This window comes from Desulfobaccales bacterium (assembly GCA_041648175.1).
In the GTDB taxonomy this organism is placed as follows: Bacteria; Desulfobacterota; Desulfobaccia; order Desulfobaccales; family 0-14-0-80-60-11; genus 0-14-0-80-60-11.
The window spans coordinates 1-57671 of record JBAZPO010000018.1 but is presented as its reverse complement, the minus strand read 5'-3'; the positions used below and the strand labels follow the sequence as shown (position 1 = coordinate 57671).

At 56.5% G+C, this 57671-nt stretch carries 52 protein-coding genes (1 of these 52 running past the window's edge); 19 read left to right on the top strand and 33 right to left on the bottom strand.

Annotated features, from left to right (window positions below):
* The 5 genes from WC600_15355 to WC600_15335 all read left to right on the top strand — a co-directional run.
* Positions 1–638, top strand: partial view of an aspartate-semialdehyde dehydrogenase gene (locus WC600_15355; protein ID MFA4904108.1) — the 3' portion only. It extends 388 nt beyond the left edge of the window; 638 of the gene's 1026 nt are visible here — the last part of the coding sequence; its start codon lies off the left edge, out of view; its stop codon occupies positions 636–638.
* Positions 639–723: 85 nt separating this feature from the next.
* Entirely contained in the window at positions 724–1326 is a 603-nt protein-coding gene (gene rsmD / locus WC600_15350) for a 16S rRNA (guanine(966)-N(2))-methyltransferase RsmD (GenBank protein MFA4904107.1), read from the top strand.
* Positions 1327–1329: 3 nt separating this feature from the next.
* Positions 1330–1815: a pantetheine-phosphate adenylyltransferase gene (gene coaD / locus WC600_15345; protein ID MFA4904106.1), complete on the top strand. Its 486-nt coding sequence runs from the start codon at positions 1330–1332 to the stop codon at positions 1813–1815.
* Between the two features lie 11 nt (positions 1816–1826).
* A complete protein-coding gene (locus WC600_15340; GenBank protein MFA4904105.1) occupies positions 1827–2246 on the top strand; it encodes a DUF3842 family protein in 420 nt (139 codons plus the stop codon).
* A complete protein-coding gene (locus tag WC600_15335; GenBank protein MFA4904104.1) occupies positions 2239–2427 on the top strand; it encodes a CooT family nickel-binding protein in 189 nt (62 codons plus the stop codon). Before WC600_15340 ends, WC600_15335 begins: the two co-directional genes overlap by 8 nt.
* 152 nt (positions 2428–2579) lie before the next feature.
* Here the strand turns inward: WC600_15335 and WC600_15330 are convergent, their stop codons facing one another.
* From WC600_15330 to WC600_15260, 15 genes are all read right to left on the bottom strand, one after another.
* The gene (locus WC600_15330) at positions 2580–3719 is read right to left on the bottom strand and encodes an ABC transporter substrate-binding protein (protein ID MFA4904103.1); all 1140 of its coding nucleotides are present in this window, start codon (positions 3717–3719) and stop codon (positions 2580–2582) included.
* Positions 3720–3793: 74 nt separating this feature from the next.
* A complete protein-coding gene (locus WC600_15325) occupies positions 3794–5044 on the bottom strand; it encodes an AMP-binding protein (GenBank protein ID MFA4904102.1) in 1251 nt (416 codons plus the stop codon).
* Positions 5045–5049: 5 nt separating this feature from the next.
* A complete protein-coding gene (locus WC600_15320) occupies positions 5050–5787 on the bottom strand; it encodes an ABC transporter ATP-binding protein (protein MFA4904101.1) in 738 nt (245 codons plus the stop codon).
* A gap of 11 nt (positions 5788–5798) precedes the next feature.
* Positions 5799–6422, bottom strand: a complete 624-nt coding sequence (locus tag WC600_15315) for a hypothetical protein (protein MFA4904100.1) — start codon at positions 6420–6422, stop codon at positions 5799–5801.
* A 144-nt stretch (positions 6423–6566) separates the two neighbouring features.
* Positions 6567–7325 (bottom strand): ABC transporter ATP-binding protein, encoded by a 759-nt coding sequence (locus WC600_15310; protein ID MFA4904099.1) that lies wholly within the window; start codon positions 7323–7325, stop codon positions 6567–6569.
* A gap of 173 nt (positions 7326–7498) precedes the next feature.
* Positions 7499–8473 (bottom strand): branched-chain amino acid ABC transporter permease, encoded by a 975-nt coding sequence (locus WC600_15305; GenBank protein ID MFA4904098.1) that lies wholly within the window; start codon positions 8471–8473, stop codon positions 7499–7501.
* Positions 8470–9339 (bottom strand): branched-chain amino acid ABC transporter permease, encoded by an 870-nt coding sequence (locus tag WC600_15300; GenBank protein ID MFA4904097.1) that lies wholly within the window; start codon positions 9337–9339, stop codon positions 8470–8472. Before WC600_15300 ends, WC600_15305 begins: the two co-directional genes overlap by 4 nt.
* 183 nt (positions 9340–9522) lie before the next feature.
* Positions 9523–10686, bottom strand: a complete 1164-nt coding sequence (locus tag WC600_15295; protein ID MFA4904096.1) for an ABC transporter substrate-binding protein — start codon at positions 10684–10686, stop codon at positions 9523–9525.
* Positions 10687–10707: 21 nt separating this feature from the next.
* Complete coding sequence (locus tag WC600_15290; protein MFA4904095.1) at positions 10708–11139, bottom strand: ACT domain-containing protein; 432 nt, start codon at positions 11137–11139, stop codon at positions 10708–10710.
* Between the two features lie 83 nt (positions 11140–11222).
* Positions 11223–12524: a phenylacetate--CoA ligase gene (locus WC600_15285; GenBank protein ID MFA4904094.1), complete on the bottom strand. Its 1302-nt coding sequence runs from the start codon at positions 12522–12524 to the stop codon at positions 11223–11225.
* Positions 12525–12646: 122 nt separating this feature from the next.
* Positions 12647–13552 carry a hypothetical protein gene (locus WC600_15280; protein ID MFA4904093.1) on the bottom strand — a complete coding sequence of 302 codons (906 nt, stop codon included), beginning with the start codon at positions 13550–13552 and terminating at the stop codon, positions 12647–12649.
* A 223-nt stretch (positions 13553–13775) separates the two neighbouring features.
* Positions 13776–14363 carry a type 1 glutamine amidotransferase domain-containing protein gene (locus tag WC600_15275; protein MFA4904092.1) on the bottom strand — a complete coding sequence of 196 codons (588 nt, stop codon included), beginning with the start codon at positions 14361–14363 and terminating at the stop codon, positions 13776–13778.
* Positions 14364–14561: 198 nt separating this feature from the next.
* On the bottom strand, positions 14562–15704 hold the full coding sequence (locus WC600_15270) for an FAD-dependent oxidoreductase (GenBank protein MFA4904091.1): 1143 nt from the start codon (positions 15702–15704) through the stop codon (positions 14562–14564).
* Entirely contained in the window at positions 15697–16521 is an 825-nt protein-coding gene (gene recO / locus WC600_15265; protein MFA4904090.1) for a DNA repair protein RecO, read from the bottom strand. Before recO ends, WC600_15270 begins: the two co-directional genes overlap by 8 nt.
* A gap of 342 nt (positions 16522–16863) precedes the next feature.
* Positions 16864–17895 (bottom strand): hypothetical protein, encoded by a 1032-nt coding sequence (locus WC600_15260; protein MFA4904089.1) that lies wholly within the window; start codon positions 17893–17895, stop codon positions 16864–16866.
* Between the two features lie 191 nt (positions 17896–18086).
* Between WC600_15260 and WC600_15255 the strand changes: the two genes are divergently transcribed.
* A complete protein-coding gene (locus WC600_15255; GenBank protein MFA4904088.1) occupies positions 18087–18596 on the top strand; it encodes a response regulator transcription factor in 510 nt (169 codons plus the stop codon).
* A gap of 149 nt (positions 18597–18745) precedes the next feature.
* Here WC600_15255 and WC600_15250 read toward each other — a convergent pair whose 3' ends face one another.
* The 10 genes from WC600_15250 to WC600_15205 all read right to left on the bottom strand — a co-directional run bounded on the left by WC600_15250 (position 18746) and on the right by WC600_15205 (position 30677).
* Entirely contained in the window at positions 18746–19261 is a 516-nt protein-coding gene (locus tag WC600_15250) for a hypothetical protein (protein MFA4904087.1), read from the bottom strand.
* Between the two features lie 357 nt (positions 19262–19618).
* Positions 19619–20467 (bottom strand): hypothetical protein, encoded by an 849-nt coding sequence (locus WC600_15245; GenBank protein ID MFA4904086.1) that lies wholly within the window; start codon positions 20465–20467, stop codon positions 19619–19621.
* Entirely contained in the window at positions 20457–21008 is a 552-nt protein-coding gene (locus WC600_15240) for a hypothetical protein (protein MFA4904085.1), read from the bottom strand. Before WC600_15240 ends, WC600_15245 begins: the two co-directional genes overlap by 11 nt.
* A 90-nt stretch (positions 21009–21098) precedes the next feature.
* Positions 21099–21455: a hypothetical protein gene (locus WC600_15235; protein MFA4904084.1), complete on the bottom strand. Its 357-nt coding sequence runs from the start codon at positions 21453–21455 to the stop codon at positions 21099–21101.
* A gap of 75 nt (positions 21456–21530) precedes the next feature.
* Positions 21531–24659, bottom strand: a complete 3129-nt coding sequence (locus WC600_15230; GenBank protein ID MFA4904083.1) for a CusA/CzcA family heavy metal efflux RND transporter — start codon at positions 24657–24659, stop codon at positions 21531–21533.
* A 17-nt stretch (positions 24660–24676) separates the two neighbouring features.
* On the bottom strand, positions 24677–26233 hold the full coding sequence (locus WC600_15225; GenBank protein MFA4904082.1) for an efflux RND transporter periplasmic adaptor subunit: 1557 nt from the start codon (positions 26231–26233) through the stop codon (positions 24677–24679).
* Positions 26230–27549 carry a TolC family protein gene (locus tag WC600_15220; GenBank protein MFA4904081.1) on the bottom strand — a complete coding sequence of 440 codons (1320 nt, stop codon included), beginning with the start codon at positions 27547–27549 and terminating at the stop codon, positions 26230–26232. Before WC600_15220 ends, WC600_15225 begins: the two co-directional genes overlap by 4 nt.
* A gap of 262 nt (positions 27550–27811) precedes the next feature.
* The gene (locus WC600_15215; protein ID MFA4904080.1) at positions 27812–28195 is read right to left on the bottom strand and encodes a hypothetical protein; all 384 of its coding nucleotides are present in this window, start codon (positions 28193–28195) and stop codon (positions 27812–27814) included.
* A 93-nt stretch (positions 28196–28288) separates the two neighbouring features.
* Positions 28289–29965 (bottom strand): ribonuclease J, encoded by a 1677-nt coding sequence (locus WC600_15210; GenBank protein MFA4904079.1) that lies wholly within the window; start codon positions 29963–29965, stop codon positions 28289–28291.
* Positions 29940–30677 carry a lysophospholipid acyltransferase family protein gene (locus WC600_15205; protein MFA4904078.1) on the bottom strand — a complete coding sequence of 246 codons (738 nt, stop codon included), beginning with the start codon at positions 30675–30677 and terminating at the stop codon, positions 29940–29942. Before WC600_15205 ends, WC600_15210 begins: the two co-directional genes overlap by 26 nt.
* Positions 30678–30873: 196 nt before the next feature.
* Between WC600_15205 and yihA the strand changes: the two genes are divergently transcribed.
* The 4 genes from yihA (at position 30874) to WC600_15185 (ending at position 35329) form a co-directional block, all read left to right on the top strand.
* Complete coding sequence (gene yihA, locus WC600_15200; protein ID MFA4904077.1) at positions 30874–31479, top strand: ribosome biogenesis GTP-binding protein YihA/YsxC; 606 nt, start codon at positions 30874–30876, stop codon at positions 31477–31479.
* A 48-nt stretch (positions 31480–31527) separates the two neighbouring features.
* The gene (locus tag WC600_15195; GenBank protein MFA4904076.1) at positions 31528–32634 is read left to right on the top strand and encodes a hypothetical protein; all 1107 of its coding nucleotides are present in this window, start codon (positions 31528–31530) and stop codon (positions 32632–32634) included.
* A gap of 181 nt (positions 32635–32815) precedes the next feature.
* A complete protein-coding gene (locus tag WC600_15190) occupies positions 32816–33037 on the top strand; it encodes an AbrB/MazE/SpoVT family DNA-binding domain-containing protein (protein ID MFA4904075.1) in 222 nt (73 codons plus the stop codon).
* Between the two features lie 576 nt (positions 33038–33613).
* Complete coding sequence (locus WC600_15185) at positions 33614–35329, top strand: hypothetical protein (protein ID MFA4904074.1); 1716 nt, start codon at positions 33614–33616, stop codon at positions 35327–35329.
* 335 nt (positions 35330–35664) lie between these two features.
* Here WC600_15185 and WC600_15180 read toward each other — a convergent pair whose 3' ends face one another.
* Positions 35665–36993, bottom strand: coding sequence for a cyclic 2,3-diphosphoglycerate synthase (locus WC600_15180; GenBank protein ID MFA4904073.1), 1329 nt, complete (start codon positions 36991–36993; stop codon positions 35665–35667).
* Between the two features lie 182 nt (positions 36994–37175).
* The gene (locus tag WC600_15175; GenBank protein MFA4904072.1) at positions 37176–38294 is read right to left on the bottom strand and encodes a Glu/Leu/Phe/Val dehydrogenase; all 1119 of its coding nucleotides are present in this window, start codon (positions 38292–38294) and stop codon (positions 37176–37178) included.
* Positions 38295–38514: 220 nt separating this feature from the next.
* Here WC600_15175 and WC600_15170 point away from each other — a divergent pair, with 220 nt between their 5' ends.
* The 6 genes from WC600_15170 to WC600_15145 all read left to right on the top strand — a co-directional run bounded on the left by WC600_15170 (position 38515) and on the right by WC600_15145 (position 45710).
* Positions 38515–40173: an acetolactate synthase large subunit gene (locus tag WC600_15170; protein ID MFA4904071.1), complete on the top strand. Its 1659-nt coding sequence runs from the start codon at positions 38515–38517 to the stop codon at positions 40171–40173.
* Between the two features lie 26 nt (positions 40174–40199).
* The gene (fumC, locus tag WC600_15165) at positions 40200–41606 is read left to right on the top strand and encodes a class II fumarate hydratase (GenBank protein MFA4904070.1); all 1407 of its coding nucleotides are present in this window, start codon (positions 40200–40202) and stop codon (positions 41604–41606) included.
* Positions 41599–42801 carry an FAD-dependent oxidoreductase gene (locus WC600_15160; GenBank protein ID MFA4904069.1) on the top strand — a complete coding sequence of 401 codons (1203 nt, stop codon included), beginning with the start codon at positions 41599–41601 and terminating at the stop codon, positions 42799–42801. Before fumC ends, WC600_15160 begins: the two co-directional genes overlap by 8 nt.
* A gap of 177 nt (positions 42802–42978) precedes the next feature.
* Entirely contained in the window at positions 42979–44526 is a 1548-nt protein-coding gene (pruA, locus tag WC600_15155) for an L-glutamate gamma-semialdehyde dehydrogenase (protein MFA4904068.1), read from the top strand.
* 217 nt (positions 44527–44743) lie between these two features.
* On the top strand, positions 44744–45079 hold the full coding sequence (locus WC600_15150) for a hypothetical protein (protein ID MFA4904067.1): 336 nt from the start codon (positions 44744–44746) through the stop codon (positions 45077–45079).
* Between the two features lie 13 nt (positions 45080–45092).
* The gene (locus WC600_15145) at positions 45093–45710 is read left to right on the top strand and encodes a hypothetical protein (protein MFA4904066.1); all 618 of its coding nucleotides are present in this window, start codon (positions 45093–45095) and stop codon (positions 45708–45710) included.
* A gap of 166 nt (positions 45711–45876) precedes the next feature.
* Here WC600_15145 and WC600_15140 read toward each other — a convergent pair whose 3' ends face one another.
* The 6 genes from WC600_15140 to WC600_15115 form a co-directional block, all read right to left on the bottom strand.
* Positions 45877–47664, bottom strand: a complete 1788-nt coding sequence (locus WC600_15140) for an NAD-dependent malic enzyme (GenBank protein MFA4904065.1) — start codon at positions 47662–47664, stop codon at positions 45877–45879.
* Between the two features lie 306 nt (positions 47665–47970).
* Positions 47971–48747 (bottom strand): succinate dehydrogenase/fumarate reductase iron-sulfur subunit, encoded by a 777-nt coding sequence (locus WC600_15135; GenBank protein ID MFA4904064.1) that lies wholly within the window; start codon positions 48745–48747, stop codon positions 47971–47973.
* Positions 48744–50657, bottom strand: coding sequence for a fumarate reductase/succinate dehydrogenase flavoprotein subunit (locus tag WC600_15130; protein MFA4904063.1), 1914 nt, complete (start codon positions 50655–50657; stop codon positions 48744–48746). The genes WC600_15135 and WC600_15130 overlap by 4 nt, the downstream gene beginning before the upstream one ends.
* Positions 50658–50669: 12 nt before the next feature.
* Positions 50670–51320, bottom strand: coding sequence for a succinate dehydrogenase cytochrome b subunit (locus WC600_15125; GenBank protein MFA4904062.1), 651 nt, complete (start codon positions 51318–51320; stop codon positions 50670–50672).
* A 258-nt stretch (positions 51321–51578) separates the two neighbouring features.
* Positions 51579–52235, bottom strand: coding sequence for a response regulator transcription factor (locus tag WC600_15120; protein ID MFA4904061.1), 657 nt, complete (start codon positions 52233–52235; stop codon positions 51579–51581).
* A gap of 20 nt (positions 52236–52255) precedes the next feature.
* Positions 52256–53743 (bottom strand): PAS domain S-box protein, encoded by a 1488-nt coding sequence (locus tag WC600_15115; protein MFA4904060.1) that lies wholly within the window; start codon positions 53741–53743, stop codon positions 52256–52258.
* A 960-nt stretch (positions 53744–54703) separates the two neighbouring features.
* Here WC600_15115 and WC600_15110 point away from each other — a divergent pair.
* The 3 genes from WC600_15110 to WC600_15100 form a co-directional block, all read left to right on the top strand.
* Positions 54704–55384: a CpsD/CapB family tyrosine-protein kinase gene (locus WC600_15110; protein MFA4904059.1), complete on the top strand. Its 681-nt coding sequence runs from the start codon at positions 54704–54706 to the stop codon at positions 55382–55384.
* Positions 55381–57120, top strand: a complete 1740-nt coding sequence (locus WC600_15105) for a sugar transferase (GenBank protein ID MFA4904058.1) — start codon at positions 55381–55383, stop codon at positions 57118–57120. The genes WC600_15110 and WC600_15105 overlap by 4 nt, the downstream gene beginning before the upstream one ends.
* A 9-nt stretch (positions 57121–57129) precedes the next feature.
* Positions 57130–57671, top strand: a 542-nt coding sequence (locus WC600_15100) for a polysaccharide biosynthesis/export family protein (GenBank protein ID MFA4904057.1), incomplete at its 3' end; no start/stop codon positions are given.

Genomic DNA, 57671 nt, shown 5'->3' with positions numbered 1-57671 from the left:
CCAACTGCTCCACCATCCAGATGGTGGTGGCGTTGAAGCCCCTGCACGATGCCGCTCAGATCAAACGGGTGGTAGTATCCACCTATCAGGCGGTGTCCGGCACCGGCCAAAAGGCGGTGGATGAGTTGGCGGAGCAGGTGCGTGCCCTGATAACCTGCCAGGATGCCAAGCCTAAGGTCTATCCCCACCGCATTGCTTTCAACTGTCTTCCCCACATCGACGTTTTCCTGGAGAACGGCTACACCAAGGAAGAAATGAAGATGGCCAACGAGACCACGAAGATCATGGGGGATGACAGCATCGCGGTGACGGCCACCACGGTCAGGGTGCCGGTGTTCTATGGGCACTCGGAAGCGGTGAATATCGAGACCGCGAGCAAGCTTACCCCTGCGGAAGCCAGGGATATTTTGGCCAAAGCGCCGGGGGTGAAGGTGGTGGATGATCCGCTGCGCAACAAGTACCCCATGCCTATAGACGCCGCGGGCCAAGACCTCACCCTGGTGGGGCGCATCCGGGAAGACTTCACCATCGACAATGGTCTGAACTTCTGGGTGGTCGCCGACAACCTGCGCAAGGGCGCTGCCACCAACGCGGTGCAGATAGCCGAGATTTTGATTCGGGATTATTTGAGGAAGTAGCAGGTTTCAGGTGTCAGGTTCCAGGTGTTAGTAAAGATAAACCTGATTCAGCTCATTCTAAATTCTGAAACCTGGCACCTGAAACCTGAAACCTGACTGCTCCGAAGGAGCATCAATGCGCATCATCGCCGGCGTATTCAAAGGCCGCCGGCTGGCCCCGGTAAAAGGCAGGACCCGGCCCACGTCCGCCAAAGTCCGGGAGGCGGTGTTCAATATCCTGGGGCCTGCGGTTGTCGGCGTGAGGGTGCTGGACCTGTTTGCCGGCACCGGCGCCCTGGGGATCGAGGCCATGAGCCGGGGAGCCTCTGCTGCGGTATTTGTGGAGGATCACCCCGAGGCCGTCAAGGCGTTGCGCCGCAATCTGGAAGATTTGGGATTGCCAGGACAAACCAGGGTCTGGCCCCTGCCGGTGACCACAGCCTTAAAAAAATTGGCGGCTCAAGGTGACCGCTTCGGCCTGGTCTTCCTGGACCCGCCCTACGGCGGCGGCAAGGCTCCGGCGGCTTTGGACGCCCTGGCCGAACTTAATCTGCTCTCAACCGAGGCCTCCGTCGTGGTGGAGCACAGCCGGAGGGACACCCTGCCGGAAGAGAGCGGTCGTCTGAGGCGCACAGAAGTGCGGCGCTACGGCGATACCCAGGTGGCTTTCTATCTGCTGGAAGAATCAGCCCAACAGGAGCATGAGTAACTGATGCCCGATATCGCAGTCTATCCCGGCTCATTCGATCCTATTACCAATGGCCATCTGGACCTCATCCAGCGGGCTTTAAAGGTCTTTGACCGGATCATCGTGGCCGTGGCCACCAACGCCTTTAAAAAGTCCCTCTTCACCATCGAGGAGCGCATGGAAATGATCCGAATATCCCTGGCGGATTACCCCATGGTCTCCATTGATACCTTTGACGGCCTGTTGGTCAATTACGCCCGGGGTCAGAAAGCCAGGGCCATCCTGCGGGGCCTCAGGGCAGTCACCGATTTCGAATACGAGTTTCAACTGGCCATGATGAACCGCCGGCTGGAGCCCGAAATTGAAACGGTATTTCTCATGACCGGCCTGCGCTGGGTCTTCTTAAGTTCCAGCATCCTTAAGGAAGCCGCGGTGCATGGCGGGAATATCGAAGGCATGGTGCCGGAAATCGTGTTTCACCGTCTCAGAGAAAAATTCGGCTTGGAATAAGGACGAATAACGTGCGCATCTGCGTCATCGACGGGCAGGGAGGCGGCATCGGCGCCGCGCTGATTAAACGCCTGAAAGAGGTATACCGGGAGGAGCACGAAGTCATCGCGCTGGGGACCAACGCCGTGGCCACCGCCCAAATGATGAAGGCCAGGGCCAACCGGGGCGCCAGCGGCGAAAACGCCATTGTCCGGACAGTGGCCGGGGCCGACGTGATTCTGGGTTGCCTCTCCATTGTGCTGGCCAACGCTATGATGGGGGAAGTGACCCCCAAAATCGCCGAAGCCATTGCCTCGGCCCCGGCCCGGAAGATTTTATTGCCCCTTACCCAGGAAGCGGTGGAGATCGTCGGCCTGATGCCCGAGCCTCTTCCCCACCTGGTGGACAAGATCGTAAGTGAGAAGTTAAAGGAGATCATCGACCATGTGTGAAGCGACCGCGTACCTGTTGAAAAACGGCCAGGAAGAACTGATCTTGAAGGATGTGGACGTCGTCGAACCCGATGGCGACAACGTCAGGTTAGTCAATATTTTCGGCGAACAGAAGATTTTGAAGGCCGAAATCCACAGCCTCAATCTGATCAATCATAAGGTTTTACTGGTGGAGAAATAGCCGTTTTCTGTTTTCGGTAACTGCAATAACCGATTAATATTCTTGCCATCTGTCTTGGTCAAAGACCTGTTTGATGTTTAAACTGCAAAAATAGAGGCAGGGGGGGTTCGCCCGCCCTGCCTTTCCTGTCAAGAAATAACGAACCGCCGTTATTACTTCACGATCACGTATTTGCCATCTTTGACTTCCAGGATATAAACCCCTTCCGTCCCGGCCCGCACCACATCGTGCTCTTTATTAAACGACAGCTTGCCGGTAACGCCGTCATAGTCCTTCACGTTGTCTAAGAATTTTTTGATCCCGTCAGCGGTAGGCCCATCTTTCTTCATGCCATCCAGGAGCATGGAAGTGGCATCGTAATGGAGGGCCGCGAACATGATGTTATAGGGATCATTGTTTTTCTTCACCAACTCTTCGTAATTCTTTTTAAAAGCCTTATTTTTGGGGGTGTCATAGTTTTCGTCATACTCGCCCCCGATGACATGGCCCTCGGCCCCTGGTCCGGCCAATTGTATGTAAACCGGGTCCATATCCCCGTAGACTCCCAAGATCTTCTGTTTCATACCCAACTGCCGGGCCTGGGCCGCGGCGGGGGCGGTTTCCGGGGTATAACCCGGGATGAACAAGAAATCGGGGTTGGTGGCCATGATCTTGGTGAGCTGGGCCTTGAAATCCCGGGACCCCCGCATGAAAGACTCCGTGGCCACCACCTTGATGCCGTTCTTTTCAAAGAATTTGGTGAAGAGGTCGGCGCACCCCTTGCCATAGGGTTCATTGGAGAAAAAAATGGCCACGGTCTTGGGCTTCCAGTTTTTCACCACGTAATCGGACAGGACCTGGGCCTGCTTGTCGATGCGGGAACAGCCTCGGTAAATGTAATCACCGTAGCCGCTGAGCTTAGGGGTGGTGGCGGTGGGGCTGATTTCCACTACCTTGGCCTCGTTGGCGGTTTTGCCGGCGGCCATCATGCCGCCGGAAGTCATGGGGCCGACAATGGCCACCACTTTGTCGACGTTAATGAGTTTTTGCACCGCGTTCACCGCGGCGGCTGGGGAGTCTTTCTCATCTTCCACAATGAGTTCCACCGGCCGGCCATTGATGCCGCCGGCTTTATTGAATTCGGCCACCGCCATCTCCACGCCCCGGCGAGAGGGGGTGCCATGTTCAGCGCCGATGGACAAACGGAGCACGGTGCCGATCTTGATGGGCTCGGGCGCACTCCAGGCCAGTCCGGCAGTTAATAGGGTAATAGCCAAACCCGCTACTATTAAGATTCTGCTCAACTTCACCATCTGCACATCCTCCTTATTTTTTTCTTATAGGCCATTTCCGACAAAAAAAAAATAGAAATGTGATCCGTTGGCCCCTATCGGGCCGCTTCCTCCTTCAGAATTATCCGGGCGTTAATGCCCAGGTGGTCCGCCAGATGACGCCGGGCCCGGCGGCACAGGCATTCCAGAGCCTTGATTTCGTCGGAGAAAAACACTTCTTCCACGGTCAGTTCGATATCTAAAATCTCCAGGCCTTCCTCAGACACCACCCGGTATGAGAATTTCGGCGGGTGGCCCTGGAGGGCTTCGGCGAGCAGGGCGCCGATCTGATCCGGATGCACCTTGATGCCGCCCACAGAGAAAATGGGGTCCGTACGTCCGGCGATCTCGCCCAGGCGCACCAGGGTGCGGCCGCAGGCGCAGGGTTCCTGAATGAGGGAAGTGCGGTCGCCGCTGCGGAAACGGACCAAGGGGAAGGCCACGGTGCTTAAGGTGGTGATCACCAGTTCCCCTTGGGTGCCGGGCGGGACTGGCGCGCCGGTTTCGGGATCGATGATCTCCGGGTAGAAATGGTCCTCGGAAAAGTGGAGGCCGCCATCGGCTCCGCAACTGAAGGCCAGACCCGGACCCATTACTTCCGTGATGCCATAGGCCGTAGCGCAGGTGACCTGGAACCCCGCCTCGATCTCCCGGCGCACCGCCTCAGGCAGCGGGGACGCCACCAATAGGGCCTTTTTCAGGCTCAGCTCCGCCGGGGTCAGGTCCATGCGGGCCATTACCGTCAAAAGGTGCCTGGCCACAGGGGGCGTGGTGACCAGGACCGAGGTCTTGTAATCCCGCATCACCATGAGTTCTTTGGCAAAATTGAGGGTGGCCGGCGGGATCACCGAGGCTCCCAGGTATTCGGCCCCGGCCTGGAGGTCCCGGCGCCAGTTGGCCAACCCTTGAGGCAGGATGATTTGTAAGATGTCTTCCCGGGTGATGTCCGCGGCGGTGTAAAGGCGAGCCAGCAACTCCAGCCAGAGCTTGATGTCCTGGGCGGCGTAGCCTACTACCAGGGGCTTCTCCGTGGTGCCGGGGGAGGAGAGGATACGGACGATGTCCCTGAGCGGCACGGCGAACAGGCCGTAAGGGTAGTTCTCCGACAGGTCTTCCCGGGTGGTGCAGGGAAGCCGGGTCAGATCACTCAAGCTGCGGATACCGTCGAGGTTCAACCCTAAGCGGTCGAACTGGCGGCGGTAGAACTTCACCTGGCGGTAAGCCCGGGTGAGGGTGCTCTGGAGGCGCTCCAGTTGGAGCAGTTCCAATTCCCCGCGGATCATGGCCTCAATTTCCGGATGGCGCATGTGCCTTACCTCCCTTCGGTGAAATCTTTGTAGTCCCGGCCCAGGTAGGCCCGGGTCACCTGGCGGTCCTGGAGCAGGTCGGCGGCTGTACCGCTTAAGATGATGCGGCCGGTTTCCAGGACATAGGCCCGGTCGGCCACCTTGAGCGCCACCCGGGCGTTCTGCTCCACCAGGAGAATGGTCATGCCCTCAGCGCGCAACTGGCTCAACCGGGCCAGGATGTCCTCTACCACGATGGGGGCCAGGCCTAAAGAGGGCTCATCCAGCAGCAGCAGCCGGGGACGGGCCATGAGGGCCCGGCCGATGGCCAGCATCTGCTGCTCGCCGCCGCTCATGGTCCCGGCCTTCTGCGTCAAGCGATCCTTTAAGCGGGGAAAGAGCTGATAGATTCTTTCCAGGTCTGCCTGGATAGCGGCCTTGGACTCTTTGCGGTAGCGGCGATAGGCCCCCAGTTCCAGATTTTCCGCCACAGTCATTGGCGCGAAAAGCTGCCGGCCTTCCGGCACCTGGGAGATGCCCAATCCCACGATCTCTTCGGGCGCCATACCCTTTAACGAATGCCCGGAAAACTCCAGGTCACCGTCTCGGCGCACCAGTCCGCAGACGGCGTTGAGCAAGGTGGTCTTGCCCGCGCCGTTGGCCCCAATCAGGGTGACGATCTCGCCTTCCCGGATGTGGCAGGTCACGCCGCTGAGTGCTCTGACAGAGCCGTAGTAGGCGGAGAGGTTACGTATTTTTAGCATCTTTTATGTAATTAACTTAAGCGAGTATCCTCAATTCTTTCTCCAACTGTTAATAAAAATATTTTCAAAAAAGATATACCATTTTGAGTATTAATTTTGATTTGCACCTGATACCTTCCAGGATTAAGTTTATAATGAGGCGTCCTCCAATCATGGAAATATGCCTCATTATTCCAACCATATCCTTCTTTATCGTTTTCATATTTAACAATTACATCCAAAAATTCTTCATGATCTTCAGGTATGGTTACGGGATCAGGTTCAAACAATTTAAGAACGGCATTTTGACCTAAATGCGGAATTTCCGGAGTAGATGCCCATCGACCCTTAAAGGAGATATCAATTGGATTATCCATACCCTTTATATTAATTGTTACTCTGCAATTTTCAGCAGTTTGCCTAATAACTAACCAACTGAAAAAAGGAGTTATTTTCTTGTTAATAACAGCGAGTCTAAAAAATTTCCAGCGTTCTCCTTTGTGAGGCCCAGACTCGTATGTATGATCAGCGTTTGCCCTATCTACGGCAATAATCTCGATTTTCGGCAGTCTCTTCTTTTCTATAAACAAGGTAAATACTGTTCCAAAAGCTGCACCCAAAACTGCAAATAGAAAAGAAAGGATTATTTGAGACATCGTACCGCTCCCTATAGCATCAGAATCACCCGATGCTGGCAGGCAGTGCCCGCCCTGCATTAACCGGAGACAATGTCCAGTCCAGCACAGGCGAGACGCCTGGGCCACCAAAAACTTTTCTATCCCAGAACCTAAAACCTGTCCTTATCCCTGCCAATCAGTACCAAGATACGCGGCAATCACCTCCGGGTTTTTCTGAATGACCCGGGGTGGGCCGTTGGCGATGAGTTTGCCGTAGTTGAGGACCGCGATTTCATCCGCTACCTCCATGGTGAGGCCCATATCGTGCTCCACCAGGAGGATGGTGATGCCCTGGTCCCGCAGGTTAAGGATCAGGTCTTTCAGACGCTCGGTTTCCACCGCGTCCAGCCCCGAAGCCGGTTCATCCAGGAGGAGTAAGTCAGGGGCCGCAGCCAGGGCCCGGGCGATTTCCAGCATGCGCTTGAGTCCCAGGGGAAGAATTGCGGCGGGCTGTTGGGCCCGGTCGCTCAGCCCCACGAACTCCAGGGCCTCCATGGCCTTAGACCGGATCAGCCTTTCTTCGGTCCGGGTCCAGGGGAACTGCAAGGCTCCGGCCAGGAGGCCGGAGCGGCTCAGACGGTGGCGCCCCACCATAACATTTTCCAGGACTGTCAAATGATTAAAGAGCTGCACCAGTTGAAAGGTGCGGGCGATCCCCTGCCTGGCGATGCGATGGGCCGGGAGTCCCTGGATTTCCTTGCCCTGATAGACAATGCGCCCCTGCTGAGGGGCCAGAAAGCCCGTCACCAGGTTGAACAGGGTGGTCTTGCCCGCGCCGTTGGGGCCGATGACTGCCTTGATGGCGCCTTTGTGCACGTCAAAGCTTACCTGCTCCACGGCCTGAAGGCCGCCGAAGGCCAGGCTGACGTTTTGCAGTGCCAATATGGATTGGTCTGGTGGCAAGTTCATAATAAATAAAAAACAGAGACAAAAGTAATCAGTGATCAGTAACCAGTAAACAGTAATCAGTGAAAGAACAGAGACAAAAGTAATCAGTAATCAGTGGTTGTAGGTGATCGCGGGCTTTGCACTGATTACTGATTACTGACCACTGATCACTTGTTTCCAACAAGATTCCCTCCTTGCCGCTTGTAGCGCCGGAATTCGTACAGGTCCAGGATGCCCCGCACCAGGCCCCGGGGCAGGAAGATCATCACCACCATGAGGATCGCCCCGAAAATCACCGCTTCAAAATCATGGAAGACCGTGAGCATCTCAGGGAGCACCGTGAGCACTCCGGCCCCCAAAAGCGAGCCCCAGATGCTAGCCATGCCGCCTAAGACCACCATGGTCACCAGCTTGATGGAGAACATAAAGCCGAAGGAAGATGGCGCAATAAAGTTCAAGGTGTGGGCGTAGAGGCTGCCGGCCAGGGAAGCGTAGAGGGCGCTCCAGACGAAAATCTTGAGCTTCATGCGAAAGGTGTCTACCCCCAGGGACTCGGCCCCGGCCTCGCTGTCATGAAGCGCCCGGATGGCCCGGCCGGTGCGGGAGTTCATGAGATTGGCGCTGAGGGCGAGGATCACGCCTAAAATAATCCAGATCAAGAGATAGAGGCGCCGGGGGGTGTCAAGGACAAAGCCGCCCAGGGCCAGCGAGGGAATCCCGTGCAGGCCCGAAGGTCCTCCGGTGAGGTTGTGGGCCTCATTGAGAAAAATGTAGACGATGATGCCAAAGCCCAAAGTAGCCATGGCCAGGTAATAGCCCTTAAGTTTCAAGGCCGGGATGCCGATCAAATAAGCAGAAGTGCCAGAGACCACCAGGCCCGCCATCAGGGCCAGCCAGGGGTTGACCCCGTAGGTGGCGGTGAGGATGCCGGAAGTATAGGCCCCCAGGCCGAAAAACGCCGCGTGCCCCAGGGAGATCTGGCCGGCGTAGCCCAAAAGCAGGTTGAGCCCCACCACCAACAGGGTGTAGATGCCGATAAAGTTGAGGAGGGTGTAGTAGTAATCGTCATCCATAAAAATGACGATAGCCAGGACCACCAGGGCAAAGAGAAACCAGCGGTTGGCGAACCGGGGCAGGGTCATTTTCGTCCTCCCACCAGCCCCTGGGGACGCAGGAACAGGACCAGCAGGAGCAGGAGGAAGGCCACCGCATCCCGGTAGCCGGAGGAGATGAACCCGGTGGCCAGGGCCTCGGCCACGCCCAGGACCAGGCCGCCCAGGACGCCGCCCGCCAGGCTGCCGAGGCCCCCAATAATGGCGGCGGAAAAGCCCTTGAGGCCCAACATGGCGCCCATGTCATAGACCCCCAGGGTAAGGGGGGCGATGAGAATGCCGGCGCCGGCTCCCAGGGCCGCACTGAGCCCGAAGGAGAGTTGGACCATGCGGCCGGCGGCGATCCCCACCAGGCGGGCGGCCCGAGTGTTATAGGCGCAGGCGCGCATGGCTTTGCCCACCAAAGTGAGGCGAAAGAAGGCCTCCAGGGCCGCGACCATGACCGCAGTAATTCCCAGCACCCAGAGGTTTTGGGGCAGGATGGTGGCGGGACCCAGGTGGATGGGGGCATTGCCGGAAAACGGCGGCAGGGTGTAGGCATCTTTGCCCCACAGGAGCATGGCCACACCTTTGATCAAGACGGCGCCGCCCACTGTGATGATGATCAGGGTGATGGGGCTGGGGTCCTTGACCGGGCGCAGGGCCAACCGCTCGAACACCAGGCCCACGCAGGTCACCAGGATAACCGCGCCGCCGAAGGCCAGGGGCAGGGAAGGGGTCACCTGATAAATGCTGATGGCGCACAAGGCGCCCAACATCACCATCTCGCCCTGGGCGAAGTTGATGATGGTGGTGGTATTGTAGATGATGCCGAAGCCCAAGGCGATGAGGGCGTAAATCGCGCCGTTGGTCACCCCGGAGATGAGATATTGCAGCAGATCGGCAAGGGTCTCCATGATCAGTGGTCAGTGGTCAGTGGCCAGTGTAAAAACTGATTTACATGGCCGGCAGGAATGCGCATTTACACTACCAGCCTCTGAAACGGATTGAATTAATAACTTGCTTTCCAGAGCCAGTTGTCAGCTTCAGCGCCAGGAGACCTGGAGAGAGGCTGACAACTGACAACTGGCCACTGATTACTAATCTATCAGTTGGAAACCGCCGCTGTGGATCTTTACCATGACAAACGCCGCCGGGGTTAGACCGTTGTGGTCTTCGGGACTCATGTTGAAAATCCCGCTGATGCCCACGAAGTTTTTGAGGCCTTCAATCTCAGCGCGGATTTTGTCCCGGTCATTGCCGGCCTTGGTCAACGTCTGATCCATCATCCGAATCGCGTCATAGGCATAGCCTCCGAAACTGGATTCCGGAGCTTTGAACTTGGCTGTATACTTCTCGGCATATTCCTTACACACGGCCTTCTGCGGATCGGTATCGGGCAACTGCTGCCAGACCACCAGTTTGCCGGCGGGCATGATGATCCCTTCGCCCGCGTCCCCGGCCAGCTCGATGAATTTCTTCGAGGCCGCGCCGTGGCTCTGGATCAAGGGCAAGGTAATCCCCAACTGTTTCATATTCTTGGCCACCAGGGCCGGGGCCGGGCCGGTGCCCCAACAGATCACCACTTGGGCCGGAGTGCCCCGGAGCTTGGTGAGTTGGGGGGTCATGTCGGTGTCTTTTTCGCCGAAGACTTCCTGGGCCACCACCTGGATACCGTACTTAGGCGCCAGGGCTAAAAGTTGCTCTTTACCTGAGACCCCGAAACCGGTGGATACGGTGAGGATGGCCACCTGATTAAGATTTTGCTTTTGCAGGTATTGATAAATACGGTCTACCGCCATCTGGTCCGTTTGGGCGGTCTTGAAGACCCAGACGCGGTCTTTGGCCGGAGCGGTGATGCCGATGCCGGCAGCACATGAAATCATAGGCACTTTGGCCTTCTGGGTGATTTCCAGGGCGGCCATGGAGGTATGGGTGAGGCTGGGGCCGATGACGGCCAGGACATCTTTGTCCTGGGCCAGCTTGGTGGCATGGAGGCGGGCCTTGGTCACATCGCCTTCGTCGTCATAAATCACCAGTTTCAAGGGGTGGCCGTTAATCCCCCCCTTGGCGTTGACTGCCTCTGCCACCATCTCCATGGAATTCCGTTCGGGCTCCCCGAGATACGAGGCCGGGCCGCTGATGGAAAAGATGCCGCCGACTACATAAGGCGCCGACTTCTGGGAACCGCCGCAGCCCAGGAAGATCAGACCCAAACTCGCCAGGGCCAGAGTAACACCAACCAGAATTGTCTTTGTTTTCATAAGCTCACCCTCCCCAATGGTTTATAACCGATATACTTCCTCACCCTTATAGATGTGAATACCTTCTTTCTGGAGTAACTCGATGGCCTGGTCCAGATTGTCAAAACGGAAAATGATAACCGCGTTCTTACCGCTGTGCTGGACAAAGGCGTACATGTATTCCACGTTGACGCCGGCCCCGGCCAGGATCTGGAGGACGAGCCCCAGCCCTCCGGGACGGTCCGGCACCTCCACCGCGACCACTTCCGTCTTGCCCACGGTGAAGCCTTTGTCTTTCAGGATTTCCCGGGCCCGGTCGTATTGGTCGACGATGAGCCGCAGGATGCCGAAATCAGTGGTGTCGGCCAAAGACAGCGCCCGGATGTTGATCCCGGCTTCGCCCAGAACCCGGGTGACTTCCGCCAAACGGCCGGCCTTGTTCTCCAAAAATACCGAGATTTGCTCCACTTTCATGGTGTGGCTCCCTTATCTACGCTGAACCTTGAATTTTTGAAAGAAGGCGGCCAGGGATTTGCCGCCTAACCGATCCGGGTTTTTTATAATTTGCGATTGTCAATGACCCGCTTGGCCTTGCCTTCACTCCGGGGGATGGTCCGAGGCTCCACCAATTTCACCTTGACGGAAACGGTGAAGTAATCCTTGATCTGCCTCTGGATGCTTTGAGCCAGGGCCTGCATTTGTTTGACTTCGTCGGAGAAGGTGGCTTCATCCACTTCCACCTGGACTTCCAGGGTGTCCAACATCCCCTCCCGGTCGACGATGAGCTGGTAATGAGGCGCCACGCCCGGGGTCTCCATGAGTACGGACTCGATCTGGGACGGGAAGACATTAACTCCCCGGATGATGAGCATATCGTCGCTGCGCCCCTGGAATCGGTTAATGCGAGCCATGGTCCGGCCGCATTTACAGGGGGCGAAATTCAGCGAGGTGATGTCCCGGGTGCGATAACGCAACAACGGGAAGGCCTCTTTGGTGAGGGTGGTGATGACCAATTCGCCCAAGTCGCCGTTCGGGACAGCTTCCATGGTGGCAGGGTTGATAACTTCCGGCATGAAGTGGTCTTCAAATATGTGTAGCCCCTGTTTGGCTTCGATGCACTCGATGGCGACTCCCGGCCCCAGGATCTCGGACAGGCCGTAAATGTCCACGGCGTCGAGGTGGAGGCGCTTTTCGATTTCCTGGCGCATACCCTCGGTCCAGGGTTCGGCCCCGAAGACCCCCACCCGGAGCTTGGTCTTGGCGAAGTCAACCCCCATTTCCTGACCCACCTCCGCCAGATAGAGGGCGAAAGACGGGGTGCAGCAGATGACGGTGGGACCAAAGTCCTGGATGAGCATAATCTGGCGCCGAGTCTGGCCGCCCGACACGGGGATAACCGCCGCGCCCAGGCGCTCGGCCCCGTAATGAGCCCCCAACCCCCCGGTAAAAAGGCCATAACCGTAAGCGACATGGATGATATCGCCGCGATGGGCGCCTGCAGCCGCCAAAGCCCGGGCCATCAGCTCGGACCAGGTCTCCAGGTCCCGCTGGGTATAGGCGACGGGGGTAGGCTTGCCGGTGGTGCCGGATGAGGCGTGAATGCGGACAATCTGGTCCATCGGAGCCGCAAACATGCCAAAGGGATAATTGTCTCGCAGGTCTTGCTTGGCGGTGAAAGGTAAAAGGCGAATATCTTCCAGGGTGCGGATGTGTTCCGGCTTGACCCCCAGCTCATCCATACGCCGGCGATAAAAGGGCACCAGATGGTAGACCCGTTCCACCACGGCTTGCAGGCGCTTGAGCTGTAAGGTTTCCAGGTCCTCCCGGGGCATAGTTTCATGTTCAACGTCACGGATCATGTAATCCTGTACTCCTCCCTCATAGACATTCGCTAAAGATAGCACAAAGTCACGCCGAGGGTCAAACATGTTTGCAATTTTGAGAAGAAACCTTGAGAGGCTGAGGGGAGTAAGGCCGGGGCTTAGTCCTGGAGCCAGTGGCGCGCCAACTGAAACCTTTGGTTGAGCCCCCCGGGGCTCACTTCTTCCAACAGGCCCGAGGTCCGGAGGGTGGCAATGATCTGGCTGCACCGGGAGCCCTTAAGATGGACATGCCATTCGGCTTCCCCAAAGGGTTCGCCGCCGGTGGCTATCAGCCAGTCGCAGACCTGATCCGCCTGCTTTAAAGGCAGGTCCGGCAGGGCCTCTATGACCTTAGGCGCCAGGGAGTCGGCCAGGACCACCAGGAATCGGGTGGCCAGGGCGTAACGGACCGCCGCGGAGCGTTCCTGGTTGTGGCGCAGCAGCCCGGCAGAGAGGAATTTTTGGAGATACTCCCAGGCGGTTTTGCGATCCACCCCGAAGTGTAGTTCAAAATCCTTGAGCCGGAACCAGTTGCCCTGGGTACGTTGCAGAAAGTCTAGAAGGCGTTTTACGCCGAGCTTGCGGTGAGACCGCTGGGGCAGGAGTTTACGGATTTCGGCCTCAAGCCAGGCTTTGAGAACGTCTTCCCGGAGCACCCGATGGGCCGGAGCAGCGGGCGCAGTCCGGGATAAATTTTCTGGAATCTCTATAGCGATGGGACCGGGGACTTGGGTGGCGCTGGAGGTGATCAGAGGATAATATCGCGGGACACAATGGTCCACCTCACGGAGCAGATGGTGAAAGCGCTGCAGGGTGACCCGCCCCGCCAGATGGGTCACCAGGATGTTTTTCAGGCGGGTCTTCACCAGGCTGCGGCGGTTGTGGGGGTCGCCCTGAAGGGCGGAGGTTTCCAGGATCACTTCCAGCATCAACCCGGTCACCAGGGCTCGATTCAACCGCTCATCTTCCGCACCTCGGCCTTTGGAGGCCAGCTGTGAGCCAAGGGTTCTTTTGCTTCCATCCATCGTTCCACCGGAACCGTGAGAGATGGAAACCTTATCTCCCCGGGCTTTTCCACGTGATTTCCAGTCTTGAAATCAAGGGTGCTTCAAGCTCTGGTGGAGGTAAGAAATGCAAGTTCCAGGCCAGAAATGCGAATTGGGTATCAGGCTGATTTAGTTACATAATAAAGTCATTACCGAAACACCCCTCAACCCCTGTCCCATGGCCTGTCCCAGACATGTCCCACTAGTCCCAGGGTTGGCCGTGGTGCAGCACCGTCTGGCATGTGGGGCAGCGCACCTCGCCTCCCAGGGCGGCGATGATGGCAGCGAGAAAGGCCGGCAGGTCGGCAGGCTTCCGGGAGGTGATGAGATTGCCGTCCACGACGACCTCGGCGTCCTTATAGAGAGCCCCGGCATGGACCAGGTCATCCTTGATGGCAAAGAAGGAGGTGACGGTTTTTCCTGACACCACTTCGGCGGAGGCCAACATCCAGCCCCCATGGCAGATGGCCGCCACAACTTTGCCATGGTTGGCCATCTCCCGGACAAAGGCCACCATGGCGGCATGGCGGCGCATACGGTCCGGGGCGTATCCTCCCGGGATGACCACGGCGTCGAACTGCTCCACGTCCACCTCCTGGATGCCTTTATCCACGGTAACGGGATAACCATACTTGCCGTGGTGTTCCTTCGCGTCGCCAGGCCCCACCACCACGGTTTCGGCCCCCTCCTCTTTAAGCCGCAGCAGGGGGTACCAGAGTTCCAGGTCTTCATAGAGATCTTCGGCAAAAATGGCGACGCGTTTGCCTTGTAACCGTTTTTTCAGTGGCATATGGGTGCCTCCTCAGTGAAATCGTAAGCGGCCAGGGAAAGGCAGGAGTTCCTTCTGTCCTAGCATGGCGGGCTGGATACGCCTGACCGGCATATGTCCGGATTTGCCCTAAAGATAAGGGCGGTTCCGGGCCGTGGCAAGCGTTAGGAAGACGCCGGCTTACCGCTTTATGAGGGGAAATTTCTGATAAAAGCCAGATTAAGGTTCATTGTCCGCATCAGATTCTTGGAGCTCACCGGATATCTGAAATTTTCGCATGAATTTTCGGTCGATATAATCTTTCAGAATAAATGCCAGGCGGCCATTCCACACCCAGCTTTTCCTGCGGAAGATTCCCCGGCCGTCGCCCAGATTGAAAATGAGCAGATAGTCGTCTTGGGGATGAAAAGGCATAAGGCTCTGCCCTTCCAGGGACGCCAGGAGGTTGTGAAACAAGACAGGGTTCTGGCGCACGGCATAAACCCCAACCTTATCAAGGGGTCTGCCTTGGAAGCTGATGCAGTCGCCGCCGCCAAAAATGGTGGGGTGGTCGACGGCGTGCAAATACTCATTGACCAACATACCGCCGTCACGGCCTATGGCCAGCCCGGAATCGGAAAACAATGGGGCCGGCTTTACCCCCAGGGCCAGCAGCGCCACGTCGAAGGGAAGCTGGCGACCATCGACCAACCTGGCAGAGTCACTTTCCAGGGCGCTCAGGTGAGTCCCCTCGATAATCTCGATGGTGCGAGCCTGAAAGGACCGGAAAGCCAACCTGCGAACCTTTTCAGGGAAATTGCCCAGGAGTTGTGTTCCCGCCAGCAGGGTTATCTGATCGCCGCCCTGCTCATGGATCAGCTTCCAGGTATTACCGGCGATTTCCAGACCCGCCGGTCCCCCTCCCACTACCAGGATGCGAAGTTTTTTATCACGCCGGAGATCCAGAATGGTCTGCCGGGCTTTTAGCAGATTAATGATGGGCTTGACCGGGAAGACGTTCTTGCAGTCCGTAACGGTTACCGAATTCAGGGGCACGGAACTGCCGGTGTTAAGAGAAACTACATCGAAAGTGATTTCCTGACCAGAGTCCAGGTGCAGGACGCGGCCTGGGCAGCTTATGCGAGTTACGGTTCCGGAGATAAATTCCCCTCCGGCTGATTCGGCCATCTTTCTGATGTTAAAGCGAATCTCCCGGGGTGAGTACGTGCCTCCCAACATCCCGGGTCCCATGCCGGAATAGTAGTGGTGGGCGGCAGGGCTGATCAAGGTCACCCGGTGGCCTCGATCCACGTAATATTTCAGCTGCTTCAAACAGGTCAGGTGGGCGTGTCCCCCGCCCACCAGCACCAAATGTTTACCCATGCGATTCACCTTCTGGTGAGGAAATCTTGTCAGTGTGGCCGGAATTGAGCCCCTTGTTACCCGTGGGGCGGATGACTTTTTCCCAAAAAGACCAGGACTTCAGGTTCTTCCCTAAATGGTAACGGAGAAAGGCCCTGAAGATCACCAGGCTTTGGTCCCGCTGTTGGGGGGGAAAGCGCAGGCGCAAAAGTTTGTGCCGCGGCAGGTCTTGGGCCAGGCGCAGGAGTTTCCAGGTGCCGGGGTTCAAGGACAGCAAGGGCCCGGGGGCCTTTCCGCGACACGCCCCGCAGAATATGCCGCCTTTGGGAAGGCTGAAGGCCAGGGGCGCCTCCGGTTCGGCGCCGCAGCCCCCGCAGTGGTGAAGGCGGGGCCGGTAACCCCCCAAACCCATGAGGTGGAGCATAAAAGCAGGCAGCAGCGAATCGGGGGGCTCGCCTTGTTCCAGGAGGGCCAGGGCGTCTTCCAGGGTGGCGAAAATCTCCTGGAGGGCATCCGGGGGACCCGCCAGGAGGCCCGCTACCTCAGAGAGCAGCGCGGCCGCGCCCAGGCGCTTCAGGTCCCGGCGCAGGGACGGGAACGACCTGACCAGTTCCCCCTTCTGGAGGAATTCCAGATCCCGGGCAGGCTTAGGAGACAGGAAAAACACCACCCGGCTCAAGGGCTCCAGGCAATGGGCGAAGCGGCGGCGGCTTTTTCGGGCGTGCTTGGCGATGCCGGTGAGGGGACCGCGCTCTGGGGTGAGAAAGGTCACCAGGAGGTCCGCCTCGCCGTATTCCCGCACTGTCAGCACGATAGCCGGGGTTTGCCGCTCAGTCATGATGGGGTGGTCCTGACCAACACTTTCCCGAAAATTCCGGCCGGGGCCAATAAAGACCTCTGCTTGGAAAAGTTCAAGGTTCAAGGTTGAAAGTTCAAAGTAGAGTGGCGGGCGGGGATGCCCGCCCCGCCGGGGTTTCATGGTTTTGAGAGAGCCTAAGGCTCATGAGCGACTGTTCCGAAAAGTTAGTCAATGATTCTTAGCGTTCTTGGCGCCTTGGCGGAGAGAAAAATCCTCACGCAAAGTCGCAAAGTGATTGCTTTTCATACGCTTCGGGTGAGCCAAGGGCTCATGAATTACTGCCCAAAAGTCTTATCAAGGTGGTGCCCTTCTTGAATGTTCTTACTCCAAATGATACTTGTCCCGCAGGCGGTGAGACACCTCCCGGAGCCAGGCATAGGCCTCAGTCACGGTCTTTTCCCGGTCCGGGTTGATGAGACAGCAGGTGGCGGGGCTGATCAGACTTTGGGCCAAGAGCTGGTCCCGGTCAATACCCGCATTGATGAGGGCTGGCCAGAGGCTCTCTAAGTGGGCGATGAGATGGTCCTGGGACTCCTGGGTGAAGGGCTCACAGCCGGTGGGAATCAAACCCCAAGCCAAGACCCCGCCCCGTTCTATAAACCGGCGAATGGCTTTGCCGTAGCACTGGAAGACCTCGGCGTTGGTGTAAATGTCCATGGACAGGATATCTAAATCCCGGTTGAGGAGAAATTCCCAATCCGGATTACCGCACAGGTGGATGCCCCGAGGCCGCTCGATCTGGGCCAGGAACCGATCCAGGTCGTCTTTGGCCCGCATGTCCGGGTAGCCCGAGACGGAGCTGAAGATGAATTGCAGACCCGGCTCGTCGATGAACATAAAGGCCCGGGGATGTTTGGCCTTGAGGCGGTTGAGCTGGGATTGAACCCGTCGGGCCATGAAGTCCATCAGGATGGGCCGCACTTCATCATTGAAGATTACCGGCCGGTCGTTTTCATCCAGGATCTTCAAGCCGAAGCTGATTGGGCCTTCCAACTGGCCGCGGATGGCGATATAGCCACTGAGGTCCAGTTCCAGAAAGCGGTGATACACCACGGAATATTGTGGGGAGATGTCGAAATACGCCAGGTCGTCCCAATGTTCCAAAAGCTGGGGCAGGTCCTCGAAAAATTTTTCCGTATCGAACCTGATGCGGTTTTCCTCCGGAAAGAGCAGGATGCCGGGAAAATGTTCCGCCGCCTGGACATACATATCTTCGTAATAACTCAGATGGGGCAATTGGGGCCAGAAGGGGATATCCAAAGAAAGGGCCAGTTCCAGGGCTGGCTCTGCCTGCTCGTGGGGCAGAATGGCCATGGCGGTGGTATGGAAATTCCCGGGGATCAAGGCGGGCATGAGGTCACATCCTGCCATCTTTGGTCTTGCCTCAACATTTCTTGGGCCAGATCCAACTTCTCATTTTATGAAAATTCATATTTTACCGATATCATTTTTCAGGGGAAATAGTAAGGCTCTCCTTGATATATTCCCGTCAATGCTTAACTGAGAAATGTGGCCTCTGACCTTGCATATCTCCGGATGGGAATGTGAAATCGAATTTATGGAGATTAGCTATCAAGGGCACCATTATGGATGCGATAACGCCATTTTTCTATGAAATTCTGCTGGTGGATGACCATGCACTGGTTCGGCAAGGAGTCCGAAGAATCATTGGAGAACAATCCGACTTAAAGGTGGTAGGGGAGTTCCAGGACGGGCTGGAACTTTTAGATGCCCTGAAGACCATGCAACCCCAAATGGTTATCCTGGATATCTCCATGCCGTGTCTGGGTGGCATCGAAGCGACCCGAATGATCAAGGCGAGGCACCCCGGAATCAAGGTGCTGCTCCTGACCCTGCACAACCGCCGGGAATATGTGGACCAGGCCAGGTTGGCAGGGGCCGAGGGCTATCTCCTGAAAGACGAACTGGATAAAGAGCTCTTGGCGGCGATTGCGACCGTCAGGCGAGGGGGCACGTATCTGTCCTCCCTCTTAGAGGATTATGGGTTCACAACCCTGTTTCCCGGCAGCAGCACAGACGATCCTGCAGCCTGAGCACTATGCCCGGCAAAACTGCATGGCCCACCCGAGGTCAGTTCGGGGAAGGGGGTAGAGGGCCGAAGCTCCGGCCCTCTTTGGGCTCATGCTGCAATTGTGCCGCCGCCCATTCCCCCTTTTGCTTGAGCCGGAGGCGACCTAAAAAATCACATTCCCGCAGGACCTTTCCTCTGACCGCCGGAAGGACCCTGGCCACCCCCTTGGCCCATACCGCCGCCACCCATACCGCGCCAGGCCGGTAGCCCCTGGTCGTCCCGGAGTTTTATGGTTTGTCCATTGGCTTTAACCTCCCGGGCGATGATGGCCGGCTGATTATTTAAGGTTACTTGGGAACCGGTGACCTCCAGCGTGTCTCCCACTTTCACCGCGAACTTTTGCTGGTCCAGATACCAGGTGGGCCCCAAATGCACCATGAGGCTCCCTTTATCCGTCTTCAGGAGCAGTTCGCGAAACTTCATGCCCATGCCACCGGCGCGCCCCATGTTGAGCTCTTCCAGCTTCTCCACCGCGCCCTTAACCGTAGTGACGGTCTGCGGGTTGTACAGCCGGGGACCCATTCCGCCTCCCATGCCCATGCCGCCGCCAGAGCCGGGCTGGGCCAACACCGGGCACACCAGGGCCAACGAGATTACTACCGATAGTAACACCATGATTTTAATCAAGATTATTGCCTCCTTTTTGGATTCAAGCCTCCGCCCCTATCGGGTGAGCGTCATTCCTGGGAAATTGCTTGACGTGTTTTCCGGCTGGCCGGGTTTTCCAACTCCTCAACGTGATATATTATAAATCAAGGAACTCTTGAAGGATGCTTAGGAAAGTCAACGATAAAAATGGCGCCTGCCCCTGGATGGCTCCAGGCTGCCAGACTTCCACCGATTTTCGTCAGCAAGTGGATGCTGACCCTCAGACCCAGGTGGGTGCTCTCGGCCTCCCGTCGCTCCCCGGAAATTGTGAGATGGCGTTTAAGCTCCTGAACATCCAAGCCAGGACCATTGTCCCGGAACTCAACTCGCAAGTGGTCACCCGAGTCCGCCACCCCTATCTGAATGTGGTCGCCATATCTCATGGCGTTGGCCAGGACATTCTGCAAGATAACCTCCATGGTGTGGGGGTTCGAACGGAAAAATCAGCGTTTCCCGGCAATTTTCCAAGGACTGACCATTGATTTCGACCTGAATATCCTTTTCTCGGAAGCGCAGTCCTAAGAGGTCGTCAACGCAATGAACCAGGAGGGGATAAAAATCTCTGGGAATCGAGGGCAAAGCGCTTGAAGTCAGAGCCTTTAAGAAGAGAAGTTCTTGTCCCAAGGTGTGGGTCAGGCGTTGGGCGGCCTCCTCAAGAATATTAACGTTATGTTCCAGCAATTCATATTCTTTATGAAAGTCCCCGTATGTAGGACATTTGCCCTCAGTAAAGCACTGGCGATAGGTATCATCCAGGTTCGCCAATTTCCGTTTGATGCGGCCGGAAAAGCCGTGAATGCCTATGGCCAGGTTTTTGTAGTGATGCCTTAACGTGGCAACCTGAAGTTCGAACTCCTGGTGGAAGTTATCCAGGCGTAAGCGACTTTCTTTGAGACGCTGCAAAATGAAGCCGATAAAACCCCAAACCAGACCACCAAACCCGCCGAAGATCAACATCATGGGCCACATATGCCATTGAAAGCTGTGAAAGAGGGCTCCACTCACATCTAAAGGGGTGCCTGAATTGATGAAGTTGTAAAAGTCATGCACCAGCATAGAGAGCGGATGGCCGATAAAGATGCCGAGAGCCGCCCCGAATAGTACGCCTATCCAGGGATAGAACCAGGTTCTTTCTCTGCGGGTCTGGGCCTCTAAGACTACCGGCTTGATTTCTTCAGGTTCCATGTTGCTCTTTGGTCGCCTTTCCGGATAAATGAACCTCCAGTTCTTTTTTCAGGTCGATCATTCTGGCCTGCCCTTCGGTGGCATATTGGACGGTGCTGAATTCCGTTAGGTTTTGCAGAGAATTGACCACCGCTTCGATTTCCCGGGAAGCTTGCTGGATCATTTGCAGTTGTTGGGCAAAATCGACATCGGAAATGTGCTTCAGGAGATGGGCACTGAATCCCCCGATCACCATATTGGAGTTGCGGATATAGTGGGCCAGAGTCACCATCAATTCTTCCATAGTTCTAAGAGCGACCAGGCGTTGCTGGGACTCCAACTTCTCTGCCATCCACCGCTCTTTCTGGAGGGACCAGGCCCCCAGGCAAAAACCGGAGATTCCTCCCATAATGGTAAAAGCCCCGCCCATGACCAGCATTTCGAAGCTGAAAGCCAGGTGCACCTGTCGACCCCACAGGTGGAAGTCCATGGCGGTCTGAGGATGCTGGGGACCCAAGACATAGGCCAGCATGGCGAAGGGGTGCATAAGCAGGTAGCCCACGACTATCCCTCCCAGAGTGAACCATATTAGCCGCGGGTAACCCATAGGCACCTATGACTAAATAAGAGGTCCTGGGACATGGACCCTAAATTAATGCTGATGTTCCCACTGTTGCTTTATGGTATTAAGCCGACGCTGCATCTGCTGAAGTTGTTGACGCTGCTGTTGTTCCATCTGAGGATTCTGGGGGCCGGCCATCTGCTGCTTCATCTGATCCATCTGGTCCATCATGCCCTGCATCTGCTTTTGATGTACAGGGGTCATATGACCCTGGCCCATCATCTGATGCATCTCATTCGTCATCTGGTTCATCATGTCCATGTTTCCCATGGCGCACTGACTCATGCCTTTTCCGCCCATCATGTGACCCCTGCCGGGGTGTTCAGCGGAAGAAATTCCGGGAGCCATAAGCAGGGCCAAGGTTAAGATGATAACTTTTGACCGCATAGCTTTCCCTCCCTTTACAAGGTGTGCCTTAAAGATAAGAACAAGGAAATCCCAGTCAAGGGGTTTGATGGCTGCTCATGGTTTAGCAACCTTCTGTTTCTTCACCTCAAAATGCCACTTCCATAGCAGATAGATGGCTGGGTAGATGAGAAGTTCCAGGAGGAAGGAGGTCGTCACTCCACCTACCATGGGGGCGGCGATGCGCTTGGCCACTTCGGCGCCGGTGCCCGTAGCCCACATGACCGGGAGCAGGCCAAAAATGTTAGCCAAAATCGTCATGAGTTTGGGGCGCAACCGTTGAACCGCACCGTGCATTACCGCATCTTTCAGGTCTTCATAAGTGTTGAGTTTTCCCTGAGCCTTGCGTTCATCGTGGGAAATATCAAGGTATAACAGCATAATGGCCCCGGTTTCCGCATCCAGACCTGCAAGGGCGATGATGCCCACGATCACTCCGACGCTCAGATTGTAGTCCAGCAGATAGAGCAGCCAGATAGCCCCGATGAGTGAGAAGGGTATAGCTAGCAGGATGATGCCCACCTTCACCAGGGATTGGGTGCTCAGGTAGAGGAGCATGATAACCAGCACCAGAGTAATGGGCACCACCAACTGGAGCCGCTCCCGGGCCCGTTCCATGTACTCAAACTGGCCGCTCCAGATAAGGTTGTAGCCCGGGGGGATTTTCAAGTGGGCCTGGATGGCCTCCTTGGCCTTTTTGATATAGGTGCCCAGGTCAATATCCCGAATATCTACAAAGATGGAAGCGGTACGCCGGGCGCCTTCGCTTTTCACCATGTCCGGTCCCTGGTGGAGTTTAATGTCGGCCACCTGCTCCATGGGGATGGGTGGCCCCTTGGGGGTGGGGATCAGGATCCGTTTCAGAGCCGGCAGGTTGCTGCGAAAATCCTGAAAGTACCGCAGACTTACCGGGTAGCGTTCCAGCCCCTCCACCGTCTGGCTAATATTTTCTCCCCCCATGGCCGTGGCAATGACTTCTTGAATATCTCCCACGGTAAGTCCATACCGGGCCGCATCTTGACGTTTGATGTCAAAGTCCAGGTAATAGCCTCCCACCGTGCGTTCCGCAAAGACGCTAGCGGTTCCCGGCACACCCTTTAAGATGCCCTCGACTTCCGTTCCCAACCGGCTCAGGACGTTCAGATCATTACCCAATAACTTGATGCCCACCGGGGTCTTGATGCCGGTGGAAAGCATATCGATGCGAATTTTGATGGGGTAGCCCCAGGAGTTGGCCAGGCCGGGAAATTTTACCGCAGTGTCAAGTTCCTGGATGAGGCCCTCCGTAGTCAGGCCCGGACGCCAGTGTTTCCGGTCCTTGAGGCGGATGGTGGTTTCAATCATGCTCAAAGGCGCCGGGTCGGTGGCGGTTTCGGCCCGACCCGCCTTGCCGAAAACATAGTCCACTTCCGGGAAGGTGCGGATGATCCGGTCCGTCTGCTGTAGGATGTTTTTCGCTTCGGTGATGGAGATGCCCGGCATGGTGGTGGGCATGTAGAGCAGGTCGCCTTCATCCAACGGTGGCATAAACTCGGAGCCCAGCCTGGATAGGGGATAAAGGGTAATGATTATCAGGACTACGGCCACGAAGATGGCCAGGAGAGGCACCCGTAAAATGCCTCGCAAGACCGGTTGGTAGATGGCCATAGTCATCCGAGACAGGGGATTGGCGGACTCCGGGCGGATTTTTCCCCTGATGAAATAAACCATTAAAATGGGGATCAGGGTGATGGCCAGGATGGAGGCCCCGCCCATGGCAAAGGTCTTGGTAAAGGCCAGGGGCTTAAATAGCCGGCCGCTTTCCCCCTCCAGCGCGAATATCGGCAAAAAAGATACGGTGATGATCAGGAGAGCGAAGAACAGGGAAGGCCCAACCTCTTTGGCGGCGTCCAGGATCAGAGGTTCCCGGGGCGTGCCTGGCGGGGCATGCTCGATCTTCTTGTGCGCGTCCTCCACCATGACCACGGAGGCGTCCACCATGTCGCCGATAGCGATGGCGATGCCCGCCAGGCTCAAAATATTGGCGGTAATATTGAATTGGTATTGCAGGATAAAGGAGATCAACACCCCCAGGGGCAGGCTGATGATGGCTACAAAGGCGCTTCGCAGGTGCAGCAGGAAGAGTATGGTGATTAACGCCACAATGGCGATTTCTTCATATATGGCCTCTTTCAGGGTGTCGATGGCGCGATCGATGAGGCCGGCCCGGTCATAGGCGCTGACGATGCGGACTCCGGGAGGGAGGCCCATTTTGAGTTCTTCCAGCTTGTCCTTGACCCCCTGGATGACGTCCCGGGCATTTTGCCCAAAGCGCATCACCACGATGCCTCCCACCGCTTCCCCCTCACCGTTGGCTTCCGCCAGACCCCGGCGCATCTCCGGGCCCAACCGGACCAGGGCCACGTCTTTGATGAGAATGGGGGTCCCCTTGCCGTCGGTGCCCACCACAATGTTTTGGACATCCGCCAGGTCCTTGATGTAACCCAGGCCCCGGACCATAAATTCGGTCTCGGCCCGCTCGTAGATCCCACCGCCCACATCCTGGTTGGACATCTGAATGGCTTGCTTGATTTTGGAGAGGGGGAGATTATAGGAGGCCAGTTTGTTGGGGTCCACCACCACCTGGTACTGTTTGACGAACCCGCCGAGACTGGCGACTTCGGCCACACCGGGCACGGTTTGCAATTGGTAGCGCAAGTACCAATCCTGGATGCTGCGCAGTTGGGCCAGGTCATGTTTGCCGGTGGGGTCTTCCACCACATACTCATAGACCCAGCCCACACCGGTGGCATCGGGACCTAAAGCCGGGTTCACTCCGGCGGGGAGTTTGCCCCGGATAAAATTCAGGTATTCCAGCACCCTGGTCCGGGCCCAGTAGATGTCGGTGCCGTCCTCGAAAATGATATAGACCAGGGACACGCCGAACATGGAGTAGCCCCGCACCGCCTTGGCCTTGGGCACGGCCAGCATGGCGGTGGTGAGGGGATAGGTCACCTGGTCTTCCACGACCATAGGGGCTTGGCCGGGATAGTTAGTGGAGATGATCACCTGGGTGTCCGAGAGGTCGGGGATGGCATCCACCGGTAGCTTAAAGGTGGCGTAGATGCCCCAGGCAGTGATCAAGATCCAAATGAGCAGGATCAGGACACGGTTGCGAACGCAAGCTTCGATGATTCGGGCAATCATGGTTTATCCGAGCCCACTTAATGTTTATGCCCAGGAGGCATAGGTGACGGCGCAGGTGCGGCCGGAGGTGTCCCTTCCATCTTCATCCCTGGCCCGGGCTGGGGCTTTTCCTCTTTTTTGCCGCCCATGTCCATGCCCGGCATCATCAGTTGCACCGCCTCCCGGAAGCGGGATTCGGAGTCCAGCATGAATTGCGCCGAGGTGACCACATCTTCGCCGCCCTTGAGGCCGGAGAGCACCTCTTGCAGGCCGTCATTGCCCAGCACCCCTAACTTGACTTCCCGGGGCTCGAAGCGGCCCTGACCCAGGGCGATGAACACGTACTGCTTCAGACCAGTATCGATTACCGCATCCGCGGGCACCACCACGGCATTATGAGTCACCGGGGATTCGATCTTCACCTGGGCGAACATCTCGGGCTTGAGCTTGAGCTGGGGGTTGGAGAAGCGCAGGCGCACCCGGGCCGTGCGGGTGGCTTCCTTGAGGTAGGGGTAGAGGTAATCAATCTTGCCCTGGAAGGTCTCGCCGGGCAAATAATCCAGGCTCATGGTAACCGGCTGTCCCACCTTTATCCAGGGCAGTTCATACTGGTAGATATCCGCATCCACCCAAACCGTAGATAGATCGGCGACTTCCAGTAATGGCATGCCGGCCTGGACATACATGCCCTGGGTCACCAGGCGTTTGGTGACAATGCCGTTGGCCGGGGAGGCCAACGTCAGATTTTTCTTAACCTGGCCGGTATGTTCCAGAGTGTTAATCTGACCCGCGCCGATGTCAAAATACTCCAGGCGGCGGCGGGAGGCCTCGGCCAGGCGGCGGGCTCCTTCGGCCAACTCCTTCACCGGACTAGATTTCATGGCCTTGAGATTACGTAGAGCCAACAGATATTCTTCCTGGCTGGAGACCAGGTCGGGACTATAGATGCTCAACAGCGCCTGCCCTTTGCGCACCGGGTCGCCAGTGGCGTTGACGTAGAGGCGGTCCACCCAACCATTTACTTTGGTGGTAATGGTGGCAAGGTTGCGTTCGTTAAAATTCACCAGCCCCACGGCCAGGGTAAGCCGGGATAGAGGCCGCACCTCCACCTTGGCGGTCCTGACCCCCATGGACTGGATGGTGGTGGGGGATATCTTGATGGTGCCCGGGCCTTCTTCCCCTCCCTCCTCATAGACCGGCACCATGTCCATGCCGCAGGGTGCTTTGCCGGGTTTGTCCCGGACGTAGCCGGGGTCCATGGGGGAGACCCAATACTTGATTTTGCGTTCTTTCTTGGGGGCCTCGGCTGGAGCCCCAGGAGCCGGGACCCCGGCCTTGGGCGTCACCGCCGGAGGCGGCGGCTGGCCAGGGGTGCCGGTGGGGTAAACCGGCACCAGTTCATGGCCCTCAGGGTCTTTGCCCGGCGCTTCCTTAATATAATTGGGGTTCTTGGGAGAGACATAGCAGAGGGGGTTGGGTTTCTCTTTGCCGTAAGGCAGGGGCAGGACCCCGGAAAGATACAGCACCCCTAGAATTCCCAGGATCAGGACCACCACCAGGCCCCACCAGCCTTTGCCTCGGGCAGCAGGCGTCATTTTTTTCCTCCCGGTGGCCGGGGCAGTTCGACACCCGCCAGCCATTCCATTTCCGCCCAGTTTTCTTCAAAATCTTTCAGGTATTCCTGCATCGTCAGCTCAGCGTTATAGGCGGCGATTTGGTTCTGATAGAGCTGCGTGAACCCCAGACTCCCCACCTGGTAGGACGCCAGGGAAGCCTCCGCCGCTTGCCTGGCCTGGGGAATAATCCCCTGATTATAGAGAGTGATTTGCTGCGCCAGGCGCATTAACTTGGCATAGCGGTCCTTAATGGCGGCAGCCACCTGATTCCAGGTATTTTCCACGGCTTCCTTGGCTGCGGTCTGGCGTTGCTGCTCCTCCCGGATTTTAGGCTTGATCTTGGAGCCTTGCCAGACGGGCAGATTAAACATCACGCCGCCGGCAAACATGTCGGCCTGTTTCAGATTCACCGGCGGACCCAGGGTTTCCCGGAAAGCGTATCCCAGGGAAATGGTGGCATCGGGAAAATACTCCTTCTTAGCCAGGTCCACCGCTTTCTGCTGCTTGGCCACCAAGGCTTTGAGGGCCTGAAGTTGAGGACGGGCCTCGGCCTGGGTGAACAGGTCATCCAGTTTAAGGGCAAATGGTCGGGGCCTGAGGGGTTGGGGACGCCCCACCGGAGTTTGGGGTGGCTGGGAACGCAGGGCGTTCAGGTCCGCCTGTGAGGATTCCTGACGCTGCTTGTATTGAAGCAGGCGATCGAGATAGTTTCCCAGTTCAACCTGGGCCTGGAGCACATCGGCCTGCATTCCCTGGCCCACTTTATAGCGGGTCTCGGTCACCTGGACCACCTGCTCCCAGATTTGCTTGTTCTTTTGGACAATATCGAATCCGGCATAGGCCAAAGCCAGGTTCCAATAACTCACCACCACTTTGGCCCTGATCTCGTTAGATTTGTCTCGATATGCCAGTAATTCCGATTTGGCCTGCTCCGCCGCCACTTCGGAACGGAGGCGGCGCTTCCCGGGAAAAGGGAACTTCTGGGACAGTTCCAGCATTTTCTGGGTCATGGGGTCCTGGTTCAGAGCAAAGGTGTCGGTGGGAATATTGTTCATACCGAAAGACACCGTGGGGTCTTCCAGGGCTCCGGCGGGTTTGATGGTTTCCTTAGCGGCCCCAGCTAACGAGGCCATTTGCTTCACTTCCGCATTGGATTTGAGGGCCTCATTGATGAGGTTTTGCAGGTCCGGCGGCAGGTTGCTTTGGGCCCGCAATGGCGTGGACAGACTAAAAGTCCCGGTAAGACACAGGACCAAAAAGAGTGCGCTTGGGAAAAGTCGCCGCGGTTTAGCCATCTCCCCTTCTGCCTTCTTTTAGATTATTGGGAATTATAAGCATGACCTTAAGATGTATACAAGTTTTTATAGGCGCCTTGAGAATTTTCCCCACCGAGCCAAGTATTCGGAGGCCCCTGGAGCATCGTTCTCAATTCCCCTGTAAGGGCGCAAAAAAAACCTTGCCCGGCGTGGTCCTCAGGAGCGATTAAGAGTTCGCTTCCTGGAATCAAGGCACGTCATGACCTCCAATACTCTCGATGAGGGAACCGCTAAATTTAAATCAGATTAAAGTAGAGAAGTAATGGAGCTCGGGAGGATGGAAAATGTTGAGGGGAAATAATTTCGAGGCAACGCTTACTAGGGGATGTACATAAGGGGAAACATGCCAGGTGGGCATGGCGCAAGCAGGCGTGGCGATGAAGGCCGGACTGCCGGAATTGCAACGGCACAGAGATATGCCATCATGGCCGCAGCCCCCGCACGAACCGGGCATCCCGGATGGGCAACAACACTGGCCGGAGACAATGCCAACGCCGGCCCCATGACAATGGGGACAGCCCACCGGAAGGGCCGCCACCGCGGCAAGATTTCCTAACGGCAGAAAAAGCACCGCCCAGGCAATAACGACTAACATCAGGTAGCGAGCGGTGACGGCCCTTTTCATAACAATTCTATGATACCAAGCCTTGCAGAAAAGGCAAGGGCTCCAAATCTGCTTTGGCTGAAAGCTGGAAGCTGAAACCTGAAAGCTGTTTTTTCACAGCGTTAAAATCAGCGGCAGGATCATGGGGCGGCGTTCCAGGAGCTTGAAGAAGAGCTTCCGCAAGGCTTTACTAACCTGGGTCTGGATTTCCAGCCAGTCCTGGGTGGGCTCAGACAAGGCTCGGACCACAATCTCCTGGAAGATTTTGCGGGCCTGGTCCAGAAGCGGCGCCTGCTCTTCTTCCAGGGTGAAGCCCCGGGTAATAAGGTCCGGCTCGGTGACGATCTTTCCAGCCGTGGGGTCCACCGCGGCATAGGCGATCACCAGGCCGTCCGCGGCCAGATGGCGGCGGTCCCTGAGCACGATGCGGCTGACGTCCCCCACCCCTTTGCCGTCCACGAAGACCCGGCCAGTGTCCACTTTTTCTTGAAAGGTCGCACCCTGGCCCTCGAAACGGACCTGGTCGCCATCAGTGGCCAGGAGGATGCCGTCCGTAGACACTCCAACGGCCCGGGCCAGCCGGGTGTGCTTGATGAGGTGGCGCATCTCTCCGTGAATGGGAATGAAGTGCCGGGGCCGAGTAAGGTTCAACAAGAGTTTCAACTCTTCCTGGGAAGCGTGCCCGGAGGCGTGAATGTCCGCCACCTCCTGGTACACCACCTCGGCCCCCAAGCGGTAGAGGTTGTTGATCACCGTGGTTATGGCCCGTTCGTTGCCGGGGATGAACTTGGAGGACAGGATTACCAGATCGCCCGCCTGGATGTGGATCTGCTTGTGGGCCTCCAGCGCGATGCGGGCCAGGGCGCTCAAGGGCTCTCCCTGGCTGCCGGTGGTGACGATGATGGTTTGGGCCGGGTCCAGACGGTCCAGTTCCCCCACGGTAATCTCCAGACCGCCGGGGACCGTAAGCAACTCCAGTTCCTTGGCCAGCCGGGTGTTGAGGACCATGGACTTGCCATTGAACAGCACCTGACGTTTGAACTTGGCGGCAATGTCTATGATCTGCTGGAGGCGGTGGATATGGGAAGCAAAAACAGCGACTATGACCCGGCCAGCCGCTTCCCGGATCAACCCTTCCAGAGTGGTGCCGATTTCCCGTTCGCTCAAAGTGTAACCGGGGCGTTCGGCATTGGTGGAGTCGGACATCAAAGCCAGGACGCCTTCTTCACCGTAGTGGGCGAAACGGTTCAGGTCAGTGGCGCTGCCGGTCACCGGAGTCTGGTCGATCTTAAAATCGCCGGAATGGACCAGGATGCCCTGGGGGGTGCGCACCGCCAACCCCACCCCGTCCACGATGGAGTGGCACACCCGGATGAACTCGAATTCAAAAGGTCCCAGGACCAGAGGGACCCCGGGGGTGATCTCCAGCAGTTCGGTGTCTTCCAGAATGCCGTGTTCCCGCAGCTTTTCTTTGACCAGGGCCAGAGTGAAGGGGGTGCCATACACCGGCACCGGAATTTCTTTGAGCAAAAAGGGGATTGCGCCGATATGGTCTTCGTGGCCGTGGGTGAGGACTATGGCCGCCATTTTGTCCCGGCGCTCCCGCAGGTAGGAAAAATCGGGGATGACAATGTCGATCCCCAGCATCTGGTCTTCGGGGAACATGAGTCCGGCGTCCACCACCACCAGGTAGTTGTCGGTCTCCAGGGTCATCATATTGAGGCCGATTTCCCCCAGGCCGCCCAGGAAGGTCAGGTCTACCCAGTTAGGAGGTTCGGTTTTCAGGACCATGGGGAAAATCGGGGTCGTAGTGGGCGTCGATGGCCTGGCGCACCGCAGCCATGAGTTCTTCTTTACGGCTGAACGTGCCCGGGGCGATGGGGGGGGATATGACCACCTTGATAGGTCCCGGTTTCATCCGGATGGTGTCCCGGGGCTGGATGAAGCGGGTACCGCTGATGCTCACCGGCACAATGGGCTGCCCCGCCTTCATGGCCATGACGAAGACCCCTTTTTTAAAGGGCAGGAGTTCCCGGGAGAGGGATCGGGTGCCTTCGGGAAAGATGACCATGGACACGCCTCTCTTAACAATGGCCGTAGCCTGATCGAGACTCTGAACGGCGGAGCGCAGGTTTTCCCGGTCCACAGAGATGGAGCCCATGCGGGAGAGGGCCTGGCCGAGCACTGGGATGTGGAAAAGCGATTTCTTGGCCACCCAGAGAAACCGGCCTGGCAAAACCGAGATCAGTGCAAAGATGTCGAAGTTGGAGCGGTGATTGGCGGCGAAGACATAGGCCTGTCCGGGCTGCAGGTGTTCCAGGCCCTCCACCTGGACCGGGATGTGGGCGACATTGAGGAGGTTCCGGCCCCACCACCGACAGGCGCGATGGATCATGGGGCTGTCTTGGTCTATGTATGACCAGCCAATAATTAGCATTCCCGCCCACAGGGTGAGCAGCACCAACCAGAATTGGAACCATAGGCCCCAGGCCACGACTACCATCCTCCCTCCACATCCATTTTTTAACCTTAACCCGGAGACCCACGACCCGTCAACCTTTATGGCGAAGAGACCCAGCGGCTAATCATGGCTCGCTGGGCGGGTCCGGAGCCGGATAATGCCCCGGACCTTGGATTTTTTGTTGGAGCCCGGCTATAATAAACCATGAATCTTTCAATGACTGCCGTTCGATCAGACCATGACTAGCCCCAAGATCCTGAGCGCCGAGTACAGCTTGAGCGCCCACCGGGCCGATCAATGTCCCCCGGCGGGGCTGCCTGAAGTAGCCTTCTTGGGGCGTTCCAACGTGGGGAAATCAACCCTGATCAACACCCTGCTGGGGCGCAAAAAACTGGTGCGCACCAGTTCCCATCCCGGCTGTACCCGGGCTCTCAATTTTTTCCTTATCAACCAGCGCTGGTATTTTGTGGACCTGCCGGGCTTCGGCTATGCCGCGGTGTCGAAGGAGCTCAAGGCCGGTTGGGGACGTCTGGTCTTGGATTACCTGGGTGGACGTGAGTCCTTGGCTGCGGTGGTGTTTCTCCAGGACGGGCGCCGCCAGCCTGGGGACGAGGAACTGTTCCTGTGGGAATTCTTGCTGGAACAGGGGCGAAAGGTGATCCCGGTCCTGACCAAGGCCGATAAGCTGAAGCAAGGGGAGCGCAGTCGCCAGTTGAAACTTGCTGCCGGCGCTCTGACGCCCTTCGGCGTAGACCCCGCTGACTTTATCTGGTTTTCCGCCCCTAATCTGGAGGGCAAAGACCGGCTCTGGGACCGGATGCTGGCCTGCCTGGGCGAACCCTAAAACTAGCCCCATCAGGGTTAAGAATCAATTTTGCTGGAGGTCCTCTCCATGGCATTCAGCCTTCCGGCCTATCAGCCTCCGGATTTCAGCCGGCCGCTTCTCCAAGATGCCCCGTTGGCCCGCTTCGCCCCGGTGCTCACAAACGGCCTGGCTCCGGAAAATTATCACGCCACCACCATCTTCCCCGAGTACTACCAGGTACAAAAGGGCCACTGGGTGTTGCTGCAAAACTCCCGGATGGATTGCGTGGTGGTCCGGGCGCCGGATGCCTCCTTGCTGGTAAAAGAATTTCGCCACCTGAAGGCGGGAGAACCGGTGGCTATAGGCCGGGGTGAAAATGGCGAGGATGGCATCTATGTCCACACCGGGGCTTTTGCCCAACCTGCGCCGGTGGCGGAAAAATTCGCCTTTCGCACCCATGCGTCCCGGGAGACCGCGTTCTCCATCGATTACGATCAGCTTTATGAATTGCTGTCCTATGAACGGGAGCATGGCTTCATTCTGTGGGTCTTGGGTCCGGCCGCGGTCTTTGACCGGGACTCCCGCAGCGCCCTGGTCTCTCTGATCCACAAGGGTTTTGTCCACGGGCTTCTGGCCGGCAATGCCCTGGCGGTGCACGATCTGGAAGCCGCGCTCTTTCAGACGGCCCTGGGGCAGGAGATTTATACCAAGCGCCCGGCGCCCCTGGGGCATTATAAGCACCTGGACGCCATAACTCTTATCCGCCGGGCGGGCTCCATCGCGGCAGCCATGGAAACCGGGTTGATCTTAGACGGCGTCATGCACGCCCTCTGGCAGAGCCGGATTCCCTACGTCCTGGCCGGCTCCATCCGGGACGACGGGCCGCTCCCCGAGGTTATCACCGATGCCATGCAGGCCCAGGATGCCATGCGGGGCTTGAGCAGCCGCGCCACCACCGTGATTGCGGTGGCCAGCCAGTTACATAGCATTGCCGCGGGGAACATGATTCCCATGTACCGGGTCTTGGAGAATGGCCAGGTGCGGCCAGTCTATTTCTACACCGTGGATATGAGTGAATTCGCCGCGGACAAACTGGCCAACCGCGGCTCCCTGGCCGCCCGGTCCATACTGACCAACGCCCAGGATTTTCTGGTGATTCTGGAAAGGGGCCTGAGCGGCAGATGCGGCCCGTAGGGTGGATCTTAGGCGCCATCAAGCGTCTGGTGGCACAGGCGTCCCGCCTGTGCTTTCTCCCTCGTTCCCAAGCTGAGCTTGGGAAATGCCTTTTATTACCGCCAAGCTAAGCTTGGCACTCATTTTCGTTCCCAAGTGCAACTTGGGAACGAGTTAAAAGCCATTATCGATGGAGATCATCATGAAAATAGTCACCGTCTCTTCAAAATTTCAGGTGGTGATTCCCAGGGAAGTGAGGGAAGCCTTGGCTATTCAGCCCGGCACCCGGGTTCAGGTCCTCCAGTACGAGAATCGCATCGAACTCATCCCCTTGCGGGAGCCCAAAGCTTTGCGCGGGTTTATCAAAGGGATTGACACGGAGGTGCCCCGGGAGGAAAGGGTTAGCTTATCCCATAAGAAATAAGCATCTGTTCCGCTCTTCTTCCTTCTTAAAGCCGCCTTATTTGGAACCATCCGCATTTTTGCCGCCATTTTTTTACCCACTTTTTGGACCTTTTTAGACCTTTTTGAGCGTTTTTTTCCAGGGGCCGTACCGGATGGGCAGGGTCGCGCCGCATCTCGCACGCAGCGCGCGCCGCATCCTGAGCGGAGGCGCGCCGGATCGAAGCGGAGCGTTTGCGTGTGCAACTCACTGAATACCCGCAGGAAATCGGATGTGGCTGGTTTAGGATGCGGATCGGCGGCCTGAAAAAGACCTTAACGGGAGGGGCGATTTTTTTCCGGAGGTCGGGGTGAGTGCAGATGGAACCGCGTTTTTCCATGGGTGGCGATATGAGGCGGGCACGGTTAACCGGACCCGCAAGAATCGGTCAGGATAGTAATAGTCCAGGGCAAGCTTAGCAATGCAGAGAGCCAGGGGCCAGCACAGACGGGACGCATGACCGGGAAGGATTAAAGCCAGGAGATTAGACGCAAATTATCTTACTATCGAAATTTGTGTTATCATTCCTCGCAAAACTCCGCCAACTGGAAGTCTGTGATGGCATGTGAAGATAACTTTCTGGGAATTTGTTTTGTAACACCCCAAACTGGCTTAGGATTGCCAATATTCGGCTTTGCCACATTTGTTCAGGCGCTGGCGCTCTTGGTAATTGTATACACGGTTACAGATATACGATATCGGTTCCGACTTGCCGTGGCGCCTATTCCTCTTTTTCGTCTAACCTTCATCCTCATAGGGGTTATCGGATTTGGAACGTTACTGACGGATATCTGGTTTGCAGAGGGTTTGCCAATGCCAACCTATCTTAGCGATCAATCAATATGGCAGGGAGTGTTTGGGTTCATTTTTCTGCTTCTTGCCATGATGTGGATATACTATGCTTTCATCAACCCTCCTATGTTCTGCGAGAAAAACTGCCGGGAATTTGCCCTCCAATTGTACAGAGCAATATTGAAGGGGTCGGACAGTGAATTGCCTGTTATTGCAGATGAGTTGGTAAGGTCGGCAAAACCTCTTGTGAAACTCTCTAACCAAATTCCAGCTATGTCGCGAAATGATACCAAAGATAAGAAGGAGGGAGTAAAACATAAGCCTGGCGTCGGAGATTATGCTTATGAGGTTTTATTATTGATCGGCAACAGAAAGCTATGTAGGCATATAATTGCTTCATCACCTATTACAGCGATGGCATTTTTTGAAGAGATGACAACCCATAAAAAATTCGAGCTTCCTATTGGGCACTTCAGCAAAAATATCTCTACAGAAGCGATTATTAACAAGGACTCGATATTATATCATGAGGACGAAGGATACAGTTCTGGGCTTATTGGTTACCTAAAGCCTTTTAGTCAAGCCATGTACGGGAATTATCAGCTGGTTGAAGCTCTTGGCTCCAATTTCGGATCACCTTTTGATATACACTATGAGATAATATGCTCATGGGATGCATCACAGCTTAAAGCTTATTGTAGAGCCGTGATGGTTACTCTAAAAGGTTACCTTGAAAGCGGAAACTGGCCTCATCACTCCTTTACGTTATTTCGCGCTTTGGGGCATATCAAGGATTCTTGCCGTGATATTTACAAACTCAATGACATTCCCTCGGATTACTATTCTACAGATGTAATTAGGCGACTCGGAGCTGTCGTTGACTTCATCAAAGAGGTGATAGATCTTATCGGCAAGCAAAAACAACTTCCCACGACTAGATTGAGGGTACGCGGTGATCGGTGGCAGAATGATTTTTACGACCACATTGCTGATATTATGTTTGAAATTATATTCTCTGCTGCGTTAGTTACAGCCCCACCAGACAAATGCTGGGGTATTCATCACAACACTGTTTGGGATCAATTTTTCGGGCTGTCCGGGGAAGGAAAAGCATGGGAAGTTATCCACTTTAAACTCCGCCGCCTGTTATATGATGAAATACTCAAGTTGGAGAAATTTCCAAACTATAAGTCTTCAAGAATATTGGGGTTCTGTCTGAACGTTATGGGACTGAAAATCGGAAAAAAGAAAGGATACGGCAGCTATTACTACCCTCTTCACAAAGTAGTCCTTGCATGGGCTATGAATAACTTTTTACGCTTAAAACGGATCCAACCTGATGTAGCAGAATCATGTCTCATAGGTAGCATCAGCTTCGACGAACAGGATAATCGATTAGTTTTTACATATGCCAAAGGTTTGGAGTTAAAAGCTCCCAAAGCCTACCTGGATCTTTGTTCTGAGAGTGATGGAAACGAATAAAAGCAAAGGCCGGTGCCACATACCTTGCCATTTTAGGCAGTTATTAGTACCGCGGTGAAAATGCCAGATATGATCTGTATATTTCCCCTGCGGGTGGGGATGGGGGTGTTAAAGGAACACAGGCTGGAAGCTTATGTCACCATGGGCGGGGAGACCCCGCCCCTACAGTGGTGCCCAAGCAGAGCTTGGGCGGAAAGTGGCGTTCCCAAGTACAACTTGGGAACGAGGGCGGGAAGGGGCCGCCCCCTGATATAAGCTGATTGTGAGGACGTCAAAGAAAGTTTACCCAAGTATAACGAAGATCTTGCCGTTATCTGGTAAATAATAATCACCGGTTAAAACCGCGCACATGCGGCCATTCTTTTTTTCAGCACCTCTTCCAGGCGGGGTTCGCCGTGGTCGGCGTATTCGTAGCCGACCCGGAGGGTGGGTTTGTTGCAGGAGAGCAGGCGGCAGAGGTGGATGGGGGTGGAAAAGAGAACCAGGTCGCAAGGGGTGTTGGCGATGGTGGCGGCCAGGTCCTTGATCTGGGCCTCGCTGTAACCCATGGCCGGGAGGACCGGGCCGATATGAGGATACTGCTCAAACACCGCGGTTAAGGTTCCTACCGCGAAGGGCCGGGGATCGACGATGGCGGCCGCTCCGTATTGTTCCGCGGCGACAAACCCCGCGCCAAAGGCCATGCCGCCATGCGTCAGGGTGGGGCCGTCCTCCACCACCAGCACTGTTTTCCCGTGAATCTTCTCCGGGTTGTTGACCAGCACCGGGGAGCCGGCCAGGATAATGTCGGCCCGGGGCGCCACCCTTTGAATATTGCGGCGGACTTCCGTGATGTTGCCGCCCGGAGCGAAATCCACTTTGCTGATAATGGCGATATCGGCTAGCCGGAGATTGGTCTCCCCGGGGAAATACAAGAGTTCATGCCCTGGCCTTAAGGGGTCGAAGACCACCACGTGGATGTCGGGTTGAAAAAACGGGGTGTCATTGTTGCCGCCGTCCCAGACGATGACGTCAGCTTCGCGCTCCGCCTGGGCCAGGATCTGCTGGTAGTCGATGCCGGCATAGACCACCAGCCCCTGGTCCACCAGAGGCTCATATTCCTCCCGTTCTTCAATGGTTAACTGATGCCGGGAAAAATCCTCGAAACCGGCGAAGCGCTGCACCACTTCACGCTTAAGGTCGCCGTAAGGCATGGGATGGCGCACGACGACCGTCTTTTTGCCCAGGCTTTGCAGGATGCCGCAGATTTTGCGGGTCGTCTGGGATTTGCCGGAACCGGTTCGGACGGCGCAGACTGCAATCACCGGCTTGGCGGACTGAAGCATGGTCCTGGCCGCGCCGGGGAGCAGGAAATCGGCCCCTGCGGCCATCACCAAAGAGGCCTTGTGCATCACCTCCACATGGGGAACGTCACTGTAAGAAAAGACGACGAGATCGACCCGGTGAGAGCGGATCAACCCTTCTAACTCATCCTCAAGGTAAAACGGGATGCCTTCCGGGTAGAGCGCCCCGGCCAGCTCCGGGGGATAGATGCGGTCGTGCACCAGGGGAATTTGGGCGACCGTGAAGGCCACAACCCGGTAGTCCGGATTATCCCTGAAATACAGGTTGAAGTTGTGGAAATCCCGGCCCGCCGCGCCCATGATGATGACTTTGGTTAGCATAAGCGTTTCTTACTCACCCCTCATCCTAGCCCTCTCCCCTCGAGGGGAGAGGGGATAAGGGGAAAGACCTTTTGGGAATCGCGATATATCTGTCCTGAAAATGTTCCTCAGCAAATGTCCAGGACACCCATTCCGGGGTGACCTGGCACAGGCTGGAAAGCCTGTGCTACCAACCTTTACCGCTAATAAATCGACCAGCGTTTGAAGGACATGGCTTTTTTTACTCGCGCCAAGGCCAGATTCATGGCCGCATCCCGGGGCATGAGCTTTTTCGTCCTGGATTCTTCAACGATCAGATGGGTGTTGCGGCGCACCTTATCTTCGATAACCTTGAAGACCTCACTTTCTACCAGGATTTCTCCCCGGTATTCCATGGCCGAGCAGATCACCCCGCCAGGGTTGGCAACAAAATCCGGAATGACCAAGACGCCCTTTTCGTAGAGATATTTTTCCGCGCCATAGGTGAACGGGATGTTGGCGCCCTCCACCACCAGCCTGGCCTTAAGGCGCTGGACATTGTCCTCGTTGACCACGTCCGGCCGGGCGGCCGGAATCCAGATATCGCAGTCGAAGTCGATGATGCCATCCCGGTCGAACTTTTCGCCCCCAGGATAATCAATTACACTTTTTCTGGCATCTTTAAGCCGGATCAACTTGTCCACGTCCAGGCCTTCCGGATCATACACTGAGCCCTGGGAGTCCGCCACGCCCACAATGACGGCTTTTTGTGCGGCCAGAAACCGGGCGCTGTGTTTGCCCACCGCGCCGAAGCCCTGAACGGCCACCCGGGCCTTTTCCAGACCGAAGCCGCAATGCGGCAAGGCCACTTCAATGGCATGTTTGATGCCCCAGGCTGTGGCGCCGATTTCATCCAGCGGCATGCCGCCGAGTTCGGTCGGGAGCCCGGCAACCTGGGCTTTTTCGTCTTTAATCCAGGCCATGCACTCTTCGTCGGTCCCCATGTCCGGCCCCATGATGTAGCCTTGGACATCCCGCAAGGCGCAGGCCAGGGCCCTTATCAAGCGTTCCTTATCAGGCTTGGGGATCTTCGGGTCGGCGTAGACCACGACCTTGCCGCCGCCGTGGGGCAGGCCGGCCATGGCGTTCTTAAGGGTCATGGTCCGGGCCAGCCGGAAGCACTCTTCGATGGAAACGTCGACAGCCATGCGGATGCCGCCGATAGCCGGCCCCATAGCTACGTTGTCCAGCACCAGCAAAGCCTTCAAATCAACGGAAGGTTCAAACACCTGGACGATTTTTGCCGGCCCCAGGTTATCCACAAATCGCAGGATATCAGCCACCAATGGTATCCCCCTTAAGGTTTGACGAGAAATTATCAGGCATGTGGATAATATATGGCTTTTATTTTCAAAGGTCCAGACGCCTGCGGCCCTGATTTGTTTCTGAAAAACCATTTTTCCTAGACCCGCGTTCTTCTGCTTGTTAAGGCCCGGCTCTGGACTTACTATGTAATCAAGGATCAGATGCAGCCTTTAACCCAGCGTGGCGGATTCGAGAACCATGAACGTAGCGCAGCTTATGGCACGATGCCTGGAGAACGAGGGAGTGGAGTTCATTTTCGGCCTCCCCGGTGAGGAGATCATACACCTGGTGGATGCCCTGAATGATACGTCCATTCGCTTTATCCTGGTGCGTTCGGAACAGGCGGGGGCCTTCATGGCGGATATGTACGGCAGGGTCACCGGCAAAGCCGGGGTTTGTCTTGCCACGTTGGGCCCAGGAGCCATTAATCTCCTGTTGGGGGTCGCCGACGCCCAGACGGACAGCGCGCCCCTGGTGGCCATCAGTGCCCAGGTTGGCTTGGGCCGGATTTACAAAGAGACCCATCAAGTGGTTGACCTGGTGAGCATGTTCAAGCCCGTGACCAAGTGGGCCGACACGCTCTTCACTCCGCAGGCTACGCCCGAAATGATCCGTAACGCCTTTCACACCGCCCAGACGGCGCGGCCCGGCGCGGCCTATCTGGCCCTCCCCCAGGATGTCCAAGTGATGCCCGTCGCCCCGGAGATCCGGCCTCTGGTCGTGCATCCGGATCATGCCCATGCCCCGGCCCCGGACCAAATCGCCCAGGCGGCCAAGGTGCTGGAATCGGCCAAGGCTCCCATCATCCTGGCCGGACACGGGGCGGCGCGCCACCAGGCCCAGGCGGCCCTGATTCACTTCTCGGAAAAGCTCAAGATACCGGTGGCCACGACCTTCCATGGCAAAGGCGTGTTTCCCGACGACCACCCGAATGCGCTCGGCACCATGGGTTTCATGGTGCACGATTACGTTAACTTCGGCTTCGATCAGGCGGATGTGGTGGTCAGCGTCGGGTATGAGCTGCAAGAATTCGCCCCGGCCTGGATTAATCCCCAGGGAGACAAGCGGATCATTCACCTGCATCGCTTTCCGGCCATGGTGGATACCTATTACAACGTAACGGCGGATGTGGTTGGGGACATTCCCGCCGCGCTTAACGCCCTGGGCGCGCAGGTCTCACCCAAGCCCGGCTTGGCCGCGGTTGATCTTAAAATCCGCTGCCTGCTGCGCGAGGAATTAGAGCACGGCCGGCACGATGCGTCTTTTCCGGTGAAGCCCCAACGTCTGGTGGCAGATACCCGCGCCGCGCTGGGACGGGAGGACATCGTCCTCGTGGATAGCGGCGCGGTCAAGATGTGGATGGCTCGCCTTTTTCCCACGTATCAGCCCAACACCTGCCTGGTTTCAAACGGCCTGGCTACCATGGGGTTTGCCGTGCCAGGCGCCTTGGGGGTCAAGCTGGCCCGCCCCCGACGCCGGGTGCTGGCGGTTACGGGCGATGGCGGCTTTTTGATGAACTCTCAGGAAATCGAAACCGCGCTGCGGGAAAAGATTCCTTTCGTCATCCTGGTGTGGGTGGACGGCAGCTACGGCCTGATAAAATGGAAGATGGAAATGAGGCTTAAACGCTCCTCCCACGTGGACTTCGGCAACCCGGACTTTGTAAAATATGCCGAGAGTTTCGGGGCCAAGGGCTACTTGATTCAAGCTGCCGCCGAATTGTTGCCGACGCTTAAAAAAGCGCTGACTGACGACACGGTGTCCGTGATCGCTTGCCCGGTGGATTATTCGGAAAATACCAAACTCACGGAGAAGCTCGAGCATCTGACTTCGCCGGAGTGCCGGGATAACGTGTAATTGCCAACTTTGACGGAGAAAGCCGCATGGGTCCTGAAGAGGAGAAAACGAGACGGGAAAGTGACAGCCTGGGAGAAATTGAGGTACCGGCGAACCGCTATTGGGGCGCGCAAACCCAGAGGGCGATCACCTACTTTAGCATCGGCGATGACGTGATGCCGCAGGAGGTGATCAGTGCCCTGGCCGTAATTAAGAAGGCCGCGGCCCTGGCTAATTATGAACTGGGCAAACTGCCGCATGATAAAGCCGGGTTCATTCTGCGGGCTGCCGAGGAAGTCATAGAGGGCAAGCTGGAGGGCAATTTCCCGATCCATGTCTGGATCTCCGGGAGCGGCACCCAGTGTAACATGAACGTCAATGAAGTGATCGGCAACCGGGCCATCGAGCTGGCGGGCGGGGTCTTGGGAAGTAAAGACCCTATTCACCCCAATGATCACGTCAATATGTCGCAATCCACCAACGACGTGTTCCCGGCGGCCATGTATGTTGCCGCAGCTACGGCGCTTCAGGCGCGCCTGATTCCTAAGGTCCAGAAGTTGCGAGATGCCCTGGACGAGAAAGCGCAGAGCTGGGCGGAACTCGTCAAGATCGGGCGGACCCACCTGATGGATGCCGTGCCCCTGACTTTGGGCCAGGAATTTTCCGGCTATGTGGGTCTGCTGGACAACCACCTGGAGAGCATCCGGCTGGCTTTGCCCGGGCTGTACCGGCTGCCCCTGGGCGGGACTGCGGTGGGTACGGGTCTCCATGCCCCCAAGGGCTTCGGGGATTTGGCGATCCAGCACCTTGCCGACCTCACCGGTCTGCCTTTAGTGCCAGCGCCCAATAAGTTTACTGCGCTCGGCGCCCACGATGCCCTCATCATGGCCAGCTCCGTGTTGAAGACCCTGGCGGTGTCCCTTTACAAGATTGCCAATGACATCCGGCTGCTGGCAAGCGGTCCGAGAGCCGGACTGAATGAACTGCATCTGCCTGCCAATGAGCCGGGGTCTTCGATTATGCCCGGCAAGATCAACCCCACCCAGTGCGAGGCCTTGGCCATGGTGGCCGTGCAAGTCATGGGTTACGATGCCGCGGTGACGTTCGGCGGGGCCGGAGGCTACCTGGAGCTGAACGTCTACAAACCGCTGCTAATTTTTAATGTGATCCAGTCCATCAAGATTCTGGCCGACAGTTGCCATAACTTCAACGACTTTCTGGTGGTTGGCCTGAAACCCAATTACGAGCAGATCGACGCCTATCTGCACCGCTCCCTGATGCTGGTTACGGCCCTGTCCCCGGCCATCGGCTATGACCGGGCGGCGCAAATTGCCCATCTGGCCAAAGATGAGGGGCTGACGCTCAAGGAAGCGGCCTTGAGGCTCGGCTATATTTCCGCGGAAGAGTTTGATCGACTGGTCGATCCTTACAAGATGGCCTATCCCGATGTCTGATACGGCCGGCAGGCCCCGGGTCATAATTGTCGGAGCGGGAATCCTGGGCCTGGCCAGCGCCTATCATATTCTTAAAGGCGACGGTAACCTCGACCTCCTGGTCATCGACCGGTTGCAGGGGCCGGGGCAGGGCAATACCACCAGAAGCGCTGCAGCCTATCGCGATATGTTCTCCTCACCGCTGAACCGCGCTCTCAGCCAGGGCAGTATCGCGTTTTATGAACAAGTCCAGAAAGACGCCGATATCGGGCTCAGGCGGATTGGCTATCTGTGGCTCAAGACGGCGGACCAGATGCGGGAATCCCAGGCGGTCTTGGACGCCATGGTCCAGGCCGGGGTGAAGTTTGAGACCCTGGAGCCTAACGAGCTTCACCGGCGTCTGCCGGAAATGCGGATCGGGGCAATTGCCCAAGGTATCCTGGGCCGAAATTGCGGCATCCTGAATCCCAATCTCTTGTGCCGATTTTACGAGAAACGGATATCGGCATTAGGGGGCAACTTTGCGTTTGGCACCGAAGTTACTGGATTTGCCACCAACGGCGAGGGCCGGATGCTCGGGGTTAAGGCGAGAGATGGCGAAATCATTTATGGAACCGTGGTAGTCGCCACCGGTGCGTGGATAAGTCTGACTATGAGTCTGGCCGGGCTTAAGGTTCCGGTGGTTCCGAGGAAGCGGCAGTTGTTCGCGGTGGCCGCCAAAGAGGGCGCGTTGCAGCGGCTTCTCCACGCCGAAGGTTTTAACGCTCATAACCTGCTGCCTTTCACCATCATGCCCGGTGGCGCTTATCTGCGGCCGAGCACGGGCTCCTTTATCTTGGGTTTTGCCAATGAAGACCAACCTCCGGGCCTGGAGGAGCCTCCGGCGGCGGAGCGGGACTTTTTCCAGGGGCGGGTCCGGCCCCAGGTAGAGCCGTATTTTCCCTGTTTCCAAGATGTCGTGCCGCAGTACTCCTGGGCCGGGCACTATGCCGACCATCTGGCTGACAGCCACCCGGTGGTGGACCGGGTCGGGGGGGCTATCGTCGTCGGGGGCGACAGTGGTAGCGGCATCATGAAGGCCGATGCACTGGGGAGAATCGCCGCGGGCCTGTACTTCGGCCAGGACCGGGTGGGGCTTGGCGATGGTCGCGATTTCCCGGTCGCCGACCTGGGACTCGCCAACCGAAGGCTGGTTCCGGAGGAGTTGATTATTTGAGCCCGGGCCACCTTTAAGTTCTTGAGCGTTTGCTCCAAAATCCCCCCTAACCCCCTTTGGTAAAGGGGGGAACAGTAAGGAATGCTTTTTAAATCTCCCTTTGTCAGAGGGGATTTATGGGGATATTAAGAGAGCCATTCGCAAACTATTAGCCTGTAGCCATCAGAGGAATCCGCTATGTTCCCGCCATTTTCCAACGAGCCCCTGAGCGATTTCAGTGATCCCGCCAACATTGCGGCCTATCGGGAGGCGCTGGCCAAGGTGCGCCGGCAGTTGGGCAGCCATTGGCCTCTCATCATTGCTGGTGAAAGGGTGGATGCCGGCCAGCGGATCATGAGCCTCAATCCGGCCAGTCCTGCGGAGATCGTGGGCTCCGTGGCCGCAGCCGCCTCGCTTCACGTCGACCGGGCACTAGATGCGGCCTGGCAGGCTTTTCCGGCTTGGGCCAGGCGGTCGGCTGAGGACCGGGCCGCCGTCCTGATCAAGCTGGCTCAAGAGCTGCGCCGGCGTAAATTGGTATTGGCCGCCTGGGAAACCCTGGAGGCCTCCAAAAACTGGGCCGAGGCTGATGCCGATGTGGCCGAAGCCATCGATTTCTGTGAGTACTACGCCCGTCAGGCTCTGGAATTCGCCAAGCCCTTGCCGATTTATCCCTTCCCTGGTGAGATCAACCAGTCTTGGCTGCAACCCCTGGGAGCAGGGGTGGTCCTGCCGCCCTGGAACTTCCCCCTGGCCATTCTCGTGGGGATGGCCGCCGGACCGGTAGCCGCGGGCAATACCGTAGTGATCAAGCCTTCGTCCTATACCCCCGTGATCGGCGCGATCTTTATGCAGGTCGTGGAGTCCGCCGGGCTTCCCCCCGGTGTTATTAATTTCTTGCCGGGCCTGGGGAGCGACGTAGGGGATTACCTGGTGGACCACGTGCGGACCCGCTTTATCAACTTCACCGGTTCTCGGGAAGTGGGGGTGCGGATCGCGGTTCGGGCGGCGCAGATTCATCCGGGTCAGGAGTGGCTCAAGCGAGTCTACACCGAATTGGGCGGCAAAGATGCGGTGGTGATCGATGAGACCGCCGACCTCGATGCCGCGATTCCGGAGGTGATCAAAAGCGCCTTTGGTTTTCAAGGGCAGAAGTGCTCCGCGGCGTCGCGTCTCATTGTGGTGGCGGAAGTTTACGATGAGGTCCTTGAGCGGCTGGTGGCCGCGGTGCAAGACATCCGGGTGGGACCGGCGGAGGAGAACTATCCGCTTGGCGCTGTGATTTCCGAGGCCCAGCAGAAGATGATCTTAAGCGAAATGGAGCAGGGGCGAGGGCAGGGGAGGCTGGTAAGCGGCGGCAAGTCTCTTGACCGTGACGGCGGTTATTATCTGGAGCCCACGGTTTTTGCCGATGTGCCTCCAACGGCGCGACTGGCCCAGCGGGAAATCTTTGGGCCGGTGCTGGCAGTTATCAAAGCTGAGAATTTCGAAGACGCAGTGCGCATCTTTAACGGCACCGAATACGGCCTGACGGGTGGGCTCTTCAGCCGGAGCCGGGATCGGTTGGAGCGGGCCAAGCGGGAATTCAACGTGGGCAATCTTTATCTGAACCGGAAGATCACCGGGGCCCTGGTGGGGGTCCAGCCCTTCGGCGGCTTCAAGATGTCGGGCTCCAACGCCAAAGCCGGCGGCCCGGATTACCTGCGGCTCTTCCTGGAAATGAAAACGGTTTCTGAGAGGCTGTAATGTGGGCAGATTTCCCAACAAATCCGTGCGTAGGATATGCAGGTCATATATTCAACTAATTTGATTTATTCATAATTACCTGATAGTAGCAAGTTATAATTTTATTCTCCGAAAGGGGCTATGCTTTTTGATTTTTTGTCACAATTTTTGTAATTTAGCAATAATATGGAAGAATATGGTAAAATAAATGTAATTCCCTTTGGCAAGGAGAAGAAAAATGCCGAAATCGAAGGTCACTGGCAAGGAAGCTGCGAACAAGGCATCCGAGACTCTGAGTAGCAAAAAAACAGGGCCCAAATCGAAGACTGCGGCTGGAAGCGCCTTGTCGCAAACTAAAGCTCCCAAAAAAACAACATCAGAAAAGGCTGCTACAGCAGCATCGCAAGTCTTGAAAGATAAACGTACTAGTAGTTCTTCAAAAACCGCTGCAGGAAGCGCCCTCTCTCAAAAAAAACGTGACGTGAAATCTCCCCCCAAATCTGGCTCTGTGAAAAAATCTGACGTAGCTAAGGCGGTAACTTTAGTTTCTCACAAGCGTTCAACAAAGAAATAAAGAAAACACAGCTATGGGTGCTCAGGAATATACGCGTAATGTTTTTATAAATTGCCCGTTTGACAAGGAATATAGGGAAATTTTCTATGCAATTTTATTTGCTATATTCGATTGTGGCTATATTCCTCGTTGTGCCCTGGAACTTGGCGATGGAGGAGAAGTACGGATTCAGGAAATTGCAAGGATCATTTCCGAATGTAAGTTTGGTATTCATGATATTTCAAGAACAGAGTTAGATACTATATCCAATTTACCAAGATTCAACATGCCTCTTGAGCTGGGACTTTTTATGGGTGCAAAAAAATATGGATCTAAAAAGGATAAATCCAAGATATGTTTAATATTAGACCGAGAAATGTATCGTTATCAGGCATTTATTTCTGACATAAGTGGTCAGGACGTAAAATCTCATAACAATGACCGATACATGGTCATTCCAATCATAAGAGACTGGCTACGGAATTCATCAGGACGATCAACCATACCAGGTGGGGCCGCGATACGATCACGCTATCAACTTTTTATAACCGAGTTGCCAGATTTATGTTCAGTTCTAAAGCTTGAACCGGATAATTTGATATTTAATGATTATGCTTTGTTAGTTTCTGAGTGGCTAAAACAGAACCCCTAATTCACTTTTCAAATATTCGATCACTGCTATTTATTCACAATCCAATCAGCCCTGTCGTGTTTCCTATATGAAGATCATATAAATAACTTATCTGGTATAATTAGGACTAATTGATAGTGGCAAGAGAGTGCATTGCATAACGATCTTTTTTCGGAACCGGAGTAACCTAAACATAACTGCGATACTGCGGCTCATACATTAGGGCCTTGATCGCGGCCAAAATATCGTCGGGCCGGGGCTTGGTGGCCAGGTTGTGCTGGTAGGCTACTCCGGCTACCGCGGCAGCGACGGCGGCCGCGACCTCCCGGATCCGGGCCAGGGGTGGATAGACCCGCCCTTGCTCCAGGTCGTCTGCCGATATTTGTGCGGCCAGGGCCTTGGCCGCGGCAAAAAACATCTCATCAATGACGTGTCGGGCCCCGGACGCGATCACGCCCAACCCCACCCCCGGGAAAATATAGACGTTGTTCCCCTGTCCCGGCACCAAGGTCTTGCCCTCAAGGACAACGGGGGCAAAGGGGCTGCCGCTGGCAAAAATCGCCCTTCCCCCTGTGGCGCTATAGGCTTCCTCGGCGGAGCATTCGGCCTTGGAGGTGGGGTTGGACAGGGGGAAGATAATAGGTCGGTCATTAATCTTACCCATGGCTTCCAGGACCGGGTGCGCAAAGAGACCGTGCTTCCCAGTAACGCCAATAATGGCGGTGGGTTTCAGGGCTTCCACCACGGCCGCCAAATCAAAGATGAACTCGTGGTCATGGGCATAGCGGAGTTTGCGGCCAGTCAGGTCGCTGCGGCTTTTGACCACCAGGCCTTTGGAGTCCACAAACCAGCAGCGCTCCCGGGCCTGGGCAACGCTTAAGCCTTCATCCATCAAAGCGGCCACGGTCAGTTCGCCAATCCCGGTTCCGGCCTCACCTGCCCCCACGATCAGGAATTTTTGATCCTGGAGCTTACCGCTTTTGATCCGTAAGGCTGAATACAATCCGGCCAGGGCCACCGCCGCGGTGCCCTGGATGTCGTCATTGAAGGCGCAGAGGCGTTCCCGATAGCGCTCCAAGAGCCGGAAGGCATTGAGGTTGCCGAAATCTTCAAACTGCACCAAGGTGCGTGGAAAGACTTCGGCGACGGCCACAATGAATTCCTCGATAAAATCATCGTAGGCCGCACCGCGCAGACGCCGTTGTTTGAGTCCGATGTATAAGGGGTCGTTCAGCAAATCTTCGTTTTCGGTGCCCACGTCGAGCGTAATCGGGAGGCTGTGGGAAGGGTGGATACCGGCGCAGGCGGAGTAGAGCGCCAGCTTGCCCACGGGAATGCCCATGCCGTCTGCGCCCAGGTCTCCCAGACCGAGGATGCGCTCGCCGTCAGTGACCACAATGATGCGGATATCTTTATACGCCCAGTTGCGCAGGAGTTCCGGCATGCGCCCCCGATCCTTCGCCGAAATAAAGATCCCCCGGGGCCGGCGAAAAATATGACCGTATTCCAGACAGGCCTGGCCTACGGTCGGCGTATAGATGATGGGCATCATCTCTTCGATGTTGTCCAAAACCACCCGGTAGAACAGGGTCCGGTTACGGTTTTGGAGGCCGATCATAAAGATATACTTTTCGATATCCGTGGGCTTTTTGCGGAAATTCTCCAGGGTCCGCATCACCTGCTCTTCCATGGTTTGGACCCGGGCGGGCAGAAGCCCGCGGAGGCCTAAGATCTCCCGCTCCTCTTCCGAAAACGCCGCGTCTTTATTGAGGACCGGATCGCGCAGCACATCCACCCCGGTGGGGAAGCCCAGCATGCGGGCCAGGATCTTTTCTTTGGCGTCGGCAAACCTGCTGTTCTCCATCACCGCGGCCAGGTTAATTAAATCCAGGAACCTGGATACGGTATCCTGGCCCATCAACTCGCGCCTGATGCGGACAACCGTGTCGTCTCCTTCCAGGCTCACCTTGTACATAATCACCCCCGGCATTCGGTGGATTCGGCTCTTAGAGTCGAAGCAAGGACATCTTTATATTAAATAGATACTTTTATGGGCCGATTCAAGCCCTTGAGGAGTCATGAAATGGATGACCGGGTTTTTAAGGAGGCAGGGCTTGGGCGGATAAGCCGGCATGGTTCTGTTACGCAGTTGCCCGCGATCAGCGCCCGTGATCGGGAAAAAGCTTGGGGAAAAGTAAGGTGGGCTCACCTACACAGGCTGGAAAGCCTGTGCTACCAATGTGGCGGGCACAGAGGCCCGCCACCTGGGTTTTTAGAAATATTAAGCGGGAATTTTCTCCTTGGACAGGAACGCGGCTTTGAGCCATTCCCGGTTCAGGCGAGCAATATTGCTGATGGAAATGCCTTTGGGGCACTCCACTTCGCATTCCTTATGGTTGGTGCAGTTGCCAAACCCCTGCGCGTCCATCTGGGCCAACATGGCCAGGGCCCGTTTAGCGGCTTCCGGGCGCCCATGCGGCAGCAACGCAAACTGGGAAATCTTGGCGCTGGTAAAGAGCATGGCCGCGGCATTGGGGCAGGCCGCGACGCAGGCGCCGCAGCCGATACAGGCGGCCGCGTCCATGGCCAGGTCGGCACTTTCCTTGGGGACCGGCAAGGTGTTGGCCTCAGGGGCCTGACCGGTGATGACTGAAATGAAGCCGCCCGCCGCAATGATTTGATCCAGGGCGCTGCGGTCCACTACCAGGTCTTTGATGATGGGATAGGCCCGGGCCCGGAAGGGCTCGACGACCACGGTGTCGCCGTCTTTGAAGTGGCGCATGTGGAGCTGGCACAGAGTGGTTTCTTTCTCCGGGCCATGGGGCCGGCCGTTGACCACCGTGCCGCACATGCCGCAGATGCCCTCCCGGCAATCGTGGTCGAAAGCGATGGGCTCTTTACCCGTAAGAGTGAGGCGCTCATTGACTATGTCCAGCATCTCCAGAAATGACGCGTCGGTGGGAATATTCTCAGCCTTATAGCTTTCGAGTCGACCCGGGGCGGTTGCCCCCTGCTGCCGCCAGACCTTCAGGGTGAGGTTGATCGTCTTGCCGCTCACTTGTAGCTCCTCGTCACTAATTTGACATTTTCAAACACCAGCGGTTCCTTGTGGAAGATGGGCGCCTGGCCCTCTCCGGCATATTCCCAGACCGCTGCATGGCACATGTTTTCATCGTCCCGCAAGGCTTCATGGTCCTCGGTCTGAAAGGCCTCGTTGAAATGGCAGCCGCAGGATTCCCGGCGGGCCAGGGCATCAGCGATCAAGATATCGGCGAACTCTATGAAATCGGCCACCCGGCCGGCGTTTTCCAGGCTTTGATTGAAATCTTTCTCTTCACCCGGCACCTTCACATTCTCCCAAAATTCGGCCTTGAGGTTGGCCACGAGCCCACGGCCCTTGGTGAGCCCCGCATCAGTGCGGCCCATGCCGCAATGCTCCCACAAGATGTTCCCCAGTTCCCGGTGAAAGTCCTGCACGGTTCTTTTGCCCTTGATATTGAGCAGGCGGTCGACGCGCTGCGTAACTTCAGCTTCGGACTCCTTAAACGCGTCATTATCTACCGTAACTTCCGGGAGCCGGGTGCCGCCCAGGTAGCCGCCGATGGTGTAAGGGATGATAAAGTAGCCGTCGGCTAAACCCTGCATCAGGGCGCTGGCCCCCAGGCGGTTGGCCCCGTGGTCAGAGAAGTTGGCCTCGCCCAGGACAAAGAGGCCTGGGATGGTGCTCATCAGGTTGTAGTCTACCCAAAGGCCGCCCATGGCATAATGGGAGGCCGGATAAATCATCATGGGCGTTTCATAAGGATTGGCGGCAACGATCTTTTCATACATCTGGAAGAGATTGCCGTATCTGGCCTCGATCTCGGCCTTGCCCAGCCGTTCGATGGCATCGGCGAAATCCAGATACACGGCGCGCCCTGTGGGGCCGACGCCTTTGCCCTGGTCGCACATGAGCTTGGCGGCCCGGGAGGAGATATCCCTAGGGGCGAGGTTCCCGAAACTGGGATAGATGCGCTCCAGATAATAATCCCGTTCCGCTTCGGGGATCTGCTCCGGCGGCCTGGTGTCGCCCTCTTTTTTAGGCACCCAGACCCGGCCGTCGTTGCGCAGACTCTCAGACATCAGCGTTAGCTTGGACTGATAGTCGCCATGCACCGGGATGCAGGTGGGGTGTATCTGGGTAAAGCAAGGGTTGGCAAAACCGGCCCCTTTCTTAAAGGCCCGGATGCTGGCGGTGACGTTACAGGCCATGCCGTTGGTGGACAGAAAAAATACATTGGCATAACCGCCGGTGGCCAGGACCACCGCGTGGGCCGAGTGGCGCTCGATTTCCCCGGTGATGAGGTTCCGCACTACGATGCCCCGGGCCTGGCCGTCCACGAGCACCAGGTCCAGCATCTCCCGGCGGGGAAACATGGTGACGCGGCCCGAGGCCACCTGGCGCATCAAGGAGCTGTAGGCCCCCAGCAGGAGTTGCTGGCCGGTCTGCCCCCGGGCGTAGAACGTCCGGGAGACTTGGGCTCCGCCGAAGGAGCGGTTAGCCAAAAGCCCGCCGTATTCCCGGGCAAACGGAATTCCCTGGGCCACGCAATGATCGATGATCAAGTTGCTCACCTGGGCCAGGCGGTAGACATTGCCTTCCCGGGCCCGGAAATCGCCGCCTTTGATGGTATCGTAGAACAGCCGCCAGATACTGTCGCCGTCGTTGGGATAGTTCTTGGCCGCATTGATGCCGCCTTGGGCCGCGATGGAATGGGCCCGGCGGGGGCTGTCCTGGATACAGAAGGTCTTGACGTTGTAGCCCAGTTCCGCCAGGGAGGCAGACGCGGCGCCGCCGGCCAGGCCGGTTCCTACCACGATGATATCAAATTTTCTCTTGTTAGCCGGGCTGACCAGTTTCATTTCAAATTTGCAGCGATCCCATTTATCCGGCAAAGGCGCTACGGGAATTTTAGCATCAAGTTGCATTACAAGACCTCCCTATCTCATCGCCAGGATGACTAGCGGCAGTGAAAAAAAGCCGATGCCGGCGATCACCGCGAAGACAATACTCAGCTTTTGGATAAATGGCATGTACTTGGGCTGGTTTGCCCCCACGGTCTGGAAGGCGCTCCAGAGCCCGTGCCGGACATGCAAGGCGACGATGATCATGGCGATTAAATAAATTGCCAGAAAGCCCTTATGAGAGAAGACGTCAACGGCAATTTGAAAGATGTTCCGGGTGGTCTGATCGACGATGTGGTGGGAAAAGGTGGCCAGGTGCACTCCGAGGAAAACCAGAATCAGCAGACCGGTATAGGGCATGGTTTGCGAGCTGAAGGTGCGGCCGCCGCCACCGCTTTTGTCCACCGCGTACTTGACCGGACGGGCGCTGCGGTTCTCAAAGAACAGCACAATCGCGGTACCGACATGAATGATTAAAGCCAAGACCATGCCAATTTCCGCGGCCACCAGCAATTTCCCCAGGGCGTGCAGGTGTTCGGCATAGGCCACGAACGCCGCCGGTCCGCCATAAATGCTCAGGTTGCCCAGGAGATGGGTGGTCAGAAACAGCAGAAACAACAGGCCGGTTATGGCCATCAACTGCTTTTTGCCCACGGACGTGCTTAAGGCTTGCGTAACCCAGTTCATTAATTTCTACCTTCTTAATCTTGTCGGGTTTGAGTAATTAAGGAAGACAGGGAAAATTTTATCTACTTTAACATCCTCAAAGATGAGTGTGAATGGAAATATGTCTGATTTTTTTGTCAGAAATATTCTTACAGGACCACGACCTGGTTCTCAAGCCTGGGTTGGGGTGAACCTCCATCGGCTTGGAAGAATCAGGTCGATCTTTAGGAGTGGGACACCAAAACGGGTCTGCAGGTCAGACCCTGGAGTGTGTGGGATTCAATGGTCCAGGGAGGCGAGGCCTTCCCGGATGGCGTATTTGGTAAGCTCGACGATATTATGAATCTCCAGCTTATTCATGATTTGCTGGCGGTGGGTTTCAATGGTTTTCAGGCTAACATTCAAGGCTTCGGCGATCAGGCGGTTGGTCTTGCCTTCGGCCATAAGCTGGAGCACCTCCCGTTCTCGGGGGCTCAAGACCGAAAATACCGACGGATCGTCCTTGGAGCCACCTCCCTTCACATAGTCCTTCACCACCACGTGGGCAATCTCATGGCTCAGGTAGGTCTTCCGGGCCATAACCACGCGAATGGCAGTGGCCAATTCCTCGAAGGCCGAATCCTTGAGCAGGTAACCGGAGGCTCCCGCCTTGATCATGTTGGTAACGAAGCGCCGGTCGGAATGCATGGACAAGGCGATAATCTTGGTTTCGGGCGCCTCCTGCAATATCTGACGGGTAGCTTCAATGCCATTTAAATCGGGCATGCCCACGTCCATAATCACTACTTGGGGAGACAATTCCCGGACCAGACGCACCGCGTGCCGCCCGTCCTCCGCCTCGGCCACCACCTCCATGTCAGCTTCCCGGGCCAGAAGAGTGCGCAATCCTTGCCGCAAAATTTTGTGGTCGTCCACTACTATGATGGTTATGCCCACGTCACGTTCCTCGCCTCAGATTAATGATCCTGCCAAACCGGCACGGTGAGAGAGACCTTGCTGCCTCGATCAGGCCGGGAGTCTATCCGCAGACTGCCGCCTATGCATTCGATGCGCTCCCGGACGCTGAAGAGCCCAAAACCGCGGGGCTTTTCCCGGGAACGGGAAGTGGTGAGTTGTTGGCGGTCGAACCCCACGCCGTCGTCAGTGACGTCGATGACCAAATTGTCCCCTTCCCGCCGGATCGAAACCTCAACCTGGCGGGCCCGGGCATGCTTGGCGGCATTGAGCATGAGTTCCCGCACCATCTGGAAGACCAACACCATGGTTTCGTTACCCATGGGCTTATACTGCTCGTCTGATCGCACAATGACCTGGAGGCCGTGGTGTTCCTGGAGGTAGTCCCCGAACCACTCCACGGCAGATTCAAACCCCAGATCGTAAAGAATCGGCGGGCTCAGCTCAAAAGTTAACTCTCGACTGGATTTGATGGCCTGTTCCACCAAGAGCCGAATTTCTCCCAGAGACCCGGACACGGGAGTGCCCTCGGCCCACTCTTTGATCTCTCCCAGTTTGATCTGGGCCAGAGCCAGGGTCTGGCCGATATGGTCATGTAAATCTGTGGCGAGGCGACGCCGTTCCCGTTCCTCTACCAGAGAGATTTCCGAGGCCAGGGATCGCAACTGCTCTTGATAGGCTCGGATCTCTTCCTCGGACCTTTTTCGCTCGTTGATATCTTCTACAATGACGATAGCGAACTGGGATTGCTCCAGCAAGGACCGGACCACGGAAACGGTGAGGCGGCCCCAGACCAGGCGGCCGTCCTTGCGGAGGTAGCGATTATCTTTCTCGAAGGTCTGGCGGCGCCCCTGGGCCAAATCCCGAAAAAGTTCCTGGCAGGAGTCGGCGTCGTCCGGATGAGAAAACTTGGCCAAGATCATGCGATGGAGTTCGTCCCGGTTATATCCTAGCATCTTAAGCAGCGCCGGACTGATCTCCAGCAGGCGGCCATCCAGATCGGTCAAGGCAATGCCGAAGGGAGCCTGCTCGAACACCGTGCGGAAGCGGGCCTCGCTGTCCCGCAAGGCTTCGACGTAATCTTTGAGCACCAAATCGGAGATTTCGGGACTGAGATAAATCTTGTGGGCCATGACTAGGCGCAGGGCCGGGATCAATTCTTCGAAGACGCGATCTTTTAACAGGTAGGCCGAGACCCCGGCCTTGAGTAGATTTAAGGCCAGGCGGCGGTCGGAATGGACGGATAAGGCGATAACCTTGGCCCCGGGGGAGGTGGCGAGTATTTCTCTGGCCGTATCAACGCCGCTGAATTCGGCCATCCTTTCATCAAGTATGACTATATCGGGACTGAGGTCCCGGGCTAACCGGACTGTGGTGTGGCTGTCCCGGGCTTCGGCGACTATGGTAACCTCCGGGTCTTTTTCCAGCAGGGACCGTAACCCTTTGCGCATGACTGAGTGTTCGTCGGCCAGGAGGATCGTAATACTCATTGTAAAGTTCCAGACAACAGGGTCGTGGGGCGCTCAATCTCTTCGCCGTAGTACCAAGCTTCATTTATCATGAGTTGACCCATGACCAGAATTCTTATTGCAAACCAAGGCATAATTATTGATAATCAGAGTAACCATAGCATAATGCAAGAGATAAAGTAATAAAAACTCCTTTGTAATATAAAAAAATTCATATAACGTAACACCATTTCATATTTCGTTATATTAACTATAGTTTAATTAAACTAAGCTTTAATACTTTTAATAGTAAACTTTATTTAATATTTTATAGAACAACCAGCTACTACAAATCGCCAAAGAATACCGATGTATTAGGGGAGTAGAGGGAGGTCGCCACCTGTGAACCGGGGCCACGATATTTTCTCATAATATCCTCGGACAGAACTGGGCCATCCCGTCGTTTCTGCTGCATTTTAGATTCACTCGGCTACTGCTCCTAATCGGTCAAAGGAGGCCCTAACATAAATACTTTTTGGCAGGCCCATGATGGGCCTGCTCTTGCGGCCAAAATTAATTCGTCTTTAAAGTTCCCGAAATTAATTCCCGATATTCCTGGTGTGGTCTCGGTCCTGAAACTTCAATGCGAACCCTGCCTGACGCTCGCCTCACCGGTTTAGGTTAGGCGAGGTGCCTGAAGAGCAAATCATGGAAGGATGGGGAAGGCCCGAGAGGGATGATGCAGCGAATGTCTGGCAAGAGGATTATGCGGGCAAGCTGATAAAAATTTATCGAAAGGCAAGAGTTCACCCCAGCCGGTTTAAGCAGGGGAAATTCAGGGAATTCCTGAGAACAATATCAGGTGAGCACCGGATTGTTTAGGGTTTGCGGTCCGGTGATAATCCCGGTAAGCGTGAGAAAGTAGGGTAGGCTTATGGATATGGCGGTACAGCAACCCCAAGAAATTGTTCAGCATCAATCCGGCACCCGGTGGAGGCGACCATGCACTATGCCCCGGCCTTGAGCAACCAGCCAAACGTGCAGCACTTTTATGGTCCGGGGGTCCGTCGGGTCTTCATGGGGATATACAACAATATTCTGTTGACTACGGCTGACGCCCGGCAACGGCACTTTCTGATCTGTGCGGCCAACCCCGGGGAAGGCGGCACCACCGTGGCTATCGGACTGGCCATGGCGGCCGCTGAGATCCAAAATCAGCCGGTGCTGCTCATCGACGGCAACTTTGCCCAGCCCCAAATCTGCGCCGCGTTTGGGTTGCCGGAACTTTACGGCTTCGGTGATTGCCTGGCCGGCAGAATCGAGGCCAAAAGCGTGGTGCAGGCCACTCCCATGCCCCAGTTAAAGGTGATGGGCGCAGGCGTCGCACCCATTAATCACATCAGCCTGCTGGAGCCCCCGGTCTTGAAAAATCTTTTAGGCTGCCTGAACCGGGAATACTCCACCATCATTATCGATGGCCCGGCTGTGAACGTGTCTCCCGAGTCGATGCTCTATGCCGCCCAAGTCGACCGGACTTTCTTGGTAGTTCATGCCGGCATCACCCGGGTTCAGGTGGTGTCTGCGGCCTTGGACAGACTGGATGCCGGCGGTTGTGAAAAAGTTGACCTGATTCTTAACCGGAGGACCTTTCCTATTCCTCCCTGGATTTACCGACGCCTATGAACCCCATTCCCAATACCGCGGTGGTGCTGGCCGGCAGTTTGGCCACCTTTCATGGGTTGGCCCTGGCCGCTTATCCCAAGATTCTTCTGCCCCTGGCCAACCGTCCCCTGGTGCACTATCAGGCCGGAGTTTTGGCCGCAGCCGGGGTCACCCGCCTGATCCTCTGCGTTCAGCCGGGGATGGCGGAGGTGGTGGCTGCCCACCTCAGGACGCTGCCCGACTCCCTGCAATACCTGGTCCGGGAAACCAGTTATGGTACCGGGGGCTCCCTGAAGGAAGTGGCGGATGCCCTGCACGGGAACGCCTTCTGGGTGATGAACGGCGATTTGTTGTTGAGCGGGGGCCTCGCCGAGATGCTGGCCTGGCACCAAGAATGCCGGGCCCTGGCCACCGTGGGGGGGCTCAAGGTGCGGGAGGCCCCCTGGGAGATGGAGCGGGTCGAAGTTGATGCGGATCAACAGGTCAGGAGCATCCACCGCATCCACCCGGCCCAGGAACGGCGGAGCACCTTGCGTCCCGCCGGCCTTTACCTGTTTCAAGCGGAGATTCTGGATTATATCCCCGAGAGCGGTTACTTCGATCTCAAAGAGCAGCTCTTCGCACCTCTTTACCACCAGGGGGCCCGCACTGCGGTCTGGGAGCTTCCGGGCTATAGCCGCACCATCACCAGCGTCGGCGATTTCTTCAGCGCCAATCTGGAAGTGTTGAATGGTCGGGTACCGCTGCCAGACCCGGACACAGCGCCGGATAATGCCGCTCAGGCCGAAATCAACGCCTCGGCCCGGGTATTTGCCCCGGTAGTGGTAGGTTCGGGTTCGAAGGTGGGCGCTGAGGCCATCATTCTCGGCCCTTCGGCCATCGGCTCCCACTGCGAGGTGGAGCGGGGGGCGGTCATCAATGAGTGCGTGGTTCTGGATAACGCTCGGATTCGTCAGGGGGCCTACCTCCACCGTTGCGTCATCTGCGCAGGGGCCATCATTGACAATTTGACGAGTTTCCACGAAATGGCGGTGATGCGAACCCAGGCTGCGCTGCCCGAGCAAACCGCTGTCTCCCTGCGGGAACATGCCCGGCGCAATCCGGCGTATATGGGAGGGCCGCTGGAATGGCAGACGGACGCGGGAACGATCTATCAGAACGTCAAACGCGGCATGGACGTTTTCTTGTCCTTGTTGGGGCTCATTATCACTGCTCCCATTATGCTGGTTGTAGCCATGCTTATCAAGCTGGATTCCCCGGGGGAGGTCATCTTCAGGCAGGAAAGATGTGGCCAGGGTGGTCGCAATTTCACCATGTATAAATTTCGGTCCATGTTGAATAACGCGGAAGATCTGAAGCGGGAACTTCAGGACTTGAATGAAGTGGACGGGCCGATGTTCAAAATCGTCCAAGATCCTCGGATCACCCGGGTGGGAAGGTTTATCCGGGACACCAACCTGGATGAGCTACCGCAGCTCTGGAACGTCCTGAAAGGAGATATGAGCATGGTGGGCCCCCGGCCTCTGTCTTTAGATGAGATGCGCTACAACCCCAAATGGCGAGATGCGCGGCTGTCGGTGCGCCCCGGCATGACCGGGTTGTGGCAGGTTGAGGCCCATACCAATGTTTATTTTAACGACTGGATCATTAATGACTTGGAATACGTTAAGCATTGTTCTTTGTGGCTTGATGTAAAGATCATGGTCAAGACCATGAGACGCCTATTCCGAGAGGCCTTTGGTCTCGAAATGAAGTAGAGGCTGACTATGAAAAGATGGCGTACTATATGGGTGAGCGGGCTACTCCTTCTGGTTATGGCGTGCGCCGGCGGCAAAGGCACCGGAGTTAAGCAGGTGGCCTTTCCGGAGATGAAACCGCCGCCTAAGGGGCCGGTGGTGGTGGAGTCCTACCGGGTCCTCAAAGGCGACACCTTGACTATCAGCTTCCCCCTTAATCCCGAGCTTGATCTTAAGCCGGTGTTGGTTCGTCCGGACGGCAAAATCCTCTTAAACCTGGTGGGCGAAGTCAATGCTTACGGCATGACCATCCCGGAATTGCAGCAGACCATTGGGCAGCGTTACCGGGAATTCATCAATCGGACCGGCTACAGCAAGGTGTTGCGGCCCAACGACTACTTTGATCTCAAGTTCGTCTATAACCCGGAGCTGAACATCGGGGTGCGTATCCAGTCCGACGGCAAGGTCTCGCTGCCCCTTGTGGGGGAGGTCCAGGCCGCCAATCTGACCCCGGAGCAGTTGCGTCAAGAGCTCATCGCCAGATACTCCCATGATATCCGCAAACCCGATAT

Excerpts from the sequence above, each read along its gene's own strand:
- coaD (MFA4904106.1), top strand. The coding sequence starts at position 1,330 with ATGCCCGATATCGCAGTCTATCCCGGCTCATTCGATCCTATTACCAAT.
- WC600_15335 (MFA4904104.1), top strand. The coding sequence starts at position 2,239 with ATGTGTGAAGCGACCGCGTACCTGTTGAAAAACGGCCAGGAAGAACTG.
- WC600_15330 (MFA4904103.1), bottom strand. The coding sequence starts at position 3,719 with ATGGTGAAGTTGAGCAGAATCTTAATAGTAGCGGGTTTGGCTATTACC.
- WC600_15325 (MFA4904102.1), bottom strand. The coding sequence starts at position 5,044 with ATGCGCCATCCGGAAATTGAGGCCATGATCCGCGGGGAATTGGAACTG.
- WC600_15320 (MFA4904101.1), bottom strand. The coding sequence starts at position 5,787 with ATGCTAAAAATACGTAACCTCTCCGCCTACTACGGCTCTGTCAGAGCA.
- WC600_15315 (MFA4904100.1), bottom strand. The coding sequence starts at position 6,422 with ATGTCTCAAATAATCCTTTCTTTTCTATTTGCAGTTTTGGGTGCAGCT.
- WC600_15305 (MFA4904098.1), bottom strand. The coding sequence starts at position 8,473 with ATGACCCTGCCCCGGTTCGCCAACCGCTGGTTTCTCTTTGCCCTGGTG.
- WC600_15300 (MFA4904097.1), bottom strand. The coding sequence starts at position 9,339 with ATGGAGACCCTTGCCGATCTGCTGCAATATCTCATCTCCGGGGTGACC.
- WC600_15295 (MFA4904096.1), bottom strand. The coding sequence starts at position 10,686 with ATGAAAACAAAGACAATTCTGGTTGGTGTTACTCTGGCCCTGGCGAGT.
- WC600_15290 (MFA4904095.1), bottom strand. The coding sequence starts at position 11,139 with ATGAAAGTGGAGCAAATCTCGGTATTTTTGGAGAACAAGGCCGGCCGT.
- WC600_15285 (MFA4904094.1), bottom strand. The coding sequence starts at position 12,524 with ATGATCCGTGACGTTGAACATGAAACTATGCCCCGGGAGGACCTGGAA.
- WC600_15280 (MFA4904093.1), bottom strand. The coding sequence starts at position 13,552 with ATGGATGGAAGCAAAAGAACCCTTGGCTCACAGCTGGCCTCCAAAGGC.
- WC600_15275 (MFA4904092.1), bottom strand. The coding sequence starts at position 14,363 with ATGCCACTGAAAAAACGGTTACAAGGCAAACGCGTCGCCATTTTTGCC.
- WC600_15270 (MFA4904091.1), bottom strand. The coding sequence starts at position 15,704 with ATGGGTAAACATTTGGTGCTGGTGGGCGGGGGACACGCCCACCTGACC.
- recO (MFA4904090.1), bottom strand. The coding sequence starts at position 16,521 with ATGACTGAGCGGCAAACCCCGGCTATCGTGCTGACAGTGCGGGAATAC.
- WC600_15260 (MFA4904089.1), bottom strand. The coding sequence starts at position 17,895 with ATGCCCGCCTTGATCCCCGGGAATTTCCATACCACCGCCATGGCCATT.
- WC600_15245 (MFA4904086.1), bottom strand. The coding sequence starts at position 20,467 with ATGGAACCTGAAGAAATCAAGCCGGTAGTCTTAGAGGCCCAGACCCGC.
- WC600_15235 (MFA4904084.1), bottom strand. The coding sequence starts at position 21,455 with ATGCGGTCAAAAGTTATCATCTTAACCTTGGCCCTGCTTATGGCTCCC.
- WC600_15230 (MFA4904083.1), bottom strand. The coding sequence starts at position 24,659 with ATGATTGCCCGAATCATCGAAGCTTGCGTTCGCAACCGTGTCCTGATC.
- WC600_15225 (MFA4904082.1), bottom strand. The coding sequence starts at position 26,233 with ATGACGCCTGCTGCCCGAGGCAAAGGCTGGTGGGGCCTGGTGGTGGTC.
- WC600_15220 (MFA4904081.1), bottom strand. The coding sequence starts at position 27,549 with ATGGCTAAACCGCGGCGACTTTTCCCAAGCGCACTCTTTTTGGTCCTG.
- WC600_15215 (MFA4904080.1), bottom strand. The coding sequence starts at position 28,195 with ATGAAAAGGGCCGTCACCGCTCGCTACCTGATGTTAGTCGTTATTGCC.
- WC600_15210 (MFA4904079.1), bottom strand. The coding sequence starts at position 29,965 with ATGGTCCTGAAAACCGAACCTCCTAACTGGGTAGACCTGACCTTCCTG.
- WC600_15205 (MFA4904078.1), bottom strand. The coding sequence starts at position 30,677 with ATGGTAGTCGTGGCCTGGGGCCTATGGTTCCAATTCTGGTTGGTGCTG.
- yihA (MFA4904077.1), top strand. The coding sequence starts at position 30,874 with ATGACTAGCCCCAAGATCCTGAGCGCCGAGTACAGCTTGAGCGCCCAC.
- WC600_15195 (MFA4904076.1), top strand. The coding sequence starts at position 31,528 with ATGGCATTCAGCCTTCCGGCCTATCAGCCTCCGGATTTCAGCCGGCCG.
- WC600_15190 (MFA4904075.1), top strand. The coding sequence starts at position 32,816 with ATGAAAATAGTCACCGTCTCTTCAAAATTTCAGGTGGTGATTCCCAGG.
- WC600_15185 (MFA4904074.1), top strand. The coding sequence starts at position 33,614 with ATGGCATGTGAAGATAACTTTCTGGGAATTTGTTTTGTAACACCCCAA.
- WC600_15180 (MFA4904073.1), bottom strand. The coding sequence starts at position 36,993 with ATGCTAACCAAAGTCATCATCATGGGCGCGGCGGGCCGGGATTTCCAC.
- WC600_15170 (MFA4904071.1), top strand. The coding sequence starts at position 38,515 with ATGAACGTAGCGCAGCTTATGGCACGATGCCTGGAGAACGAGGGAGTG.
- fumC (MFA4904070.1), top strand. The coding sequence starts at position 40,200 with ATGGGTCCTGAAGAGGAGAAAACGAGACGGGAAAGTGACAGCCTGGGA.
- WC600_15160 (MFA4904069.1), top strand. The coding sequence starts at position 41,599 with ATGTCTGATACGGCCGGCAGGCCCCGGGTCATAATTGTCGGAGCGGGA.
- pruA (MFA4904068.1), top strand. The coding sequence starts at position 42,979 with ATGTTCCCGCCATTTTCCAACGAGCCCCTGAGCGATTTCAGTGATCCC.
- WC600_15150 (MFA4904067.1), top strand. The coding sequence starts at position 44,744 with ATGCCGAAATCGAAGGTCACTGGCAAGGAAGCTGCGAACAAGGCATCC.
- WC600_15145 (MFA4904066.1), top strand. The coding sequence starts at position 45,093 with ATGGGTGCTCAGGAATATACGCGTAATGTTTTTATAAATTGCCCGTTT.
- WC600_15140 (MFA4904065.1), bottom strand. The coding sequence starts at position 47,664 with ATGTACAAGGTGAGCCTGGAAGGAGACGACACGGTTGTCCGCATCAGG.
- WC600_15130 (MFA4904063.1), bottom strand. The coding sequence starts at position 50,657 with ATGCAACTTGATGCTAAAATTCCCGTAGCGCCTTTGCCGGATAAATGG.
- WC600_15125 (MFA4904062.1), bottom strand. The coding sequence starts at position 51,320 with ATGAACTGGGTTACGCAAGCCTTAAGCACGTCCGTGGGCAAAAAGCAG.
- WC600_15115 (MFA4904060.1), bottom strand. The coding sequence starts at position 53,743 with ATGAGTATTACGATCCTCCTGGCCGACGAACACTCAGTCATGCGCAAA.
- WC600_15110 (MFA4904059.1), top strand. The coding sequence starts at position 54,704 with ATGCACTATGCCCCGGCCTTGAGCAACCAGCCAAACGTGCAGCACTTT.
- WC600_15105 (MFA4904058.1), top strand. The coding sequence starts at position 55,381 with ATGAACCCCATTCCCAATACCGCGGTGGTGCTGGCCGGCAGTTTGGCC.